This window comes from Flavonifractor sp. An306 (genome assembly GCF_002159455.1).
Taxonomy (GTDB): Bacteria; Bacillota; Clostridia; order Oscillospirales; family Oscillospiraceae; genus Flavonifractor.
The window spans coordinates 1-57194 of record NZ_NFIQ01000011.1 but is presented as its reverse complement, the minus strand read 5'-3'; the positions used below and the strand labels follow the sequence as shown (position 1 = coordinate 57194).

The following is a 57194-nucleotide window of genomic DNA, read 5'->3' as shown; positions in this document are numbered from 1 at the left end:
CGCCCGGGAACTTCTTGGAGAGGTAGTTCGCCACCATATCCACGTTTTTGCGAGATGCGCAGTAAACTACCACCCGGCCGCCTTTGCGGTATTTTTTAATATTGTAGTTGACCCGGGCCAGACGCTGTTTGATGGACAGGCTGGAGCAATCCTCTCGGAGCAAGGTAATGTTCTTTCGGGCCAGACTGTTGAGAAAGATTTTTGGCTCCTTCATCCCCAAGCATGCGGCGATATCCTTGCGGTACTCCGGCGGTGCTGTGGCTGTGAATGCGGCAATGACAGGCCGGCGTTTGAGATTCTTGACGAACGACTTGATCATCAGGTAGCTTTTCCGAAACGTATGCCCCCAGTCCAAAACACAGTGGGCCTCATCCACAACAATCAGCCAGGGGCAGTTATAGTGTACCGCCTGTTGAAATACAGGTGATTGAAGGCGCTCGGGTGTTGCGTAGAGAAGCGCAACCTGGTGATTGGCCAGCCTCTCAAGGATGGTTTTGCCCTGGTGTTGCGTATGGCTGGATAGCGCCTCTGCGGGAACCCCTTTTTCTTGAAGCGCACGAACCTGATCTTCCATGAGCGAGATCGTGGGTTCAATGACCAGTACCCATCTCTGTTCCTTGTGCCATTCTACTATGGCCGGGATCTGAAACATGGCCGATTTCCCAGACGATGTCGGTGAAATCACTAGGACATCGTCGCGGGATTGGATATGATTGATTGGTTTAATCTGGTGCTTGCGGAGCTCACTGATCCCCAGGGATTCCATAGCGTCTTGGACCTCATACTTGATCTTCATGTTGGTAGCCTCCTTAATGTTTTTCTAGCTCGCTCACATGAGTAGCCTATAAACACGTTGCCTGCGGATCATTTTTTAATGCGATCCGGTGACGATTTACGCAAATCCACTCGAGCGATGTTTGAAGCCAGTATCTTGTGGGAAGTAAGTGATAGGTAAGGTTCCGTGGTGTCATAGAAATTTTTAGGGAATTCAGGTGGGACTTAATAATAATCAGGCAGTGATGTCACACGGTCTCTGCGTTTTCCTTTTCGTCTAGAATCCTCTCCTGCGCCAGACGGAATACATCGCTGGAAATTAACCCCGCTTCAAAAAGCCGCTGGTTGACCTGCAATTTAATTTCTTTTAGACTATCCTGCGATAATCTGCACTCCGGTGTAGACATTTTGCCAGCTCCTTTCATCTTTTACGGATGTTGAGCTGTGAATCAGATTATAATTTCCGCCATATTAGTGGGGTACTGTTTGCCTACGCTCTGAGATGGCGGCCTTTTATCCACCGGGGGATTTGACGGCTACGTCATAGAGACGTTTGCTGCCAGATCAAAAATGAAAAATCCCCCGGCGGACGAATTATGTCCGCCGGGGGATACTATTGTACATATTTACGCTCACTGGAACAAGGAACAACCAGAACAGAGAACAGGCTACGGAATCTGTTTACTGATAGTGTTTTTCGGCTTAGTCGGCTCGCTGATATTTTTATAATTTTTTCTCTCTGTGGGTGAGGAAATTATTCTCAATGCGCCAAAAAAGGTTGATTGAATTTCGCCATCTGCGGGTGTCAGGGCTCTGCGACGCTCTCTTTCGCGGGAGATTTTTCGACAGTATGTTTATCCAAAAGTTTTTGTCTAATTTGCATGGGAAGAAATTCCATCTCATCAATTTTAAATATTAGGGCATCGTCGGTTTTCTTATCGCCTTTTGTCTCTGGAAATCTAGCTTTAAAATTCTGAAAAAGGTACTTTGGTTTACACGTTTTCATATCTTCAATCAATTCGTCCACTGCATTGTTTTTTTCTAAGAAGTCCTTTATACATATTTCAAAATCAGCTTTTTTGAAAACCAATGCATAAAATGGTGGTTCCTTAACCTTTTCTTTTCCGGATTTGCGTGGTTTATACAAACGCACATATCCCCAATACTGGAGCTCTGGATTATCAGGATCGACCTTGGGAAAGTTGCTTTTTTCTTCTACATATGGAAAGTGGGATAAGTTTTCCTCTGCGAGCATTTTGGTCACAGCTACTTCAAGGATCCGTTTAGATTGCTCATTTTCAGACTGAATCTCCCGGGAAATTGGAATTGTGTCTAAAGGGAAATACTGAACACACCCAGGGAGGAGCTGATTGAACCATTCGGATTGAATACTTTGCCGCTGCTCATTACTAATTAACTCTAGATCAACACAGCAGTCTAAAAATAGTTCCAATACAAGCATTTGAAGTGTTAAAAAGTAGTCTTCTGTAGGAGTAAAGCGTCTGATGCCCTTTTGGGAATAATATTTAAGAAAGGAATCCTGAAGTCGATTTAATTTTCTTTTTAACTTCTTTTTACATTTTCTCTGTTTCCGCAATTTCGAAATATAGGAAATAAAACATCTGACCAATCCATTAATATCATCGACATTCCATTCGAAATTACTGCACATCAACCGGGAAGCCTCTAAACGGACAGGTGGAACTTTATACACCTTAGATGGAGAATCAAACAATAACACCACTGCCCAGCGATTCCTGTTTATAAAGCGGTATAGATCATTTGTTGGGAAAAACCGACTATAAATCAAGACTGCCGTATCGCGATACATAGCTGGGAATTGATAATTTCGGTTTTTTTTGTAGAGCAAAAATGCCCCCTGATCAATAGATCTCTGATTCCAATTCTCTGGCAGGATAACAGGAGATTGAGAATATAATTTTTTACTTTTAGTGTGGGTAGGCACGGATAATGCTCTTATAGCCATTGCTAAAAAATCAAACAGCGAATCAAAATATTTGTCACTTGACTGTATTGCTATAACAAAAGCACGGTCTTGAATCGGTACTGACATGTTACACTGAATAAGTGGGGTCAATATTCGCGCACAGTATCCTGATAAAATACTGCTGAACAACCGTAATACTTCTCTTCTATTCTCTGCGCTTACCCCGCAGGAATCGATAAATTTTTCTAGCTCTTGAAATTTATCGGTTGACAGATTTTTATCCTTCTCTCGCAAGTCTGACGATGAAAGATAATCTATCCCAGTTTTGATTTGTATTTTTTTCTTTTTGAAAATATATCCATCGGCCTCATATTGACCTTTGATTTGAGTGAGGACACCCTTTTGCTGTGTTTTACCTGAACACACTCCTTGTGTAACATACTCATTTTTCACTTTCTTTTTTTGCGACGATTCCTTGGCTACTTCTTTAAACACAATGTAACCATAGCTGCCGTCATCGTACTGCCAATAAAAGACTCTACACCTAAGCTTTTTATTGTTTGACTCATTCTCCATTTTATTGTTTCTCCCATACTCATTTTATAATTATGGTAACATATGCAACAAGATATTGTGGTGAATATCAGGAACAAAGAACAGAAGAACAACGGAACAAGCAAACTTTAGCATAATTTCAGCCATTTAACAAGATGCCTCAGATTCAAACAGAAAATTCTATGTACCGCAAAGACTCTTCAGAGAATCGGCGGTCTTATTTTCCGGTACCCCGTTCCTTCCGGCATTAGTCGGAAGGAACGGGGTACCGCATGCTCTGCGGCGCGGGTACTATGGTGCCATGCAAACGGTGTCTATAACGTAAAAGATGGAAGTGCAAACATTTAAAAATGCGCTTTTCTTTACACCTTATGCTTTTTGGAGCCGCTTAAAAAGCGCTGAAAAAGACGGCCCCCCAAAGGGGACCGTCTCCTTTTCACATTCAGATCAGTACCGCCCACTCCACTTGTAATGTCCTCCCGTTTTGTGGACTTTGCAACTCTAAATTTCTTTTTGCTCCATATAATATGGATAGAGGGTGCGGAGGCCTTCAGGCGCACGCCGTACCGTCCCCCCTGCTTGACGATTTCCGGCTCCTCCAGCACCAGCTCGTCGGTGCTGGGTACCACAATGCCATAGCCGGTGGCCTTAACTTCTTCCAGCGCTCCGGCCACCTTGTCATACTCCGCCTTCACATGGGAGAGCTGGGAGAGCAGCTCCAGCAGATCGCCGTCATCGTGGACGGTAAAGCCGGACTGCTGGGAGAGAGTATCATAGAACAGCTCTCTGGGCAGGTCCAGCCGGGCGGCGGAAAGCCCGGTGCCCAGGCTGATGGAGGTGATGGATGCGCTGCTCACCCAGTCGCAGTCTCCAATGGCTTTCACGGTTTTCTCTACGTCCCGGACCCGGCGCATTCCGGAGGCCCCTTCCCGGATGGCGGTATAAAGGCCGCTCTTGATCGGGTGGTCATAGGGCAGGGCGTCCACCCAGGGTGGCAGGAACAGGTCCAGCTCCTTAACCGGGAATTCATAGAGCACGCCTTTGATGATATCGGTCACTGCGCCCTCATTCAATTGCAGGCAGTCGGCGCACACCACTGTCACGTCGTATCGGGAGGCCAGGTCCGCACGGATGGCCTTGGCCCGGTCAGATTGGGGATAGGCCGAGTTGAGGACCACCAGGAAGGGCTTTCCCAGTTCCTTCAGTTCCTGGATCACCCGCTCCTCCGCCTCCAGGTAATCCTCTCTGGGAATGTCCGTAATGGTACCGTCGGTGGTAACCACGATACCGATGGTGGAGTGTTCGGTGATCACCTTCCTGGTGCCGATCTCGGCGGCCTCCGTCATGGGGATTTCATGGTCGAACCAGGGGGTGTTGACCATGCGGGGGGTGTCGTCCTCGGTGGCGCCCATGGCGCCCGGCACCAGGTAGCCTACGCAGTCAATGAGCCGCACGGAGAAGGAGGCCCCGTTTTCCATGTCGATCCGTACCGCTTCCTCCGGAACAAATTTCGGTTCCGCCGTCATCACCGTGCGGCCGGAGCCGCTCTGGGGCAGCTCGTCTCTGGCCCGCTCCTTCCGGTACACATTGTCAATGTTGGGGATGACCATGGTTTCCATGAAGCGCTTGATAAACGTGGATTTTCCCGTCCGCACCGGCCCTACTACGCCGATATAGATATCCCCCTCGGTCCGCAGGGCGATATCCTCATAGAGCTTGCTTTGTTCCACTGGCAATTCCTCCTTCGGCCCCGTAAGCCGGTCGTTTTCTATACATACCTATGGGGATAAGCCGTAAAATATGCGCCCACCTGTCCCTGGATGCGAAAAAGTCAAAACGGTCCCCAGGCAGAGCTCTGGAGACCGTTTTTTCTGTTATCGCTTTCTGGGGATCAACAGCAGCCGGCCATCCGCCGGCACATCGTCCTCCAGCGCGTTGGCCTGAATAATATCCCCCGCCGTGGTGCCGTAAGACTTGGCAATATCCCACAGCCGTTCTCCCTCTCCCACCATACGCAGCACAATGGACGGCCGGTTGGCGTGGTCCAGAGGCGCCGATTCATCAATGGTAATGCCGGAGATCCCCGCCACACTGCGGCCAGACAGGGCAGTATACTGGAAGCAGACGGGAAAGCGCACCTCCAGCCCGCCGGCAGCGGCGGCGGCAAACACAGGAGCGGTACAGAAGCAATGGCAGCTGCACAGAGATTGTTCCGGCAGCTCCAGGGAGCAAACCGCCTGAAGCGGACGGGTCAGCATACCCATATTGCCATCCTCACCCTGGTACAGCGCGGTAACATTGAGCTGGGCGGTGAGGGTCAGACGGTTTCCCTCCCGGCTCTGGGTCACCGGACCCACGCAGGCGTATGCGTCTGAGACATCTGTCAGCAGCCCGCCGGTTTCCATCAGTTCCCGGACCGTAACCTCCTTTTCCCCGTGGTCCATCAGCTGATGCAAGGTATACGTCTTGCGTTCAGCTGTCAGGGGGTACAGCGTGGAGTAGGCGTCCGTCAGCATCCGCAGGGTACGCTCCTCCCGCACGGCCGCCTGTGCCAACAGCCCAAGAGAGACGCTGAACATCCGGCCGTCTCCCTCGTCCATGGTGCAGTCCAGATCGGTCAGGATCACCTGTACCTCGCAGCCGGCATCCTCCCCCGCCCCGCTGACCTCCATGATCTGCGAGAATGGGAGTTCAAACTCCGCGGTAAACAGCGTGCCGTCACCGGCCCGGCAAAGCAGCTGAAGCTGGGTCTCCCCTTTAAAAATCAGTTTGTTGCCAATTACCTTTGCCTCGCCGCAGCGGATATAGGCCCGGCTTTTCAGCAGCTCATCCGCCTCCGGCTTTCCGCTGGAAAGGGTCAGATCATCAGCAAATGTAAAGGTCTTTTCCTGGACGCATACGGTGACATAGGTGTCATACTGCTCCGACAGCTGCTCCACCCCGTCCTTTTCCCACTCGGTCACGCCTCCGCAGATCTGCTGGATGGCCGGGGCAAACACCTGGACTTCGGCAGCCAGACCCACCCGCACCAGTACCTTGCGGGGATTCAGCAGCCTTGCGTCAGCCTCCTGGATCCTGGGGACTGCCATCACCTGGCAGGAAGGCGTGATAGCGGCCGCGTCCGCCGTACAGGTAAAGGGCAGAGATACTTCCATCCGCCGCATACCTTCCGCGCCGTCCGGCAAATAGAGCAGCACCGCATGTACGGTACCGGACAGTTCCACCCGCCCCTCCTGGGCTTCCTTTCCGGCCAGGCACACCGTCCCCTCCACATCACAGATACGCAGAATATCCGGGCAGGCGTCCGGCACGATGGCCTCCAGGGTCTCCTCCCGGCAGACCGTGGTATCCAAAATGGTATCAAAGCCGTTCCATTCGGTCCGTTCCAATTCCAGCTCCATAGTGTTCCACTCCTTGTATGGGGGTGAGCCCCGTTCTGATGCAGTCTTGCTACCAGAATATATGTCCAAGGAGCGGCCGGTATGCCTCAGCCCCGCATGCCAAAGATGGTTTTCAGGATCCCCCGCAGGGCTTTTGGAGATTTCACCACAACGATCTTCATAGCATTGCCTCCCTGTCGCTCCAAATTCGTTTGAGCCAGTCCTTACCGTGCAGCCCCACCCAGGCCCCTGCGCCAAACGCGGCGAGCCAGACCGGATGGAGCAGCAGGGTGGCCCCTGCCGCACAGACCGCCGCCCCATATAGTCGCTTTTTGCCCTGTGACGTCATAAAAGCCGCCCCCCTTACTGGTTCTGACCCAGTATACGCAGGGGGCGGCTTTTGTGTTCAGTGCTTATTCCTTTTGGCTGCGGATCAGCAGCGCCCGGCCGCTGCCAATGGTGATTTCCAGTACTGGGTTCTTGGGCTCGTTGCTGATGGAGAGCGTATCTCCCCGGCTCAGCTCCGCCCGCTCCAGGGGATACTTTGTGCCTTTCAGGGTGACGCCGGATATTTTATGGTCCAGCGGTACCAGCGAAAGATAGTGGTAATGGGGGCGGTCCTCCAAACGGCAGACACCGGGGGTAAGCAACCGGACCTCGTTATCCTCATCCACCACCATGCCCTGACCGCCCCGCTCCGCCAGCCACTCCAGCAGCAGCAGATTGGAAACGGTATGGTCCAGCCGGCCGCCGGTACAGCCGCAGAGGAGCAGCTCCATCACACCCATGGACAGCGCCTCATCCATAGCGGCCTGTAGATCCGTCATGTCCTTTTCTACTGGCAAGGTCACACATGGAACGTCCAGCGCTGGCTTTTCCCCGGAATCCCAATCGCCGATGAGAAAATCCGGCTCCAAGCCTGCCGCTTTGGCATTGGCATAGCCGCCGTCGGCGCAAAAAACCATCCAGTCTTTTCCGGCCAAATAGGGCGTCAAAAACCGTCCATCCTGCCAGGGAGCCGCACCGATAATCAGTCCGCACTTTCTTTCCGCTGCCATTCCGGCACTTCCTTTGCCTGTTCATACAGCCGCACATAACTTGCGTGTCGGCTTTTGGAGATCTCCCCCGCCTTTACCGCTGCAAGAACTGCACAGCCCTTTTCCTTTACATGGGCACACCCGGTAAACCGACACCGCCCCAGATAAGGGGCAAAATCCCGAAAGGTGCGCTCCAATGTCTCCGGCCGCCGCAGCTCTGTCTCTTCTGTATCAAAGGAGGAAAACCCCGGCGTATCCGCCACAATCGCCCCATGATCCAGCCGAAACAGCTCCACATGGCGGGTGGTATGCCGGCCACGGCCCAACTTGTCTGAAACTTCTCCCACCTGCAGGCAAAAGTCCGGCTGAAGGGCATTCAGGATACTGGACTTCCCCACTCCGGAATTTCCTGTAAAGGCAGAAACCTTTCCAGCTATGATTTCCCGGAGCTCAGGGATACCCTCCCCTGTTTCCGCACTGACCCGAAGGGTAGGAAAGCCAGCCTGTGTATAGGTCTGGTACAGCTCCTCTGCAGCGTCCAGATCACACTTGTTCAGGACGATGACACTCTCGCAGCCCCGCCCCTCGGCAATGGAAACCACCCGGTCGATCAGAAAAGGGTCTGTTACCGGGACCGCCCCGGAGGCCACTACCACCAGCTGGTCGATGTTGGCCACCGCGGGGCGGTGAAATTGATTCTTCCTGGGCAGGATGGAGTCCAAAATGCCGCTCTCGCCCTCCAGAATGGTGAACGTCACCCGGTCCCCCACCAAGGGGGTCAGTTTCTGGTGGCGGAATTTCCCCCTGCCCCGGCAGGCGATGAGGCGTCCGTCTCCCCCATCCACATAATAGAAGCCGCTGAGGGCTTTCAGAATCACACCTTCCATATCAGGCAAAGGGTACGGCTCTGGTCCAGGCTTCCTGCCCGTCCAAATAAACTGTGACAGTCTGTGTCCCGCTGGGACCTTTCAGAGAAATGACCATCAGCTGCTGGATCGTCGGCAGAACCTCTCGGTACTGCTCCTGACCATTCACCATCACAACCACTTCCACATACTCTCTGTCCCGCGGCAGGTCAACCTGGATGCTGGCGCTGCCTTCGGTGGTCGTTCCGCCGCCGCTGGGCGTAGGACTGGGCGTAGGACTGGGTGTCGCTGTGACTTCCGGTGTTGGACTGGGTGTGGGCGTAACACTGGGGTCGGGGCCCTTGCTCACCCGGAACCGGATGGAGGTGCCCTCTTCCACAGAGGTGCCGTTTTCAATGCTCTGCCAGGTAACCAGCCCAGCCTCCACTTCGCTGCTGTACTCCTCCGTAACCTCGGATACCACCAGCTTCAGATCCTGCTCGGCCTTCTCCCTGGCCTCCTCTATAGTCATATCCAGGAAGGAGATCACCGTTACCGTCTTTTTCTCCTTGCCCAAACTGACCACCAGCTCCACGTGCTCCACCTCACTCAGGGGAGTATCCTTGGCAGGGGTCTGGGAAATCACATAATTTTCGTTCACATCGTCGGAGTTCTGCTGCTGGATCGTCAGGTTTCCGGCCGTCTCAGAAAAGCCCAGCTTCTCCAGACGGCTTACCGCCAGGCGGTAATCCAGGTTCTCCAGATCCAGCATGGTTTCATTATCGCTGCTCAGACTGCCATCGCTGACGGTTACCGTAATGGTGGCGCCCTCTGAGGCATTGCGTCCCTTCTCCGGTATCTGACTGACGATAGTTCCGGCAGGCAGTTCGCTGGCCACCGTATTGCCCTGCACAATCTGGAACTGAGCCTCTACCACCTCAGCCATGGCTTGGGCTTCCTCAATGGTCTTGTTATAGAGGTCCGGCACGTTGTACGCCGTGTTTCCGGTGACGCCCAAGCCGCTGAAAAAGGACACAAAAAGGAACACACCGATACCGACCAGGAATACCGCCACCGCTACGATAGCTAGAATAATGGGCAGTCTGCTGCCTCCACGATCCGGGTAGTCGTCGTAGTCCTCTTCCCGCTCCTGACGGCTCGGCCGCCGGCGGGGCTGGGATTCGACATTTTTTTCCGGAACATATCTGGACGTATGGGCGGGTTGAGACCGTACACTGTGGGGCGTGTTGGCGCCCAGCACCTGTGTGGGCTCGTCGCCATCCGTCACGAGCAGATCGGCGGAGGTGTAGTCAAAGTTAATGGAGGGATTTTTCCGGAATTCCTCCAGATCCGCCAGCATGGCATCGGCGGAAATATACCGCTGGTTCACATCCGAGGCCATGGCCTTCATCGTGATAGCCTCCAGCGCCTCCGGGATCTCTGGGTCAATCTCTCTGGGAGAGAGAGGAATGGAGTTGATATGCTGAATGGCTACCGCCACCGGAGAGTCCCCCTCATAGGGGAGCCGTCCGGTGATCATCTCATAGAGCACCACACCGGCAGAATAGATGTCGCTTCTGGCGTCAATATGGCTGCCCCTGGCCTGCTCCGGAGAGATATAGTGAACCGAACCCAGCGCCTCCTGCGTCAAAGTGGCCTGGGCCGACGAGGTAAGCCGGGCTATTCCGAAATCAGCCACCTTCAGGCTGCCGTCCCGCAGCACCATGACATTGTGCGGCTTGATATCCCGGTGAATGATTCCCCGGCTGTGGGCGTGGGACAGGGCCTTCATAATCTGGGTAATAAAGTGGAGCGCCTCCCGCCAAGCCAGCTTGCCGCCCTTTTTCTGCATATATTGCTTGAGGGTAATGCCATCAAGCAACTCCATGACAATATAATCCAGCTCCGGTGTATGGGAGACGTCATAGACTGCCATGATGTTGGGATGGGAAAGCATGGCTACGGCCTGGGACTCATCGTGGAACCGGCGGCGGAACTCTGCGTCCTGGGCCAACTCCTCCTTGAGGATCTTGATGGCAACCAGACGGTTGAGCCGGTGGTCTCTGCCCTTGAACACCACCGCCATTCCGCCGGTACCGATGCGCTCCAGAATCTCATATCGATTGTCGAGTAATTTCCCTATGTACTGATCCATAGTTCATTACCCCCTTTTAAACAATCTGGAAAAGGACAGCCGTCACATTGTCCGGCGCCCCTCTGGACATGGTAATCTCCAGCAGCCTCTGGCAGCATTCCGATATCTCGCCGCCATGGAGCACCTCATAGAGAATTTCCTGGTCCGTGACAATATTGCTCAGGCCGTCCGAACAGAGCAGGAGAAAATCCCCCGGCTTCAGCTGCTTTTCATACAGGTCCGCACGGATCTGCTCCTCCGCTCCCAACGCCCTGGTAATCAGGTTCTTCCTGGGGTGGGTGCGGGCCTCCTCCGGCGTAATGTCCCCACGGGCCACCATGTCCTCTACCACCGAATGGTCCCGGGTCAGGCGGGTGATCCCGGCCTCATCAATGTGGTAGGCGCGGCTGTCTCCAATATTCAGTAAATAGGCCACCTGCTCCACAATGAGCACCGCCACCATAGTGGTGCCCATGCCCCGGCAATCCGGGTCGGCGCAGGCACGTCGGAATACGGCGGTGTTTGCCGCAGCAGCAGCCTGGCGAAGCACCGCAGGCGGGCCGGATTCCTCTTCTCCCCCCTGCATGCCCTGCAAGGTGTCCACAAACGTCTCCACCGCGATCAGGCTGGCAATGTTCCCTGCCTTGGCGCCCCCCATGCCGTCACAGACGACGCCGACAGCCAGATGCTCCGAGGGAATGTCTAAGTAATAGCCGTCCTGATTCTGTGTCCGGATCGCACCTTTATCAGTGACGCCCCATGCATGTATCATAGTGAATCTGCCTCTTTCCCGTACTCATATTAACGGCTTTTCCCACCCTGCACGGCCGGGTGGGCCGTTTTCCTTACATGTTCGCTTGCTCCTCCCGCATCCGCTTGCGGCGAAGCTGCCCGCAGGATGCGTCAATATCGCCACCCAGCTTTCTGCGCACGGTGGCGGTGATCCCCTGCTGCTCCAGCCGTTTCTGGAACGCCGCCACCCGGCGGCTGGGCTTCAGCGGGCTTTCTGCCACATCGTTGAGCGGAATCAGGTTTACATGCCCCGGCGTTCCCTTCAAATGGCTGGCCAGCAGATCAGCCTGCCAGTCAGTGTCATTCACACCGTCGATCATGGCATACTCGTAGGAAATCCGCCTGCCGGTCTTTTCAAAATACCGGCGGCAGCAGGCAAACAGGTTCTCCACCCCAACCGAGCGGTTCACCGGCATGATCCTGCTGCGGGTCTCATCGTCAGGAGCGTGGAGTGAAACGGATAATGTTAATTGTAACTGATATTCCGCCAGTTTGTCAATTTTTTCAGTGAGACCACAGGTGGACAGGGAGATATGGCGCATGCCGATATTCAGTCCGTCCGGGCTGTTCACCAGGCGGAGAAAACGCAGCACCGTGTCAAAGTTGTCCAGAGGTTCGCCAATGCCCATCAACACGATATTGCTGATGGGCAGACCGGAATCCAGTTGGGAAAACAGTACCTGATCCAGCATTTCCGCCGGGGTCAAATCCCGCACCTTCCCCCCCAGGGTAGAGGCACAGAAGGCGCACCCCATCCGGCAGCCCACCTGAGAGGATATGCATACAGTATTCCCATGATGATACCGCATCAAAACCGTCTCAATGCAGTTTCCATCCCCCAGCCGCCAGAGATACTTGATGGTTCCATCCAGCGCGGAGACCTGCTTTCGCTCCACCTGCGGCGGACAGAGGCTGCAGGTCTGAGTCAGCTTCTCCCGCAGAGCTTTGGAGAGATTGGTCATCTCTCCGAAGGAACGGGCTCCGCGGTGAAGCCACTGAAAGACCTGCTTTGCCCGAAAAGCAGGCTCGCCCAGCTGCTGAAAAAAGACGGTCATCTCCGCCAAATCCATGGATTTGATGTCAGTCATACACGCCTCCTCAACTTGGCAAAAAAGAATCCGTCCGTCCCATGCCGGTGTGGCCAACAGGTCAGCATGCCGTCCGCACACAGCCCAAATGGTCCGGGCACTTGAAATTGCTCTAATGTAAAGCCTTTCTGCTTTTCTAAAAACGCTGCTACAATTGCCTCATTTTCCCGCTCCAACAGGGTGCAGGTAGCGTAGAGCAATACCCCACCCGGTCTGACATAACGGGACACATTTTCCAGAATCGCACCCTGCACCCTGGGCAACCCTGCCAGCGGCTCCGGGTCCTTGTATCGAATATCCGGTTTTTTTCGGATAATTCCAAGTCCAGAGCATGGCACGTCGGCAATCACCAGGTCAAAACTGTTAAGGAAATCATCTTTACAAACCTTACCGTCCAACACTTCTGGGCGAATAATCGGCAGTCCCAGTCTGTCGGCTCCTCTTTGGAGCAAAATCTGCTTATGTGGATGAATGTCGCAGGAGATCACCCTTCCCTGATTGCCCATGGCAATGGCTGCAGCAAAGGATTTCCCCCCCGGCGCGGCGCAGGCGTCCAACACCTCCATGCCCGGCCTGGGGTCTGCGGCCAGCACCGCCAGCCTGGCGGCGACATCCTGCACATAAAACCATCCGCGCTGAAAAACGGCGGACTGCTCCAGATTGCCTGTTCCCTGCAGCAATAGGCAATCGGGCAGCCAGGGATGGGGAGACACCGTCATTCCCTCCTGCTGAAGCGCCTCTATTGCGGCAGGTGTTTCTGCTTTACATGTATTGATCTGAATGCAAGTGGGCGGTTCGCTGTTGTCCGCCCTTAAAAGAGCCTCCAGCTCTTCTGCCGGTAGACGGCGGGAAAACGCATCCACCAACCACTGAGGATGGCTGTATCGGGTTGACAGATCGGTTGGCTGGGGCAGCTCGCTCTTTTGCCGGATCAGACTGCGCAGAATACCGTTTACCAATCCGGCGGAGCGGGGATTCCGGCTGTTTTTCCGCCCCTGCTCCACCGCCTGATTGACGGCTGCGTGGTCCGGCACCCGGTCCAAAAACAAAATCTGATAGGCACCCAGCCGCAGTATGCTCCGCACCGCCGGTTCCATTTTGTCCAGCGGTATTTTGGACAGATTGCCCAGCCAGAAGTCCAGCAGCATCCGGTTCTGCTGCACGCCAAAACACAGGCGGGTGGCCAGCGCCGCGTCTCTCCCATCCAGTCCGGCGCCCCCGATTTCCTTTTTCAAGAATCCGTCTGACCAGGCTCCCTGTCTTTCACAGGCCACCAGTGCCCTCAGAGCCACATCCCGGGCCGTACTCCGTTCCGCCATGTCAGTCCCTCCGCCGGCTGTTAAAGGCCAGCAGGAACCGGAGCAGCTGGGCCAGGGAAACCAGCAGCGCGGCCACATAGGTCATGGCGGCGGCGCTCAGCACCTTCTTGGCGCCCCGCAGCTCCTCCTCTTGCAGCAAGTGGGTTTCCCGCAGGCTGACAATGGCCCGGTGGGACGCGTTGAACTCTACCGGCAGAGTAACCAGCTGTCCAACCACTGCCAGGGAAAACAGGATCACGCCCAGACCAAACAGCGTCTGAGAATAGAGGAACAGGCCCAGAATAATCAGGATGATGGAAAACTGGGACCCGATGTTGCACACCGGGATAATGGCGGTGCGCAGCTTGATGGGGCCGTAACCCTGGGCATACTGGACCGCATGGCCCGCCTCATGGGCGGCCACTCCTACTGAGGCGATGCTGGTGGAATGATAGACCCCGTCTGACAGGCGGATCACGTTGGCGCGGGGGTCATAGTGGTCGCTGAGCCGGCCCGCCACATGTTCGATACGCACATCATATACCCCGTGAGCCCGGAGTACCGCCTCAGCGGCCTGGGCGCCGGTAAAGCCCCGGGCGCTGCTAATCCGGGAGTAGCGGTTAAAGGTGGCGGATACATTGAGCTGGGCCAGCAGTGCGATCAGCATGGCCGGAACCAGAATCATCCAGTAATAGGGGTCGTAATAGTAGAAGAATGGCATAAAAGCCTCCATTTACATAATTTGTCCGCCGGTGAGATATCCGTACAGCATGAGCACAAAGCCAATGGACATACCTGCAGAGATCAAAATGGTAAGCCAGCGCCGATTTTCCGTCAGCGCCGCGGCAAAGAGGAAAAAGGGCAGTCCACAGGAGAGATACCGCCCGGCGCTGAGCAACCAGGACAGTGAGTAGTTCAGCACCAGGTAGACAAAGCCGTACAGAACGTACATACTGCGGAATTTTTTCCTTGCATAGAGTACCAGGGCAAAAAAGATGGGAAACAGCACAATGGTGGGGATCCAGAGCTGATAGCGCACCGCCTGCGTGGGATAGGACAGGGCGTTGTTCAGCACATACCACAGGGTATCGGAGATCCAGCAAAATCCCTGGCTCCAATGCTCCTGCATGACGGTGAAGGCAAACGGGTCTCCCCCCACCTGCCAGTTCAGCGCCAGGTAAACCAGCGTGCCCAGCGCAGGCAGAAGCAAAGCGGGCAGACGGCGGCCAATCTCCCGCCAGTCAAAACGGCCTCTGTCCTCCACCAGCTCCGCAGCCGCCGCTCCGATCAGCAGAATCCCGTGCATCCGAGTCATGGCTGCCAGTACGCCGAACACACCGGCCAACCACCAGCGATGCCTGCGGATATACCACAACCCGGCGGCGGTGGTGAACAGGAAAAGCCCTTCGGTCATGATCCCGCCAAAGAAAAAGGCATAGGGAAAAATGGACAGAAACAGCACAGCCCGGCGGGCGGCTCGCTCACCTAATTCCCACGCCGCCAGCTGATAGAGATAAACACAGCCTCCGGCATAGGTCAAAAAGGAGATCAGCAGTCCCGCCGCCATAGTATTGCCGGTTATGAAGGAAACCAACCGCATCAGCCATGGGTATAGCGGAAAGAACACCAGAAACAGGTGCTTTCCATCCTCCATGTAGCCGGTGTAGCCCAGCTCCGCCAAATTCACGTAGTGCAAAGCGTCCCAGCGTTGCCAGGTCCACAGGGCGGCGTCCGGCCCGGAGCCAGGATACAGGACCAGGCAGGTAAAAAGTCCCACCAGCACAAATATGACCAGCCGGAACAGCAGCGCCGACAGAAAAACCCGCAGCCCCTCCGCCCTACTTACAGCGTACCGGACTGCGTCTGGCGTCCGGGAGGCCAAAGGCACAGGAAGGCCGACGGTTCCCAGCCAGCGCAGCACCAAAGAAAGGCCCAGCGCGATTACCGCACCTGAGACCAGCACCGTCCAGAGCAGTTTTATTGTCATACGTTACAGCACAATCGGATGCCCACGCAAATAATCGGCGGCCTTCATCCGCTTACCGCCGTCGGGCTGGAGCTGGTCAATCCGCAGAACGGTACCCTCCCCGCAGGCCAGATCAATGCCAGCCTTATCTGCCCGAAGGATGGTTCCAGGTTCCGCCTGAGTGTGCTCCTCCAGAACGGTGGTGGCAAACACCTTGCATCGGCTGCCGTTCAGGGTAGTCACCGCAGCCGGCCAGGGCAGAAGCCCCCGCACCTGGTTGTGGAGCTGGAGGGCGGTATGGTTCCAGTCCATGGGAGACAGCTCCTTGGACAGCATGGGCGCCAGTGTGGCCTTTTCGTGGTCCTGAGGGGTGCGGGAGGCGGTCCCATCGGCCAGCTCGGCAGCCACCTGGACCAGCAGCTCAGCCCCCATCCGGGCTAAGCGCTTATAGAGCTCCGGCGCGGTCTCGTCAGGGTCGATGGGCGTGGCGGTCTGGGCAATGATGTCTCCGGCATCCAGATCGTGGGCCATGTGCATGATGGTCACACCGGTCTCCCGGTCACCATTGAGGATGGACCAGTTGATGGGCGCGGCCCCCCGGTAGGCGGGGAGCAGCGAGGAGTGTACATTGATGCAGCCCTTTGGAGGAGCCGCCAGGATCTCGTCCGGCAGAATGCGGCCATATGCCGCCACCACAATGAGCTCCGGCTCCAGCTCCTGGATCAGGGACAGCGCAGGGCCATCCCGCAGCTTGGTGGGCTGGTACACCGGAATGTCATGGCTCTGGGCGCAAACCTTGACCGGAGGCGGCAGCAGCTTCATGCCCCGGTTTTTGGGTTTATCCGGCTGGGTGAACACGCCGCACAGCGTATGGCCCGCATGGATCAGCGCCTCCAGAGAGGGTACGGCAAAATCAGGCGTACCCATGAACAGGATTCTCATTCCCCGCCCTCCTCCTGGGCCTGGAGCAGTTCGTCCAGCTCCTCATTGGTATAGAGATGGTCGGTGTGCTCGGTAAAGAGGTGCCCGTCCAGATGCTCCACCTCATGGCAGAAGCAACGGGCCACGATATCCTCTCCTTCCGCCTCAAAGAACTGACCGTTGCGGTCCTGGGCCCGTACCCGTACCTTCTGGGGCCGCTTGACCACACCCCAACGGCCTGGGACAGAGAGACAGCCCTCCAGGCCCTCCTGCTCCCCCTCCTGGGCAATGATCTCCGGATTGACCAGCTCCAGCATCTGCTCCTGGTCGTCCACCACGATAACCACCCGGCGGAGGATCCCCACCTGGGGGGCCGCCAGGCCAGCGCCGTTGGCCTGGGCCAGGGTCTCCTTCAGATCATCCAGCAGGTCGTGGAGCCGGCTGTCAAAGTTGGTCACAGGGCGGCAGACTTTGTGCAGAGTGGGATCACTATCCGTCAGAATTGTCCGTAATGCCATAATAATTCCTCCTAGTCCAGGGGATTGACGTCCGCGAAAACGGAAACTCCCCGATTTTCCTTGTCAGCCTGGGCACAGCGGAGCAGCTCCGCCACCAGGTCTCTTATCTGCTTGGTGTTGCTGCAGGCCAGGGTCAGCCGGTAGCGGTAGCGGTCGTTGACCTTCACCACGCTTGCCGGAGCAGGACCCAGAATCCGCAGCGTCAGCTGCTCCAGCGGAGGCTGGCGGAGCCAGCTCTCCAGCGCCTGCCGCATCCGCATACAGGCCCGCAGGGCCCCCGCCTCCGACCGGGCTGAGGCGGTAAGCACAAACAGGTCCTGAAAGGGCGGACACCCCCGCAGCCGCCGCAGTTCAATTTCCTGGGCGTAAAAGGCGTCGTAGTCCTGCCGCGCGGCGCAGCGGATCACATCGTGTTCCGGAGTGAAGGTCTGGATCAGAGCCGTCCCCCTTTTTGCGCCCCGCCCCGCACGGCCCACCACCTGGGTGAGCAGGGAAAAGGTGCGCTCTCCCGCCCGGTAGTCCTCAGCGTACAGCGAGAGGTCGGCGGAGATCACCCCCACCAAAGTGACGTTTTCAAAGTCAAGTCCCTTGGCTACCATCTGGGTCCCAATCAAAATGGGGATCTTTTCCCGCTCAAACCGGGCCAGCAGTTTTTCGTGGGTCTGGGTGGCGGAGACGGTGTCGGTATCCATCCGCAGCACCTCCCGCTGGGGAAAGGCCTGCTTCAGCTCCTCCTCCACCTTTTGGGTGCCGGTGCCGATAAAGTTCAGCGTGCCGCCGCAGGAGGGGCAGGCATCAGGCAGTGGCTCGGAATGGCCGCAGTAGTGACACATCAGCCGTCCGTTGGCCGAGTGATAGGTCAGATACACAGAACAGCGGGGACAGGTGGGCACTTCCCCACATTCCCCACAGGATACCATGCGGCTGGCGCCCCGGCGGTTGAGAAACAGGATACTTTGCTCCCCCCGCTCCATTATCTCTGTTAGACGTTTTTTCAGCGCCCCGCTGAGATCGGTACCGTTGCCGGAGCGCAGCTCCTGCTTCATATCCACGATCTCCACCGGCGGGAGAGGGCGTTCATTATACCTCTGCCGCAGGGTAAACAGATGATAGAGCCCCTGCTTTGCCCTGTACATGCTCTCCACCGACGGGGTGGCTGAACCCAGCAGCAGCAGGCCCTTTTCCTGCACACAGCGGTATTTTGCCACCTCTCTGGCGTGATATTTCGGTACATTTTCCGACTGATAGGTGGGCTCCTGTTCCTCGTCCAGAATGATAAGCTGGAGCCGGGTCAGCGGAGCAAATACCGCCGAGCGGGTGCCAATGACCACCCGGGCCTCCCCCGCGCGGATCCGCTTCCATTCGTCGTACCGCTCACCCGCCCGCAGCGAGGAGTGGAGAACCCCGATCTGATCGCCAAAATGGGCCGAGAACAGCCGCAGGAGCTGAGGTGTCAAAGCGATTTCCGGCACCAACACCAGTGCGGACCCGCCCCGCTCCAGCACCCGGCGGATCAGCTTCAAATACACCTGGGTCTTTCCGCTGCCGGTGACGCCATAGAGCAGCGCCGCCGACGGCTGGCCGGAGCGGACCAGCTGGTCCAGACCCTCATAGGCCTGCTGCTGCTCCTCGTTCAGCTGGGGCTCGCCTGCTGGTTCCACACCCTCCGGCAGAGCCACCCGGCGAAATACCTCCCGCTGCTCCAGAGTGAGAACGCCCCGCTTGGCCAAACTCCGCAGGGTGGCACTGGAGGCTCCGGTAAAGTAACACAGCTCCTTTGCCGAGGCGCTGCCCAGGCTGCACAGCAGCTCCACTACCGCATACTGCAGCGGGGCGGAACGGCGTCTGCCTGTAAACTGAGCCATAGCCTCCTCCGGAGGAACGGCCAGCGCAGCCACCTGCTCCACCTTATCCCCCACGCCCCGGGAGGCACTGGTCTCCAGGGTGAGAATTTCCTTGTCCCGCAGCAGTTTGAGTGCGGGATTGGGATCTTTGGTGCCAAAGGCCTCCTTGAGTTGCCGCACATCCGCCCGACCACCCCAGGCAAACAGCAGCTCCACCAGCTGGCGGCCCTGCTCCGATTTGCCCGCGGCGGCCAGCGCGGTCTCCTGATCCACACCCTCCTTCAAAACCCATCGGTCCTGAAGGGAGAAGTACAGACCGGCTGGCAGCATGGCTCTGGCCGCGTCGTAGACCGTGCAGAACCACCGCTCCCGCATCCACAGCGCCAGCCGAAGGGCCTTGGCGTCCAGAACTGGCTCTTCGTCCAATACCGTCAGGACCCGCTTGCGCTTGGGCTCCGGCAGGCGGTCCGCCTCCAGAGTCAGCACAATTCCCTCGGTATGGCGATTCCCCGCGCCGAAGGGTACGACCACCCGCATACCGGGGCGCAGGGTGTCCGCAACCTCCTCCGGCACCGTATAGTCGTACGGTTTGTCGATGGCATAGGTAGCGGCGTTCAGCGCGATCTTTACCACCAATATTCCCGCCATCCACATTCCCCCCGCCTGTGTTACATTGGTCCATGGACAGGGGGAGGCAAGTGGCAGTTGGTCTTTCCTGCCGCTTGCCTCCCTCTCCCGCTCTTGTTATGCTTCTTCCTCTTCGTCCTTCAGGTCCAGCTTCCCCTCGGCCACCTCACGGATGGCAATGGTCACCGGCTTATCATCCAGGGACAGTCCGGCCTCCTCTGCCTCGCTGGCCACCTGCCGGGCCCGCTGCGCCACCACATTTACCAGCATATAGCGGCTGGGCACCTGCTTGAGCAGTTGATTCATGGGGGGTTCGAGCATCATATTTGATCAGACTCCTTCTACAAAATTCATACGGTTTCTGGTGCGGCAATCTTCAGCGGTCAATATCGCAATAATTTCCGCCGCCGCGTCGGATACCTTGTCGTTCACCACCAGATAGTCGTAGTTGGGGATCTCCTGGTACTCCTCCTTGGCCTTGCGCAGCCGGCCCTGGATAACCTCCTCCTGATCGGTGGCACGGCGGTGGAGACGGCGGGAGAGCTCCTCAAAAGAGGGTGGGACAATGAAAATGAATACCGCGTCGGGACATTTGGCCCGGACCTTGGCTGCGCCCTGCACCTCGATATCCAGCAGCACGTCAATTCCGGCGTCCAGCTTTTCCCGGATTACCTTCAAAGAAGTACCGTAGTAATTATGGACATATTCTGCGTATTCCAACAGCTCTTCGTTGGCGATCATCCGCTCAAAGGTCGCCCGATCCACAAAGTGATAGTTGACCCCGTCCGCCTCGCCTACCCGGGGCTGCCGGGTGGTGAAGGACACGGAAAAATAGATGTCCTGCCGTTCGCTCAAAAGCTCTGAAATGACAGTGCTCTTTCCCACACCGGAGGGGCCAGACAACACAATCAGCTGTCCACGGGTCTTTTTCTTCACACTCACGCCTCCTCGCTTTCCTCTGCGGCCGGCTCGGACTCCTTGCCGCCCAAGCGCCCCGCCACGGTCTCCGGCTGCAGCGCGGAGAGCACGATGTGGTCGCTGTCCATAATCAGCACCGCCCGGGTACGCCGGCCATAAGTGGCGTCAATCAGTACCCCGCGGTCCCGGGCCTCCTGCACCATACGTTTGATGGGGGCCGACTCCGGACTGACTATGGCAATCAGCCGCCCTGCGGAAACCATATTGCCAAAGCCGATATTGATGAGTTTCACCGAAAAACACCGCCCTATTCCATGTTCTGGATCTGTTCCCGGATCTTCTCGATCTCGGCCTTGATATCCACCACATAGCCGGCGGTTTCAATGTCGTTGCACTTGGAGCCGATGGTGTTGGCCTCCCGGTTGAACTCCTGAATCAGGAAATCCAGCTTGCGGCCGATGGCGCCTTCCTGCTGCAAAAGATGGCGCAGCTGGGACAGATGGCTGCGCAGGCGCACCGTCTCCTCGTCCACTGCCACCTTGTCGGCGTAGATGGCCGCCTCCGTGAGGATCCGGCTCTCATCCAGCTGGGTATTCTGCAGTACCTCCGCCATTTTGGCCGTCAGCCGGGCCCGGTAATCGGCCACAATGCCGGGAGAGCGAACCTCCACCTTGGACACCAGGCCCTCAATGGAAGCCGCCCGGCTCAGCACATCCTGGCCCAGCTTCTCCCCTTCCCGCAGGCGCATGGCGTCAAAATCCCGCAGAGCCAGCTCCAAAACAGAGCAGATGTCCGCCGATACCGCCTCCAGGTCCTCCTGCGTTTTCTCCACCAGGAACACATCCTGGAACCGGGACATCAGGGAGACAGAAATATCATCCTTCAGGCCATAGGCATCCCGCAGGGCGCACAGGGCGGCATAGTATCCATCGGCCACCGGCCGGTTTACCGAAATAGATACATCGCCGCTCTCCGAGGGACCGATGGTGATAAACACATCCACCTTGCCCCGGGAAATATGGGACTGCACCGCCGCCTTGATCGCGTCCTCGGCAAACACATAAATCCGGGGCAGCTTGACGGTGCAGTCCAAATAGCGGTTGTTGACGGAGCGCACCTCCACGGTGATGGGCCGGCCATGGAGCACGGCCTCCCCCCTGCCGTAACCTGTCATGCTCTTGATCAAACCAGGTTCCCCCTTATTCCTTCTGTCCTATCAGCCCCACAGGGCACAAAAGCTTTCAGAAAAGTATACCAGATCAGGTCCTTTTTCGCAAGACCCTGTCCACCCGCGCCATATACAGGCCAATGAGTTTGGAAAAGCCCACATCATAAATGACAAAGGCCACGTTACCCGCAGCAAAGATAAGCCAGTTCCCTTCCAGCCCAGCGGGCAAAAAGGGCAGCAGCAGTTCCCGCAGGCCAAGCAAAAGAACGGCCAGGATGCCGTTAAAGACCAGCAGCTTGCACACCCACTCCAAAGCCCGGTTGGGCAGCCGCTCCAGAAGGGATTTCAGCATGGGCCACAGGCCGAAGAACAGCAGATAGAGGATGACGCAGCTCTTGTTGGGCAGCAGCAAAAGGCCCAGAATACCCGTTGCGCCGTAGCTGAAGAAGCCCGCGCCCAGGCCTGACGACACCACCGCTCCGGCGGGAAATACCCCCGCAATGGCGGTAATGCCCAGCCGCGCCATGGGCGACAGGGTGGATAGGTAGAGGAACGCCAGAGAAAGCGCGGTAATCATGCCTACCAGGGCCACCTGGTTGGCGCTTCCCCGATCCCGTCTCTTTGCCATGGCTCAGTACCCGCAGCCGCCGCACATGCAGTTGAGGCACAGGCAGGCGGAGCACAGATCACAGGCATCCATACCGCCTCCATACCCATAGGGACGGTAGGCCTGTCCTCCCTGGCGCATCATCATCAGCGCCTGACGGTATTCCCCATTGGATGGGTCCATGTTGCAGGCCATCTGGAAATGCTGGGTGGCCTCGTCCAGCCAGCCCTTCCGGTAGGCGATGGAGCCGGAGAGAAAATGCCACTCCGCATCCTGGGAAGGCGCGTTGCGCAGCAGCTGTTCAGCCCGGCTGATATCTCCCATATTGATGGCCTGGCGGACCTGGTTATACAGGCTGCCGGAGGAGGTACCGGAATACTGCTGCTGATAGCTGCCGCGGTAGGCGCTCTGCCCCTGATGCCCGCCGGAATTGCCGCCGCCGCTGCGCATCCGGTTGATGGTATCGTAGGCCTCGTTGATCTCCTTCATCTTCTCCTCTGCCAGATCAGCCAAAGGATTGTTCTGGTAATTATCCGGATGATACTTACGCGCCAGCTCCCGATAGGCCCGCTTGATCTCCTCGTCGCTGGCGTCCGGCTTGACACCCAATACGCTATACGGATCACTCATGTACGCTGTCTCCTGTTTCTATGATTGGCGGTCTTCCAACGGCCGGAAAACACCAGCTCTTCCACTGCCGGAAGGCCCAAATACAGAATATTTTCCACCGTACCCTGCCAGTATCCCAGCTCCAGCAGCGCTCCGGCAGAGCGGGCCAGATTCAGGGAATGGCGGAGGGTTGTACGCAGATACTCCCGGTTCTCCTTCTCCTGGCCGGGAAAGCGGGCGGCAATGGGGTTATACCCGCCCCGGCGCTTATCCTCCTCCAGGTCGTCCCAGGCGTCCACCAGGTAGATCCACCGCCCCACATGATAGAGCAGCTGCTCCAATGCCCGGCGGCGGGCCTGCTCCCCTTCCGCCGGAGCGGCGGCAGCCAGAATTTTGGCAAAGGTGTCCGCTGTCCGGTCCAGAGAGGTGCTGCTCTCCCGCTCCAGTTGCTGGAGCGCTTCCAGATTCTCACGCACCGCCCGGTCAAACTCCGGCCGGTTGGCCGCCGCCCGGCGATAACTGCCCGAAAACAGGCGGCATAAAAGCCGGGCCCCATTTTTCTTCCAGAAAGAGCCATCAGCGACCGTATCCCGCAACTTCCAGTAGGTCAAAATCGTGCCCGCATCTGCTGCGGCGTCCACACCTCCACCGGAGGCGCAGTTCTTCTTTCTGCACCAGAACCGGGCGGGGCATGCGTGCCGCTGGGTCACGGGCTTGTCCCCATCCAGCAGCATGGCCAGAAAGGTAAAGTCGTAGTTGAGAAACATACGGGCCAAAAAGCCATGCCGCCTGCCCAGTGCCTGGCACAGTCCGCAGTAAAGGGCTTCATAATCCCGCTGCTCCCGCACCTTCAGTTCGTCCCGATAGGGGCGGACATATCCAAACATCAGTCCTGGGGGTTGATGGCGGTAATGCAGAAGGTAATGGACTGGTTCCGGCGTACCTGGCGGTCCAGCAGAACAGCCAGCAGCACGCCCACGGCAAACCCGCATCCGCCGACGGCGGCGCTGACCCCCCCGCCCAACTGGGCAGCGGCACACAGAAAATAGCCCAGGAAAAACAGAAGGAACGGCACCAGATAGACCACCACCGCCGCTTTCAGCACGCCACCAGTAGAGGATTCCACCCGCACCATGTCTCCCGGCATGGCCCGCACCGGATTTGCGGCTACTACCGACACGGTGGAGCTGACCATCAGCTCGCTGCATCCGCCTCCGCATTTGGAACAATCGTGGCCGCAGGCGGACTGCCGCTTGACGGATACCTCCGCAGTACCGTTTTCCAAAACCCGGGTCACTTTTGCTGTTTGAATCATGGTATCACCTTTTATCATTCTCTTGTGATGGAGACCACAATATTGTAATCTCCCACCACGCCTACATCGCTGCTCCCGTCCAGATACACCTTGACGGGAACGGTCTGGTTTCCGGTGGACAGCTCCACCTCGGACAGATCCGCCACAATCCGCAGCTGGGAGGAGGTCACAGCCTCCACCGCCTCTGCCGTGCCCCGGATCTGCACGCTGCAGGATTTTGTCACCGCATCCGCCTGATAGCCGTCCGGCTTGTTGATGAAGCTGATGTTGCTGGCCTGCAGAACCTTTGTGGTCAGCCCCTTGACGGTGACGGTTACCTTTGCCTCTGTAATGCCGCTGACATTGGTGAGGGCGGAATCCAACTGGATGGGCATGGTCTGGGTCAGGCTGCCAAACACGTCGGACAGATCAATCTCACCCAGGCTGATGCTGTCCAGATTCTCCAGATCCGCATCACTGCCAGACACCATAATGGTATCCGGGTCAATCTCAATCTCCACGTCATCCTCGGTGGCTCCGCCGCCGGGGATGATATCCACCGTCAGCTTGATCTCCTTGAGCTTCTCCACCGGCACAGTGACCAGTATAGTTTCCGGCTCCGTTTCCAGTTCCTCAGCATACACCGGCTCGCCATTGTAGTCAATCAGCGTATAGCTGGTATCCTGACTGTAGGTGGCGTTCATATCCGTCTGAGTTACCGTAACCCGGGCATAGTCGATCTGGTCCACCAACTCCTCCGGTCCGCTGACCGTGACTTTTTCCGGCGCCATGGAGAACTCGCCACGCTGGTAGCCCTCCGCCACGCTGCCCTCAAAGACACCACGGACCTCCACCTCTTTGCTGGTCCATTTGGAAACAGTAAACACAATGGTGCTGGGGCTGGTATACTGCAAATCAATCGAGTCGGAGGCCGTAATGGACCGGGGATAGCTGATATTGCGGGAGGTAATGCTCACACTCTGCTCACCCGGCTCTGTGATGCCAGACACGTCAACGGTAACGGTGGTCTCACCCTGATTCAGGCGGGTCCACACGTCATTCCGGGCCCGGATGCGCAGGGACACGGTCTGTTCAGCCCCTGCCGAGATCGTCAGCCCCCGCTCTTCCAGCTTTTCCAGCCCGCTGAACGTCACCTGTACGCCGCTCAGGGTGCTGGTTTTCATGGGATTGGCCTCTTTGCCCACGTAGATCCACAGGACAAAGGCAAGCAAAAGGGAGATAACAATATAAAACCATCTGCTGTCAGTGATCTTTTTCCCCATTCTGCTTCTCCCCCTTTCCTGCCCGGAATAGGTTGGCCAACTTGAATTTGGGCGCAGTCTCCGTATCCTCCCGCTCGGGAAGCAGTTCATTGCGCAGCAGGCGCTCCAGCGTCTCCGGCGCCAGGTGCCGCTTGAGCATGCCGCCCACCGCCACAGAAATGGAGCCGGTCTCCTCCGAGACAATGGCCACCACCGCGTCGGTGTGCTCGCTGGCGCCGATACCTGCCCGGTGGCGCATGCCCAGCTCCCGGGACAGGTTTACGTTGCCCGACATGGGGAGCATGCAGCCTGCCCCCACGATACGGCCGCCCCGGACAATCACCGCCCCATCGTGGAGGGGCGCTTTGTTCCAGAAAATATTTTTCAGCAGTTCGGCGTTTACCGAACAGTCCAGGGCCGTTCCGGTCTTAATGGCATCCTCCAGCATATTTTTTCGCTCAAACACCATAAGCGCGCCGGTTTTGGATTTGGACAAGGAAGTATAGGCCTCCACGGTTTGGGTGATGGCGCTGTCCAGTTCGTTGCGCTCTTCAGCATGGGTGAATACCTCGCCCAGATTGGTGCGGCCCATCTGTTCCAGAAACCGGCGGATCTCCGGCTGAAAGAGAATGACCAGGGCCAGGGCACCGTACTCCACGATCCTCCCCATCAGGAAGTTCACTGTATTGAGCTGCAGCGCCCCCGACACCAGCAGGGCCACCAGCAGCAGCAGAATGCCCTTGGCCACCGCCCCTGTGCTGGTACGCCGGATAAACATGATAACCTTATAGATGATAAAGGCCATGATGAGGATGTCAATGAGGTCAAAGACGCTGAACGGCGTCACCATCCCCTTGAGCTGCTGCAGCAGGTATAAAATTCCTTCCATTTTCCTCATCTCCCGCACGCCCGGTCCAGGCGTCCCACTTCCCTTTAACTAAGATATTATACTGTATTCCCAGGCGCTTTACAAGTATTACAGGACAGGGGAAAATCAATTTTCTGTAAACAAACCACACAGCGGCCTCCGGCGGCTTTTTCCCTTTTATGAGGGGAAAAGCCGCCGAAAACCGCTGCCATTATTCCCGGCCAAGCCGGGACAGGACGTATATCAGGCGCTCGATCTCGGCGGGTGTGTTGAAGTCAGAGACACTGAGGCGCACCGTGCCGGTCTCCAGCGTACCGGCAGATTGATGGGCCGTGGGTGCGCAGTGCAGGCCTGCCCGAACCGCAATCCCATGCCGGCCCAGCAGCTCGCCTACCTCTTCGCAGTCCATCCCCTTGACCCGGAAGGACAGCACCCCCGCCTGGTCCACGGGATTTTCCGCCTCGTAAACCTGCAGGTCGGGCAAAGCTGCCAGCCCACGGGCCGCCTGCCGGATCAGCCGCCGCTCTCTGCGGAGAATGGCCTCCGTCCCCCTGGAGCGCACATACCGCAGCCCCTCCAGCAGACCCGCGATACCCGGCATATTATGGGTGCCCGCCTCCAGCCGGTCGGGCAAAAAGTCCGGCATGGTCTGAAGCGCGGAAAGGCTGCCCGTTCCCCCTTCCAGCAGAGGCTCCGGCTGGCCCTCTCCACAGAGCAAAAGCCCGGTACCCTGGGGACCATAAAGGCCCTTGTGGCCAGGCATGGCGATAAAGGCCGCATTGAGCTGCTCCTGCCGCACCGGAAGGCATCCGGCAGACTGAGAGGCGTCCAGAATAAACGGGACGCCCCGCCTTCTGCAAAGGCCTGCAATCTCCTCTACCGGCAGGACAAAGCCAAAGACGTTGGATACATGGGTGCAGATAGCCGCCTTCGCCCCATCCTCCAGAGCCTGTTCAAAAGCGGCCAGCTGCGCCGCCCGGTCAAACAGCGGGCCGCCGGCCACCACCACTTCAGCGTCCAGGCCGTGTAGCGGCCGGGTGACCGCGTTGTGTTCCCATCCGGAGATCAACACCCGGTCTCCAGCCCGCACCAGGGAGCGGATGGCAATATTCAGGCCATGGGTGGCATTCAGGGTAAAAACAACCCGCTCCGGGTCGGAAACGCCAAAAAGCTCCGCCGCCGCCCGGCGGCAGGCGAAGGCGGTCTCCGCCGCACGCATGGCGGGCTGGTGCCCTCCCCGTCCGGGAGAGGCCATATGGGTCATGGCATAGGCCGCGGCCCTTGGAACCGCAGGCGGTTTCTGCATGGTGGTAGCCGCACTATCCAGATAGATCAAAGGAGTACCTCCTCATAACTGCCCTCTCCCTTCATCAGAAACACCCGCTTGGGAGGCAGTCCCACCCGATTGAGAATCAGCAGCGCATTCCGCAGATTCCGTTCCGACACCTTTACGCTATGGCTGCATCCCTCCTGGTCAATGGCCCGGGGCGAGCGGCGGATATGGGCCGTGATCCCCGCCCGCTCCAGCGCGGCGGCTGTCCGCTGGGCGTAGGTCAGGGAGCGGCATATGATAAGATAATATACCATGATAAAAAACGCTCCTCTCGCACCATTGTATGTGCGAAAGGAGCGTCTTGCGACTACATTTCTTCCAGCAGGCAGACCGCATGGGCGGCCATGCCCGCCCCGCTGCCGGTAAAGCCCAACTTTTCCTCTGTGGTAGCCTTTACATTCACCCGGTCCACTGGCACACCCATACGCCGGGCCAGATTCTCCCGCATCTGCGGGATATGGGGCGCCAGCTTGGGACGCTGGGCCAAAATGGTGGCATCCACATTGCCCACCCGGAACCCCGCCGCCCTCAGCATCTCCATGACGGTGTCCAGCAGCCCCAGGCTGTCCGCACCGGCATAGGCCGAGTCAGTATCAGGAAAGGCCTTTCCGATGTCCCCCAGTCCCGCCGCTCCCAGCAGCGCGTCCATGACAGCGTGGGTGAGTACGTCCGCGTCGGAGTGGCCCAGAAGCCCCCGCTCAAAGGGGATCTCCACCCCGCCTAAAATCAGTTTTCTGCCCTCGGTGAGCTGGTGTACGTCATACCCATGCCCGATTCTCATGCCTCGTCCTCCCATCCCAGCAGCGCCTCCGCCACAGCCAGGTCCTCCGGCGTGGTGATTTTCAAATTGCGATAGTCTCCCTGGGTGAGGGCCACGCCAATCCCCAGCCGTTCCACCGCGGAGCAGTCGTCGGTCAGCTCCGCGCCCTCCTCCAATGCCTTGATCAGAGCGGTGCGGATCAGATCCCCCTGGAACACCTGGGGGGTCTGGATTGCAAAAAGCTCAGAGCGGTTCAGCGTTGCCTCCACCACACCGTCCCGGGCTCGCTTGATGGTGTCCTTGACCGGTACCGCCGGCGCGGCCGCCCCACACTGAGCGGCGCGGACGATAGCACGCTCCAGTACCTCCTGGCTGACCAGGGGGCGGGCGCCGTCATGAATGGCGATCAGCTCCGCCTGACCGCTCACCTCCCGCACTCCATTGAGCACAGAATGGGTCCGGCTCTCCCCACCCGGAACCACCTTTGTAATCTTTTGAAAGCCATAGTCCCTGCACAGCTGGCCGATTGGTACGATCAGCTCTCGCCGGGTCACAATGACGATTTCCGTTATGTAAGGGCAAAGCTCCAGAGCCCGCAGGGTGTGGGCCAAGACCGGCTGCTCTCCCAGAGGAGACAGGATCTTGTCCCGCCCGGCCATCCGGGTGGAGCTGCCCGCGGCAGGCACCACGGCGGCGCAGAGGATCTCCTGGGGCTTTTTTTTGTGAAACAGACGTGAAAACAGACCTGCCATTGGCTCCCCCTCTCCAAAAAAACACGGGCGGCCGCGGCGGGCCGCCCCTACTGCGATTCTATTACGCCAAAGCTGTATTGATGCGGGCCTCCACATCCTCATAGCTGGCGTTTTGCGACAGGACAATCTCAGAAATCAGAATCTGCTTGGCAGAGTGGAGCATTTTCCGTTCCCCGGTAGACAGCCCGCGCTCCTCCTCCCGAAGCACCAGGCCCTTCACAACCCGGGCCACCTCCAGCAGGTCGCCGCTTTTCAGGCGGAGCATATTCTCCCGGTAGCGCCGGTTCCAGTTGGAGGTCATGTCCACCTCGATGCCGGGTATGGCTGCGATGACCCGGTCCGCCTCCTCCTGCCGCACCACCGGGCGTACGCCAATCTCCTCGCTGTGCTCCGTGGGGATCATGACCAGCATACCGCCCACAGGAAGCTTGAGAATATAGTACTCCCGCACCACACCGTTGACCTTTTTCTGCACAATGCTGTCAATCACACCAGCACCATGCATCGGGTGAACAATTTTGTCCCCTACCTGAAACACGATCCCACCTCCCGAGCGCCAAATCAACTCCAATTCGTATAATTGTATGTGCTTATGTTTTTATTATAGCCACATTTTAGTACCATTGCAAGCAAATTTCTGTTTTCTCTCTGTAAAAGTTCAAAAAAACCGCGCCGTTTCCCTTTGAGAAACGGCGCGGCAGGCGCATATAAGATTACTCCTCGTTGTCACCGTCGGACTCGGCGGAGTCGTCAGCATCCTGACCCTCCAGCAGAGCGCGGATGGAGAGGGAAACCTTCTGCTTATCATAGTCGATGTCGATGATCTTCACATCCACCATCTGACCCTCGCTGAGCACGTCGCCGGGCTTGTCAATGCGATGGTCGGCAATCTGGGAGATGTGGATCAGGCCGTCCACGCCGGGCACGATCTCAGCAAAGGCGCCGAAGGTCATCAGCTTGACCACCCGGACATTGGCCACGTCACCGGGCTGATACTTGCCGGTGAACACCTCCCAGGGGTTCTGGGTGCGGTCCTTCATGCCCAGGGAGATCTTCTTCTTATCCCGGTCGAAGGAGATCACATACACCTCAACGGTGTCGCCCACAGAGACGACCTCGGAGGGATGCTTGATGCGGGACCAGGACAGCTCGGAGATGTGGACCATGCCGTCCACGCCGCCGATGTCCACGAAGGCGCCGTAAGAGGTCAGGCTCTTCACGGTGCCGGTGTAGCGCTTGCCCTCCTCAATGTTGGCCCACACCTCGGCGGCCTTGGCGGCCCGCTCCTCAGCCTCAACGGCACGGATGGAGCCCACCACCCGCTTACGGGCGCGGTTGACCTCGGTGATGCGCAGGCGCACCTTCTGCTTGACCAGCTGGCTCATGGGCGTATCCCGGGGCAGACCGGTCTGGGAGGCGGGCACAAAGACCCGGACGCCCTTGATGGAGACAACGACGCCGCCCTTGTTCTCCTCGGTAACGACACCCTCCACAGTGGTGTGGTCCTCCTTAGCCTGCTCGATGTCTTCCCAGCTCTTCACGGTGTCAAGGCGCTTCTTGGAGAGGGTAACCACACCCTCCTGGTCGTTCACGCGCATGACATAGGTTTCGATCTCATCGCCGACTTTTACCAGATCCTCGACCTTGACCGTAGGGTCGTCGGTCAGCTCGGACACCGGTATGTAACCGGCGTGCTTGGTACCAAGATCAACATAGATCTCAGTAGGCGTAATCCCAGTGACAACGCCCGTAACCTTCTCCCCTGTATTTAAAGTCTTGATCGATTTCTCCAGCATTTCAGCAAAGGATTCCTCGATCTCAATGTTTTCGTCGCTCATTTTGTCATAGACCTCCTTTATAATCCACTCAGGCGTGGACGCGCCCGCAGTGATTCCAATAGAAGCCTTCCGACACAGGGTGGAAGGTTCCAGCTCTGCCGCCCGCTCGATCCAAACGACCTTGGGACAGAGCGCCTCGCATAACTCGGCCAGCCGTTTGGTGTTGGAGCTTTCCCGCCCTCCGATGACGACCACAGCATCGGATCTGGCGGCCAGCGCCTGTGCCTCGGACTGCCGCTTATACGTAGCATTACATATTGTATCAAAAATTTTTAAGTTTGTACACTCTTTTTTTGCTTTTTCTACGCACTTATCCCAAATTATCTGAGTCGAGGTGGTTTGGGACACCATGGTAACCGGCAGATTCCGGCGCTCCGGCTCCCCTTCCAGCCAGTCTGAGAGGGCCTGCACGCCTTCAAATACCAGCGGACGGGCGCACCAGCCCGCGATGGCAGCCACCTCCGGGTGGGTGGGGCTGCCAATAATTACCATTTGCCGTCCCGCCTCTTCCGCCTGGGAGACGATCTGATGGATCCGGGACACATTGGGACAGGTGGCGTCAATCAGCGGGCATCCCCGCTCTGCCAGCGCCTCATAGGCGGCCCTTCCCTCTCCGTGGGAGCGGATGATCACCGCCGTGCCCGGCTCCGCCTCCTCCGGACGCTGGATGAGTCCCACACCCAGGGAGGCAAGATACTCAATCACACTGTTGTTGTGAATAATGGGGCCCAGCATGACACAGGCCCGGCCCTGCTCCGCCGCCTGCTCCGCCATCCGAACCGCCCGGCGGACCCCATAGCAAAACCCGGCGGACTTGGCCAGCTCCAGCTTCATCGTCCCGCCTGAGGCTGCAGCGCCTCGATGCGGGCCATAACCTCACCGGCAATGGCCCGATACTCCTCCGGCGTGCCCCGTTTCCCCGCGATAACCGGCTGATAGGGCTCTCCGATGACCACCTGATTCCACCGGAACCAGCGCTTTTCGGCAGGAATGTAGATGGGAACGATGGGAACGCCGGTACGTGTGGCCAGCATGGCCGCTCCGGTTTTGGCATCTCCGAAATCCCCGTCCTGATGCCGGGTTCCCTCCGGGAACATCAGCAGCAGCTCGCCATTTTTCAGGTACTTCATGGCGGTTTTGATAGCGCCGATGTCCGCCTGGCCCCGCTTCACCCCGAAAATGCCGCCGTGCTTTAAAATCCAGCCAATGATGGGCCAGTGCATGACCTCTTCCTTGGCCATCACATGGATCTGATGCTTGAGTCCCAGGGCATAGGCCACAAACAGCGGATCGCTCATCCGGGTATGGTTGGCACAAAGCAGCGCCCCGCCCTGGGGGAAATTCTGCTTGTTGATGCACTTCGTGGGCTTGAAAATGCGGAATACCGGCCAGAGAACCAGGTACGCCAGGAAATAGACGATGTTCATGCCTGCAGTCGCTCCTTTGCGATCTGTATCAGGAGCGTCAGACTTTGCTCCAAATCCTTGTCTGTGGTATCAGCCAGCACCGCATCCTCCGCCTGACGCAGAGGCGCTGCCGCTCGGTGGGTGTCCCTGTCGTCCCGCTCCAGAACATCCCGGAGTACCGTCTCAAAATCGGTCTCCTGCCCCCGCTCCTGCAGCTCCAGCCAGCGGCGGCGGGCCCTGGCCTCCGGGGCGGCGGTAAGGAAAATCTTCACATCCGCCTCGGGCAGCACCACAGTGCCGATATCCCGGCCGTCCATGACCACATCGTGGCTGCGCGCCAGCCCCCGCTGCTGCTCCATCAGAAACGCCCGCACCTCCGGAATGGCGGACACGCTGGAGGTATAGTCTGATATCTCATGCCGGCGGATGGCCTGCGTCACGTCCTCGCCGTTGAGGTACATATGCTGCAGCCCGTCTTCTCCGTAGGCCAGACGGATCTCCATGTCCTTAAGCAGAGCGATGACCGCCCCGGCGTCCTTGGGATCCGTACCAGTACGGAAGGCCTGCAGCCCCACCGTGCGGTAAATGGCCCCCGTATCCACATACAAAAACCCCAGCGCCTCCGCCAGGCGCTTGGCCAGGGTGGATTTCCCCGCACCGGAGGGCCCGTCAATGGCAATGCTTCTGTGTTTTGTCACGTTTATATGCCTCCTTAGCCCAGCGCCCGCTCTCCCGCGCTCTCCCCTGCCGCCCGGCCGGTAGACCAGGCAATCTGCAGGTTAAAGCCGCCGGTATAGGCGTCTGCATCCAGCACCTCTCCGGCAAAATAGACGCCCGGCGCCAGCTTTGATTCCATGGTAGTGGGATTGACCTCCGAAACCTTGACGCCGCCGGAGGTGACGATGGCCTCCTCTACCGGGCGTGGTCCGCTGATATCAATTCGAATACCCTTCAGGGTCTCCAGCAGCCTGCGCCGTTGAGCCCGGGTAACAGAATGGGCCTTCAAATCCCCCGGTATCCCGGTCAGCTCCAACAGCACGGGTACCATCAGGCGGGGGACCAGGCCTTCCACCACATGGCAGAAGTCCCGGTTGGACTGCTCCTCCAGATCCCGCAGCAGCCGCTGGTCCAGCTTCTCCTCATCCAGAGCCGGTTTCAGATCCAATCGGATGTAATAGTGTTCCCGCTCATAATTGCGCATATGAGCGGACGCAGTGAGAATCAGCGGCCCGGACAGGCCGAAGTGGGTAAAAAGCAACTCTCCCTGCTCGGCATATATGGTCTTTTTCTTGTCCGTTTTGACCTGAATGGCCACATTTCGCAGGCTGAGCCCCTGCATGCGGGCGCAAAAAGACTGCTCCGCCACCAAAGGTACCAGAGAAGCCCTGGGCGGGAGCACCGTGTGACCCAGCTCCTGTGCCATCTGATAGCCGTCCCCGGTGGAGCCGGTCAGCGGATAGGATACCCCTCCGGTAGCCACCACGACCGCCCGGCAGGGATAGAAGCCCTGTTCCCCTTCTACACCTTCCAAAAGCGTTTCCGTCCGGCGCAGCTCCTGTGCCCGGTCCTGCACAATGGATACGCCAGCCCGGCGCAAGGCGTGAAGCAGGGCGTCTATGATGTCCGCCGCCCTGTCCGACTGGGGGAAAACCCGGTTTCCCCGCTCGGTTTTCAGGGGCACTCCCTGGCGCTGAAAAAATTCCTTGACCTGCTCGGGCGGAAAACGGGTGATGGCGCTGGTGAGAAACCGGCTGTTCTGCGGAATGTTCCGCAGTACCTCCTGAGGTGTGCAGTCGTTGGTCACATTGCAGCGGCCTTTTCCCGTAATATATAGCTTCCGCCCCAGCTTTGGGTTGCGCTCCAGCAGTGTGACGGACGCTCCTTTTTCCGCGGCGGCCAGCGCCGCCATACATCCGGCGGCTCCCCCGCCGATTACTACCACATCACTCAATGACTGGCTTCCACCTTTTCATATACCTCATATTCATCCCAGATCCGCTCCAGATCCGCGAAGGTTTTGGACAGGTCCTCATTCTTCTTCCGGCCGATGGACACGATCAGCGCGTTAATCAGGCTGAGCGGAGCCACCAGAGAGTCCACAAACGAGGCCATATCGCTCTTGGCAAGCAGGCAGTGAGTGGAATACTGCACCAGCGGAGAGGTCTCGCTGTCGGTAAGGGCGATGGCGGTGGCTCCCCGGTCGTGAGCAAACTGCATGGCCGTCACCGTGCGGCGGGAATAGCGGGGAAAGCTGATGCCAATGATCACGTCTCCCGGCCCGATGCGCAGCAGCTGTTCAAACACCTCACTGATAGAGGTTGTGTGTACAATGGTCACCTGCTCAAAAATCAAGTTGAAATAGAACCCCAGAAAACTGGCCAGAGCCGCGGCCGAGCGCACGCCCAGAATATAGATATGCCGGGCGTTCACAATCGCATCCACCGATTGGCTGAACTCCTCCCGATTCATCTCGTCCATGGTCATATGGATCTTCTCCACGTCCGACTGCATCACCATAGACAAAATATCGTGGTCTCCGATGCGGTCGTTGGATACCTCGATGCGCTGAATGGTGGTCAGCTTGCTGCGGATCATCTCCTGCAATGCTTTCTGCATGGCGGGATACCCGTCATAGCCCAGCTCGGCGGCAAACCGTACGACGGTGGACTCGCTGACCTTTACCGTTTTGCCCAGCTTGCTGGCCGTCATGAACGCCGCCTTATCATAGGACTCCAGAATATAATTCGCAATCAGCTTCTGGCCCTTGGAAAACGTGGCCATGTTGCTCTGAATCACCGACAAGATGTCCTTGGACATAGATGAAACCTCCCGGGCCCGCACCAATCTCTGGCGGACTTCTTCCGCAAACGCATCCTTGCGCATGCAAAAATTTCAGTAAATAATATCATACCGGGCTTTTGGTCGAAAAGCAATCCTTTTTTGCAAGTAAACCTGTTTTCCCTGCAAATCACTTTCCGTTTTCTGTGCTTTCATCCAGCAACTGGGCCAGCTCGCCTTCCGTCAGCACCCGCCAGCGGCCCACGGGCAGATTTCCCAGGGTCAAGCCGCCTTCCCGGACCCGGCGCAGACGGGTCACGTTCAGCCCCGCAATGGCGCACATCCGCCGCACCTGCCGGTTCCGGCCCTCGTGGATCACGACGGACAGCACCCCCGCTTTTACCGGCTGTACCCTGGCGGGGTGAAGTGGTACGCCGTCCAGCGTCATGGGACCCCGCAGAATGGGAATGGCCCGCTCCAGGTCCCCCTCCACCCAGACATGGTACTCCTTCTCCACCTCATGGCTGGGATGGAGCAGCTTCTGGGTGAGGCCACCGTCGTCAGTCAGCAGGAGCAGTCCCTCCGAGTCCAGGTCCAGTCTTCCCACCGGCCACACCCTGGCCCCGCATCCGGACACCAGCTGGGCCACCGTTTTGCGGCCCTTTTCATCAGAGAGGGTGGTCACGTAGCCCCTGGGCTTATTCAGCATCAGATAAGTACGCCGCTCCAGCGGCGGAAGGAGCCTGCCGTCCACCCGGATCTCGTCCCGCTCCGGATCGGCCTTGTCCCCCACCTGGGCCGGCCGGCCATTGACGGTAACCCGCCCTGCCGCCAGATAGGCCTCCGCCGTCCTCCGGGAGACCACTCCCCGAGCGGACAGCAGCTTCTGCAGCCGTTGCTCCATCTCTCGCCTCTTTTCCGCAGGAAAGGCCTGCCGGACTACGGCAGACCTTTCCCGCTCCCTATTTTCTATCATTTGCTCAAAAATCGCTGCAGCCAGCCCTGAGGCGCTCTGTCGTCCGCCGCGGCGGTCTGGTAGACCAACGGTACCCGGAGGACCGGCTCCTGTTCCAGGCTGAGCACCAGCTCCCCGGCCAGACTCCCGGCTGTTACCGGAGCCTCCACCTGCTGGGGCAGCTGAACCCGGGCGGTCAGCTCCTCCCCTTCCGCCAGCGGGTAATAGACCTCTTCCGTCACCCCTGCCGTAACCATGGGGCACAGGCTGTTGGGCACCGGCAGAGACCAGCTCTCCTGCGGCCCCGCCGCCAGACACCTGGGATAGCGGGCAAATCCATAGTCAAACAGAGCCGCATGGTCCGCCCAGTCGTTGGGATCGTTCAGGGTCACGACAATCAGCTCCTGCCCGTCCCGCATAGCGCTGGACACCAGGGTGCGCCCCGCTTCGTCGGTATAGCCCGTCTTCAGGCCGGTACAGCCCTCATAGAGCCACAGCAGCTTGTTGTGGTTGGCCAGATACCGTCCGGCCACATTCATGGTTTTGGTCCCCACGATCCGCCGCAGTTCCTCCCGCTCCAGTACCGCCCGGGCCAGCAAAGCCATATCATAGGCGGTGGAATAGTGCTCCGGGTCATCCAGCCCATTGGGATTTGCAAAATGGGTATGCTCCATGCCCAACCGGGCCGCCGTCTCGTTCATCCGGGCGACAAATTCCTCCACCGTCTGACAGCAGCTGCCCGCAATGGCCAGGGCCGCGTCGTTCCCGGAGGAGAGTAGAAGTCCGTACAGCAGCGCCTCCATGGTCAGCTGTTCTTCGGGCTTGAGGTACATGGAGGACCCCTCTATCCCCGTCCACTCCCGCCGGACCGTCACTTCCCGGGACAGATCAGGACACAGCTCCACCGCCACCAGCGCTGTCATCAGTTTGGTAATACTGGCAATGGGACGTGGCTGGTCGGCGTTTTGGGTGTAGAGCACCCGCCCGCTCTCCCGGTCCATCAAAACAGCGGCGGAGGCGGAGATATTCAGCCCCTCCGCACCCCGGACAGGGGTTGTACATAGTATCGCGGCCAGCAACAGGGCAATGATACGCTTCAAGCAGCATCACCTCACACAGATGCCGCTAGTATGCGTTTTACCACTCCACTTTATCCGCCGGGCCCGCCGGAGGCTCGGTGGATTTTTTATCCTGCTGCTTGTCAATAAAGTCGGTGATCTTGTCAACCACTTCGGGCACCATCTCCACCACACGGTCTACCGTGTTCCCCGGCGGAGGCGCCACAGGCATCAGTTTTACAGTGTCTCCCTTTACGATGAGGAAGGCCACGGGAGAGAGATTCATCCCCGCACCGCTGCCGCCGCCAAAGGAGTTGTCGCCCTCCGCCTTTTGATTCTTGGAGACAAAGTCGCTGCCGCCGGAGGCGAATCCCACCGACAGCTTGGAGATGGGGATGATGGTAACCTCTCCGGCGTGGATGGGCTGACCGATGATGGTGTTCACATCCGCGATCTCCCGGATCTTCTGCATGGTTGTGGTCATCAAATCGCCGATAGGATGCTGCTTTTCCATACTCAAACCGCCTCTTTCTGTACTGCCTGTTTCTGTTGCTTACGCTGCTCCCCGCCCAGGATCCGGGGCAGCTTGGGAGCCAGCCAGAAGGCCAGGGCCACCCCTTGTCCCACCGTCAATGTGGCCGCCACATCCGCCCAAACCGTGGTATGGGGGGCCGAAAAATCCACCTGGGTACGGATGCGCCTGTCCTTTACATTAAAATTTTGCTCCACTAAAGGCCAAATCATACCCAAAGCCGCATTGACGCCGCCAAAAGCCAGCGCCGCGCCAGCCGGATTACCGGCGCCCACAGCCACATCCAGATAAACCCGGTCCAGGCGGACCTTTCGTTTCAGCCTGCCCGCCGCCTCTGCCACAGTGGGCAGCGCCCACCGAACCAGCGGCAGCAATTCTCCCTTCTTCTGCAGCTGCTCCGGCTTTTCCGGTTTCGCTTTGCGCTTTTTTTTGCGCTTTTTTTTCTTGGGAGGAAACAGCGACAGCTTCACCGGACCAACCTTTATCCGCAGAGTCGGACCCTCGGGGCCGTAAGTCACCCACACGCCTACCCGGATAAGGCTGAGTAATACCAGCCCCACCGCCACCAGCGCCAGGATGAACAGAAGCTTCATGGCATCGTGCCTCCCTCCGTCCGGGCCATCTCCCGGGCGGCCTCCTCAATTTCTGTCTCGGTAATCTCCACCTCGGATGGCTCCTGTTGAGCCTGCAAACGGGCAATCGCCGACTTCATTTCCATGCTCATCTGCCCGTCCTCCGGCAGTGCGTTGGGCAGCTCAGGCAGCTCGTCCAGACTGGACAGGCCGAAGGACCGCAGAAAGGTCTGGGTGGTGCGGTACTGGATAGGACGACCTGGCACTGCCAGACGGCCGCACTCCTCTATCAGTTCCCGCTCCAGCAGCAGTCCTACGGTATAGGAGCTGTCCACTCCACGGATCTGATCCACATAGGCTCGGGTAGCCGGCTGATAATAGGCGATAATCGCCAGCACCTCCAGAGCGGGCTGGCTGAGCCTGGCCGGCCGGCGGCTCTCAAAAGCCCGGCGGATGTGGGAGGCAAATTCCGGAGCGGAACAGAGCTGATAGCTGGCATCCAGCCGCAGCAGGCGGATACCCCGGCGCTCATAGCTGTAATAGTCCGCCAGCCGCTGGCACACCGCGTCGGCCGTACTGCGGTCGATATCCAGCGCCAGACACAGCCGCTCCACACCCACCGGCTCTCCGGCGGCAAAGAGGATCCCTTCAATGGCGGATTCAATTTCCTTCAATTCCATGATTATCCCCCATCCGCCGGTTCATATACGTCCGTGGAGAATTCCACATCGTTTCCTTCTCCCTCGCCGGTGCTGGTTACCGTGCAGTCACGCTCCGTCCCGGCCAGGCGCAGACGGCGGGCCTTGCACAGCTCCAGCACCGCAATGAAGGTGGCCACAATCTCCGAGCGGCTTCGATTGCCCTGAAACAGGGTCCGGAACCGGGTCACGCCAAACCGGGCCAGCCGCTCCAGGATCTCGCCGGCCTTATCTGCCACCGGGTAGGGTTCCCGACCCACAATCCCCTCAAAGGCAGCCATGGGAGGCGGCAGGCGGTGGTCCGCCCTGGCCAGTACCTGCTGCATGGCCCGCAGCAGATCGCCCGGCTGATGTACATAGTGGTACGCCCTGCTGACCGGGAACACCTCCGGCGTCTTGGTCAGGTAGTCTCTGCCCACGGCAAAGCGGTCGGACAGCTCCGGTATCACCGCCTTGACGCGGGCAAAGCTCTCATGCCGCTGGTGCTCCTCCAGAGAGGCAATGAGCTGTTCCATCTCGGACAACGCCTCTTCATCGTGGATGGACAGCAGCATCCTCGTCTTGATAAAAACCAGCTGGGCCGCCATGGTGACAAACTCACTGGCCACCTCCAGGTCCAGCCGCTTGCGCTGGTCCATCCATGCCAGATACTGGTCCAGAATCAGGGATATCTGAATATCCTTGATCTCCATTTTGTTTTTGGACAGCAGATGAAGAATCAGGTCCAGCGGGCCGTTAAAATCCTCCATATCGCTGTCCCGGACCTTTACCACCTTTTCCAGGTGGAAAATAGGCGTTTCGATGGCACTCACCTCAAAACTGATTCAAAATGGCGGACACATCCTGGCAAAACCAAAGCACATCCGCCGGCAGCCCCACCAAGGCACACATCCCGTTCAGCACATGGATCATCAAAAAGCTCAGAGGACGGCTGAACACACCCAGCAGCACCAGGACAATCAGGGCAATCCCCACATACCGCTCATAGCGCAGGATTTTGTAATAGATCCGGTCGGGCAGCAGGGCAAAGAGGATTTTAGAGCCATCCAGCGGGGAAAAGGGAATCAGGTTAAACAGCCCCATTCCTACCCCCAAAAGGGCCACATTGGACAGAAAACACAGGATCAGTAAAGTGATATGACTTACCGGCCCAAAGTGCCAGATAAGCGAGGAGACAGCCGTGGCGGCCAGAGCGGTGAGAAAATTGGCCGCAGGTCCCGCCAGGGCAGTCAGGGCCATTCCCTGCTTGGGGTGCTTAAAATACCGCATATCTACCGGCACCGGCTTGGCCCAACCCACCTTTGCAATCAGCATCATAGCCAGCCCTGCCAGATCCAGATGCTTGATAGGATTCAGGGTAAGACGCCCCGCCTGCTTTGCCGTGGGGTCCCCCAGCCGCCAGGCCACAAAGCCGTGAGAGAGCTCATGAAGGGTGATGCACAGCAGCGCGGCCACCGCGCTGACCAGCAGGGTCAGCAGCCCCCACCAGTCCATATGTTGTGTAAACTCCGCAAAAGATCCCAAAATCTGATTCCTCCATGGCCCGCTCTGTCAGGTCGCTGCATTTCATTTTATTATAACAAACCCCTACAAAAAACACAAGTAAGAACGTGGCAAAGGGGAACCATCCAGAGATGGTCCCCCTGCCCGCTCATTCACACAATATGGCTGCGCAGAACGCCGATTCCAGAAATCTCTACCTCGACCGTATCCCCAGGCAGCATGGCGCCCACACCGGCCGGGGTGCCGGTGGCGATAACATCGCCCGGCTCCAGGGTCATGGATGCGGTAATAAAGGCGATGATCTTCCGCACATTGGTGATAAGCAGCTCCGTGCTGCTCTGCTGCACCACTCTTCCGTTCAGACGGGTCGTAATGGACAGATGGTCCGGGTCCACCTCATCGGTGACCAGCGGCCCCAGCGGGGCAAATCCATCCATGTTTTTCCCCCGCGCCCACTGGCCATCCTCTTTCTGAATATCCCGGGCCGTGATGTCGTTAAGGCAGGTATAGCCCAGCACATAGTCCAGCGCGTCATCCGCGGATACGTCCTTGGCACAGCGCTTCATCACCACGGCCAGCTCTCCCTCATAGTCCAGCCGGCCCACAAAGTCAGGGGCATGAACGTTGCCTTCATGTCCGTTCAGGGCGTTTGGAGCCTTGAGAAACAGTGTGGGGCGATCCGGATTGTGGGAGGCATCCAGCATGGAGCGCATTTCCGCGATGTGGTCATAATAGTTTTTTCCCACGCACACCAGCTTGGACGCCTCACAGGGTGCCAGCAGGCTGCACTTCTCCAGAGGAAGGCTCTCCCCATCATAACACAGCGCCTCAAAGGGCGGCTTGGACAGGGTGCGCACCATTCCATCCTGGAGGACGCCCCAAACCGGCTGGCCATTCCGCAGCAGCTTTACGTATTTCATGCCATATCCTCCACATGGCTCAAAATCAGGTTCAGCAGGTCCTGCTTCCCTTCTCCCTTCTCAGCTGAAAAGGGAATTAACTTCACACTATCTGCCAGTTCCAGTGTCTCCCGAATGCGGGCCAGATTGGGCTGGATATCGCTTTTGCGCAGCTTGTCCAGCTTGTTGGCCACCACGGCAAAGGGCCTGCCGCTGTTTTTGAAAAAGGAGGCCATGGTGCAGTCGTCCGCCGTTGGCTTGTGCCGGGCGTCCACGATCATCAGGCCCAAGGTCATCAGGCCGGGGTCGGCAAACCATTCCTCCATCAGCCGCCCCCACCGCTGCCGCTCCGCCATAGATACTTTGGCGTATCCGTAGCCGGGCAGGTCCACCAGATAGAAGGCGCTGTCGATCAGGAAATAGTTGATGTGGGTGGTCTTGCCGGGGGCAGCTCCCACCCGGGCAAAGTTTTTCCGGTTGAGCAGCCGGTTGATGACGGAGGACTTGCCCACATTGGAGCGGCCCGCAAAGGCCACCTGGGGCAGCCGGTCCCGGGGGAAATCTCCCGCTTTGGCCGCGGAACGCACAAATTCCGCTTTTTGCAGATTGATCGGCATGGCAACCTCCTGTATACGAAATCAGCTTTACAGTTCTTTTATTTCAATCCTTTACTGGGTCAGTCCCGGCCGCTCAGCACAATGCGTACCCTCGCCCATGGGATGTTGAAGCTCCTTGTTCCCCGGAGCCAGTTCCAGGGCAAGGGCCTCGGCCAATACCGCGTCCACCTGCTCCACCGTGACAAACCGCAGACCGGCCCGCACCGTCTGGTCAATCTCCTCCAGATCCTTTTCATTGTCCACAGGCAGGAGCACGGTGCGGATCCCATTGCGATAAGCGGCCATAGTCTTTTCCTTCAAACCACCAATGGGGAGCACCCGGCCTCGTAAAGTAACTTCACCTGTCATAGCCAGATCGCGCCGGACGGGAATTTCCGTCAGGGCGGACACCATGGCGGTGGTAATGGCAATACCGGCAGAAGGCCCGTCCTTGGGAACGGCCCCCTCCGGGAAATGGATATGGATATCCTTGGTTTTATAAAATTCCTCGTCAATCCCCAGCTGATGGGCCCGGCTGCGGATATAGGTCAGGGCGGCATGGGCGGACTCCTTCATCACATCCCCCAGGTTTCCGGTGAGCTCAATCTTCCCGGTGCCCGGCACCACACCGACCTCCACTTCCAGGATCTCACCCCCCACACTGGTCCAGGCCAGGCCGTTGACCACGCCCACCTGCTCAGTTCGAGGCAGCCGGTCTGGGTGATAGCGGGGAATTCCCAGGTAGGTTTCCAGATTTTCCGCTGTAATATGTACTGACTTTACACCGTCTGAAACCACACGCATTGCAGCCTTCCGGCACAGAGCGCCCAGCTGACGCTCCAGCACACGTACCCCCGCTTCACGGGTGTAGCCCCGGATCAGGCTCCGGATGGCATCGTCGCTGACCTTGAGCTGGGCACGGCTCAGTCCGTGCCGTTTCAGCTCCTTGGGCAGCAGATGCCGTTTGGCAATCTGCAGCTTTTCCTCGTCGGTATAGCTGGTCAGCTCAATGACTTCCATCCGGTCCAGCAGCGGCCGGGGAATGGTGTCCAGAGTGTTGGCGGTGGTGATGAACAGCACGTCGGACAAATCGAAGGGCACCTCCAGGAAGTGGTCCCGGAAGGTGGCGTTCTGCTCCCCGTCCAACACCTCCAGCAGCGCGGAGGCCGGGTCACCCCGCTGGTCATTGCCCAGCTTATCAATTTCATCCAGCAGCAGCAGCGGATTGCAGCTTCCCGCCTGCCGGATGGCCGCGATGATCCGGCCGGGCATAGCCCCCACATAGGTCTTGCGGTGACCGCGGATCTCTGCCTCATCGTGGACGCCGCCCAACGAGATCCGGGCCATATTCCGGTGGATGGCCTTGGCCACGCTGGAGGCAATGGAGGTCTTGCCCACGCCCGGCGGTCCCACCAGACAGAGAATCTGTCCCTTCAGCTGAGGCGCCAGCTGCTTGACGGCCAAAAATTCCAGAATCCGGGTCTTGACCTTCTCCAGGCCGAAGTGGTCGGCGTCCAGGGTCTTTCGAGCAGCGGCCACATTTACCCGCTCTTTGGTCTTTTTGCCCCAGGGCAGCTCCAGCACAGTGTCCAGGTAATTGCGGAGCACGGTAGCCTCGGCAGAACCAAAGGGCTGCTTTTCCAGGCGGCGCAGCTCCTTTTCCAGCTTCTCCTTCACCTCAACCGGCAGCTTGGCCTTTTCGATCTGCCGCCGGTAGTCATAGAGCTCCTGGTCTCCCCCCTGCTGGTCCTCACCCAGCTCATGCTGAAGCACCTTCAGCTGCTCCCGCAGCACATAGTCCCGCTGGCTGCGGGTCAGCTGGTCCCGCACCTTACCCTGCATCTCCTGCTCCAGCTCCAGAATCTCCACCTCCCGGCGGAGATTCTGACAGAGCTTCTCCAGGCGGCGCACCGGGCGCAGTTCCTCCAGGATCGCCTGCTTGTCTCCGGTCCGCATGGGCAGATTCTGGGCGATGTAGTCTGCAATATAGCCGGGGTCCTCGCTGGACAGCACCGAGAGCAGGATATCGGGGGTCATTTTGGGCGCCAGCTCGATATAGGTCTCAAACAGCTCGTAGGTCTGCCGGATCAGCGCCTCTGTACGGGCAGAACGCTTTACAGGAGCTTCCCCCGGAATCTCCTCCACCTCGGCGCTGAGATAAGGGTTGGTCTCCACCAACTGGCACAGGCGGCCGCGGCTGACGCCCTCCACCATCACCCGCACATTGTCCCCGGGCAGGCGCAGGATCTGGCGCACATTGCTGATGGTACCCACGGCGTACAGGTCCCCCTCCTGGGGATTTTCGACGGCCAGCTCCCGCTGGGCCACCAGAAAGATGGTCTGGCCGCTGGTCATTGCCTCGTCCAGAGCCTTGATAGAGCTCTCTCTGCCCACGTCAAAGTGGAGCAGCATATTGGGAAAAACAGTAAGACCACGCAGGGCCAGAGCCGGCATGATCACAGGCATATTCTCTTCCATTTGGTACCTCCCTTATACAGAAACAGAAGTCAGAAACCGGAGACTGCGGCTTACTCAGCAGACCTGTGGCTCCGAAATTCCTGACTTCTGTGCTCCGCGTTCAGGTTTTGATCCGTCTGTTAGGAGACATTCCCCTTGAGCGGTGAACCGCCCTTCTCCGCCCGCAGAGAGGCGCTGCCAAGGCGGGGCCGCTGGGTACGCTCCGGGTTATACTCAATGGCGGGGGCCTTGTGGTCTTTGACACTCTCCGCCGTAATAGTCACTTTGGCAATGGTGGGATCAGAGGGCACATCGTACATTACCTGGGTCATGACCTCCTCCAGCACCGCGCGCAGGCCGCGGGCGCCAATGCCCCGTTCAATGGCCTTGTCCGCTGCCGCTTCCAGCGCCTGGGGCTCAAACTCCAGGTCCACCATGTCATACTCCAGCAGCTTCTGGTACTGCTTTACCAGAGCGTTCTTGGGCTCGGTAAGGATACGCACCAGCTGGTCCTTGTCCAGGGCGTTCAGGGTGGTGATAACCGGCAGACGGCCCACCAGTTCGGGAATAATCCCGAATTTCAGCAGGTCGTGGGGCTGGATCTCCTTGAAAATGGCGGTGTTGTCCTTCTCCTTTTTGGTCTGGATGTCCGCGCCAAAGCCAATGGTCTTTTTATCCAGCCGCTGCTCGATGATCTTCTCCATCCCGTCAAAGGCGCCGCCGCAGATAAACAGGATGTTTTTGGTGTCGATCTGGATGAACTCCTGATGGGGGTGCTTCCGGCCGCCCTGGGGTGGCACGTTGGCCACAGTTCCCTCCAGGATCTTCAGCAGCGCCTGCTGCACACCCTCGCCGGACACATCCCGGGTGATGGAGGTATTTTCACTCTTGCGGGCGATCTTGTCGATCTCGTCCACATAGATGATTCCGCGCTCCGCCAGCTCAATGTCATAGTCGGCCGCCTGCACCAGACGCAGCAGGATGTTCTCCACGTCGTCGCCCACATAGCCCGCCTCGGTTAAAGTGGTGGCGTCGGCGATGGCAAAGGGCACCTTCAGGATACGGGCCAGAGTCTGGGCAAACAGGGTCTTGCCGCAGCCGGTGGGACCCATGAGCAGAATGTTGCTCTTCTGCAGCTCTACATCCTCGCCGCCGCCAAAGTAGATCCGCTTGTAGTGGTTGTACACCGCCACGGACAGGGCCACCTTGGCGTCCTCCTGGCCGATGATATACTGGTCCAGCACATCCCGGATCTCTTTGGGGGTGGGGATCACGTCCGGAATATCGGGGCTGATGGGCTCCTCCGGGTCATAGTTATCGTCCAGAATGCTCATGCACAGGTGGACGCACTCGTTACAGATATAGGCGCCGGGCCCGGCGATGATACGGGCCACCTGCTCCTGATGCTTGCCGCAGAAGGAGCATCTCACGCTTTTGCGCTCGTCATTTTTCGGCATATCATATACCTCAATGATTGAAATTTAGGCTGCTGTGGCAGCCCCACACAAACAGGCTAGGGGGAGCGGGGCGTCTTCCCCACTCCCCCTGTTGGATTTTACCGCGAATAGATCACCTTGTCAATCAGGCCGTACTCCTTGGCCTCCTCGGCGGACATAAAGTTGTCCCGTTCACAGTCGGCCGTCACCACTTCCAGGGGCTTGCCGGTATTGTCAGCCAGGATATGGTTCATCCGCTTCTTGATGATCTCCAACCGCTTCAGGTGGATGGCCATATCGGTAATCTGGCCCTGGGTGCCAGCGGAGGGCTGATGGATCATGATCTCGGCATTGGGCAGCGCCAGACGCTTGCCCTTGGCGCCGGAGGAGAGCAGGAAGGCCCCCATGCTGGCCGCCATACCAATGCAAATGGTAGATACATCGCACTTGATGTACTGCATGGTGTCGTAAATGGCCATGCCGTCGGTGACAGAACCGCCGGGGCTGTTGATATAAAACTGGATATCCTTGTCGGGGTCCTGGGCCTCCAGGTACAGCAGCTGGGCAACGACCAGGCTGGCCGTGGTGGCATTGACCTCCTCGCCCAGAAATACAATGCGATCGTTGAGCAGCCGGGAGAAGATGTCGTAGGAACGCTCTCCCCGGTTGGTCTGCTCCACAACATAAGGAACTAAGCTCATGGTTCAGGTTCTCCTTTATTTTGATGTCAGGACGCCAGAGCGCCCGGCCATCTTCCCGATGGCGGACAGTCACACACAAGAGTATGCCCGCCTGCGGCAGCCTTATTCCTCGGTTTTCTCCTCAGCGGGCTTTTCCTCGCCCTCTTCGGAGTCCTTCTTCTTGGTGGTGCGGCGCTTCTTGGGCTTCTCCTCGCCCTCGGCGGCTTCACCGGCCTCGGCGTCCTCCGCCTTCTTCTTGGTGGTCTTCTTCTTGGCGGGAGCCTTGCCCACCTTGGCGGAGTCGTAGATCACCTGCTCGGCCTTCTTCAGAGAGAGCTCCTTGCGGATGTCGTCGGCGGCCACGGCCTGCTTCACCTTGTCCAGCTCCATGTGGTACTGCTCGGCCAGCTTCTTGTACTCCTCCTCCAGCTCCTCATCGGACACCTGGATGTTCTCGGCGGCCACCACGGCGTTCAGAGCCAGGTCACGGCGCACCCGCTCCAGAGCGGCGGCCTTGGCCTGCTCCCGCATGATGTCCATGGTCATGCCGGTCATCACCATATACTGCTCAAAGGGGATACCCTGGGCCTGGATGCGCTGGGCCATGTCGTTGACCAGATTGTCGGCCTCAAACTCCACCATGGCGTCGGGGATCTCCACTTCCATGTTGCTCATGACCTGCTCCAGAACAGCGGCCTCAAAGTCGTGCTGGGCCTGGTGCTCCCGGCGCTCGGTCAGCTTGTCGGCCAGATCCTTCTTGAAAGCGGCCAGGGTGTCAAACTCGGACACGTCCTTGGCAAACTCGTCGTCCACCGTGGGCAGCTGCTTCTCCTTCACCTCATGGACCTTCACCTTGAAGACCACGGCCTTGCCGGCCAGGTCGGCGTGATAGTCCTCGGGGAAGGTGATGTCCAGGTCCTTCTCATCGCCGGCCTTGGTGCCCACCAGCTGCTCCTCAAAGCCGGGAACGAAGGAGTTGGAGCCCAGCTCCAGGCTGTGGCCCTCGCCCTTGCCGCCCTCGAAGGGTTCGCCGTTCAGGAAGCCCTCAAAGTCGATCACCACGGTGTCACCGTTCTGCGCCTCGCGCTCCACGGTGACCATACGGGTGGCCCGGTTGATGTAGGGCTTGAGCTCGTTGTCGATATCCTCGTCGGTAACGGTGACCTCGGGCTTCTCCGCGGTGAGGCCCTTGTACTCACCCAGCTTCACCTCGGGGCGGACGGTCACCACGGCCTTGAAGGTCAGACCCTCTTTGCCCACGCTGACCACTTCCACCTTGGGCCAGGCCACGGCGTCCAGCTTCTCCTGCTCCACCGCATCGGCGTAGGCCTGAGGATAAAGCTCATTGATGGCGTCTTCATAGAACACACCGGAGCCATACATGCCCTCGATGATCTTCCGGGGGGCCTTGCCCTTGCGGAAGCCGGGGACCATGATCTTGCCGCGCTGCTTCAGATAGACCTTCTGAACAGCGGCCTCAAACTCCTCGGCGCCGATCTCAATGACCAGCTCTACGGTGCTCTTTTCCTGCTTTTCGACGCTCTTGACATTCATGTTGATTACTTCCTCCTGTCAGCTCCCGCCGCCGCCCAAAGGCGCCGTCAGGGGCCATCTTTCGCGTTATCCGCTATATACTATCAGATATGACGGAAAATTTCCATACTTTTTTTCAATTATTCACAGATTTTTTGCGGCCGGAAGCCGGTGAAGTCCGCTGACACCAGATGATATTCCACGTTTCCGTGGAGTCCCTCCACCGCCAAACGGTGGCTGCCGCCGTGGAGATGGCCATAATAACAGCGCTCCACGCCGTACTGCTCCAGCAGGGCGATGATCTCCGGACAGCGGTATCCCTGGTAGAGGGGCGGGTAGTGGAGAAAACACAATTTCCTGCGCTCGCCCGCCGCTTTCAGCGAGGCCTCCAGCCGGATCAGCTCCCGTTTAAAGACCTTCTGGTCCCCTTTCTCTTCATAAAACCAGCCCCGGGTCCCACACAGGGCGTAGTCTCCGTAAAAGTAGCAGTTGTTGTGGAGAATCTGCAGGGTGGAAAACCCTTTCTCCTGGAAAAAGCGGTTCATCTTGGCCGCCGTGTTCCACCAGTAGTCGTGGTTTCCCTTGAGCAGCAGCTTTCGCGCCCCGGGCAAAGCGTCCAGAAAGGCAAAGTCCGCCTCCGCCTCTTCCAGACCCATCCCCCAGGACAGGTCGCCGCACAACACCACGGTGTCCTCCGCATCCACCCGGGAAAAACCCTCCCGCAGCTTGTCCACATACCCCTCCCAGCCGCCGCCGAACACATCCATCGGCTTGTTGGCACTCAGGGAGAGGTGCGTGTCTCCAATTGCGTACAGTGCCATTTAGAGCAGCATCTCCAGCACTTGTTCCTTCATGTGCTCTTTCGTGACGCTCTGATGGAACCGCACCCGCTTTTCCTTCAGGCCGGCCAGCGGCGCGGGAGCGGAAATTCCGGTGAGCTTGGAGAGCTGATCCAGCGCGCCGGTACCCTCCACCACATGGGACACGCCCAAGGCGCCCAGCACATTGTCGCAGAACTTGAAGGGACTGGCGGTGGACACCACAATGGCAGGGGTGGTGTCTCCGCTCTCCTTCCGGTACTGGTCCAGCACATCAAAGGCCACAGCGGTATGGGGATCAATGAGGTAGTGATGTCCCTTCCACATGGCGCCGATCACCTTCTGGGTCTGGGCGTCGTCACAGTAGCCGGAGGCAAAGAGCTTGCCCAGCTGGTCCTTGATGGATTTGCTCACCTCATACCGGCCGGTCTCGTTGAGCTGCGCCATATACTCCCGCACCTGGGCGTCGTCATGGCCGGACAGGGCGAAGAGCATCCGCTCCAGATTGGAGGAGATGAGAATATCCATGGAGGGGGACATGGTGTTGTAGAAGGTACGGTTGCGGTCATAAATGCCGGTTTTCAGGAAATCTGTGAGTACATTGTTGGAGTTGGACGCACAGATGAGCTTCTTGATGGGCACGCCCATCTCCTTGGCGTAGTACGCAGCCAGAATGTTGCCAAAATTTCCGGTGGGAACGCAGACGTTCACCGGGTCGCCCTTTTGGATTTTCTCCTCCCGCATCAGATCGCAGTAGGCGGAGATATAGTAGACGATCTGCGGCAGCACACGCCCCCAGTTGATGGAGTTTGCCGACGACAGGAAAAAGCCCATGTTTTCCAGCAGTTCCCGCAGGGACGCGTCGGAAAAGAGCTTCTTCACCCCGGTCTGGGCATCGTCAAAGTTGCCCACCACGGAGCAGACGCCCACGTTCTCGCCCTCCTGGGTGTTCATCTGCAGCTCCTGAATGGCGGAAACCCCATCTTTGGGGTAGAACACCAGGATCCGGGTCTTGTCCACATCCCGGAACCCCTCCAGGGCGGCCTTGCCGGTATCCCCGGAGGTAGCCACCAGAATGCACACCGTCTTGGTCTCCTGATTCTTTTTCAGCGACGCGGTAAGCAGATGGGGCAGCATCTGAAGCGCCATGTCCTTGAAGGCGCAGGTGGGACCATGCCACAGCTCCAGGCAGTAGGTATTGCTGTCCACCTGGCGGACGGGAGCCACTTCCTTCACGTCAAATTTGCCTCCGCCATAGGCCTTGGCCGCATAAGCGGTCAGCTCAGAGGAGGTAAAGTCGTCCAGATAGGCGTTCATCACATAGACCGCCCGCTGCTGATAGGACATGTCCCGCATGGTGTCCAGGGCGTTGTGGGACAGCTTGGGCAGCACCTCAGGCGTCATGAGACCGCCGTCAACGGCAAGCCCCTTTTCGATGGCTTCCGACGCGGTACGCCGGTCCCCCTTATTTCTGGTACTCACATAATACATACTTTGCTCACAACCCTCATCAGATTATTGAAAAACACGTCGCGGATCAGCGATTCGTGATAGTTGCGCTGCAACAGACGCTCATACAGCAGCTCCCAGCTCTCCACCCCGGTAAAACCTGCCGGCAGCATGCTGCAGCCGTCCAGGTCTCCGCCCAGCGAGATATTTTGGGCCCCGCCCAGTGCAAGCCAGCGGTCCAGATGGGCAATCACTGTATCCACATCCGGCCGGTCCCCCAAAAATTCCCCATACAAATTTAGACCGGCTACACCGCCGTGGTCTATTATGGCAGTAAATTGCTCATCAGTCAAGTTTCGGGGATGAGAAAATACTGCCCGGGCGTTGGAGTGGCTGGCAAAAAAGGGGCCTGTCAGCATGTCCGCCACATCCCAGAATCCGGCGTCGGAGAGGTGGGACACATCCACCAGCATTCCCAATTGCTCCGCCTTGCGCACAAAATCCTTGCCCTGAGCGGTCAGTCCCCGGTCCGTCTCCTCCTGGTTGCTGCCGGACAGGGCATTGGCATAGTTCCAGGTCAGGGTTACCGCCCGGACCCCAAGCCCATAGGCCTCCTCCAGGCGTTCCGGGGAGCAATCCAGCAGCTCCGCCCCCTCCACCGACAAAAAGGCCGCCGATTTCTTCTGGGCAAAGGCCTGTTCCGCTTCTGCCATTGTGCGGCAATGGACAATCGTATGGGCATTTGCCGCCATCTCCCGGCGAAAAAGGGCGTATTCCGTCTCAAAAATCTCGGAAAATGACATCCCCCGCAGGTCTTTTCCAGGAAAATCCTCCGGCTGGCCAAACAGGGCAAAGAATTGGGCGTATCTGCGGTATTTCCCTGCCCGCTCCAGATCCACATGGAAACCGTTATGGACAAAGCCGCCGCTGAACAGACTGCACATCAAAACCGTATCACAGTGTCCATCAAAGACATCTATTTCCGCCACGCACATGCCCCCTTAAAAGGCGTTCTCCCAATAACAAAATTCCGGCTCTCTGGTGGACATGCCCTGCGGCGCGTAAATCTCCGCCACATCGAACCGGGGCTGCAGCTCCAGCTCCGGGTGTTCCGCCAGATAGCAGGCCGCCGTGGTCCGCAGCTTTTCCTGCTTCCGCCGGTCCACCGCCGCACGCGCCGGAGTAAAGTTTGCGTTCTTCCGCAGCTTTACCTCTATAAAGCACAAATACTTGTCAGTCGTTGCAATTAAATCAATTTCACCAAACCGGCAGTGGTACCCGGCGGCAATGATCCGATAGCCCATACGCCGCAGCCTGTCCGCCGCCAGCGCCTCACCCCAGCGGCCCAGCAGCTTGGCCTCTCCCCCGCTCACAGCTTGCTCAAAAAGCTCCGGCGGTGGATGGGACAGGGTCCATATTGCCGCAGCAGCTCATAGTGGCGGCGGGTGGGGTAGCCCTTGTGCCGCTCGAACTCATATTGGGGATACATTTGGGCCATCTCCTCCATATACCGATCCCGGCTCACCTTGGCCAGAATGGACGCCGCCGCAATAGACACCGACAGGGAATCTCCCTTTACAACCGTTCTATGCGGGGATGTAATGGCAGCCGCCCTGCCGTGGTCCCGGTTTCCGTCCACCAGAGCCAGATCCGGCGCCGGGGAGAGCGCGTCAATAGCCTGCTGCATCGCCTTCATACGGGCGCTGAGGATATCAGTGGCATCAATTTCCTCCGGTTCCACCCGGGTAACCGCCCAAGCCACCGCCTGATCCCGGATCTGGTCATACAGCAACTCCCGCTTTTTGGGGGTCAGCTTCTTGGAATCGTTCAGCCCTGACAGGTGTGCCTCCCGGGGCAAAAGGACCGCGGCGGCATACAGGGCTCCGGCCAGGGGACCCGCCCCCGCCTCGTCACAGCCGCACACCGCCTGGTAGCCCTCCTCCCAGCACGCCCGCTCCAGCTGCCAGAGATCCACCTGTTCCATCATACCTCCAGCTCCTCTGGCGACTCTAGTGTAAAGTTTCCAAGCTTGCCGCCCCTGTACTCCTCCAGCAGCACCCGGGACATCCGCTCCGTGTCTACCTCGCCGCCGGAGATCAGAAATCCCCGCTTTCGGCCGCACCGCTCCAGCAGCTCCCAGCCGGGCAACTCCGGCTCCAATTCCACCTTATAGCGGTCCACCAGGGCCTGGGGATACCGTTGGCCCAGTATCTCCATCAGATGACAGGCCAGGGTCTCCAGATCCATGATCTCGTCCTTCACCGCACCTGTAAAGGCCAAATGCATGCCAGTGGTTTCATCCTCAAACTTGGGCCACAGAATGCCGGGGGTATCCAGCAGATCCAGGCCGGGGTCCACGTTCACCCACTGCTTGCCCCGGGTGACGCCGGGCCTGTTGCCCGCCTTGGCTGATTTCTTCTTGGCCACCTGATTGATGAAGGTGGATTTCCCCACATTGGGTACCCCCACCACCATGGCCCGGACCGGGCGGCCCACCAGACCCTTGGCCTTCCACTGTTCGATTTTCTCCTTCAGCGCAGAGCGGATGGCGGTGGAAAACTGGCTGACCCCCTTCCCGTCCCTGGCGTTGGTCTCCAGCACCCACCAGCCCCGGCTGCGGAACCAGTCGCCCCAGACCTTGTTCATGGCCGGGTCGGCCTGATCCGCCCGGTTGAGCACGATGAGCCGCGGCTTCTCCCCCACCAGCTCATCAATATCCGGGTTGCGGCTGGAAATCGGGATGCGGGCGTCAATGATCTCGGCCACCAGGTCCACCAGCTTCAAATCCGCCTGGATCTGCCGCCGGGTCTTCGTCATATGGCCGGGATACCACTGAATATCCATAGCCCTCTCCTTTCATCTGTAGCAATCTAATTACTCCCCATTATACTCAACATCTTGTGGCTTGAAAAGAGGATGCCACAAATTTCCGAAAGAAAAAGGGAGAGGCCAAGGCACATCCCGATAAGAAAACATCGTGGGGCAAGAGAGAAACGGTATAGCTTCGGCTATGCCGTTTTTCTCATTCTTGCCTTGATGAAGTTACTTTGGATACTTCCAGGGCTCCAATGCCCTTATAGTAGATGTCAATTTCCTGGGTGCGGTTCTTGCCCTTCGGATCGCTGGCAGCATGGACAACAATCTTCTCGACAAACTCATGCAAGATACATGGGGTCAATTCGGGAATTTCCGTATACCGTTCTACAACGGAGAGAAACCTTTCCACATTGGCGCTTTTGCGTTCCTCTGCCTCGATTTCATTCCTGAGGGCAATCGCTACATCTTGAAGCTGATGCTGCTCTTTCTCATAGTCAGTGGAGAGCTTTTGAAAACGCTCGTCAGAAAGTTTTCCCGAAATGGTATCTTCATAGAGCCGCTTAAAAATGGTGTCCAGTTCTGCAATCCGCTTTTCAGCATCAGCCAGTGTTTTCTTCCGCTTTGCCAAACCGCGGTTACGTTGGCGCAAATCCGCATCCATAACCATCTTTACAAAATCGTCTTTGTGCTGTGATGCAAAGGAAACGATCTCACGCAGATTTTGCAGAACCAATTCCTCCATGATAACAGTTCGGATGGAATGTGTCTGCCCGCATACGTCACGGCTTTTCCGATAGCCCGAACACAGGTAATATTCCTGATCGCGCCGGAAATTGGTTGCCCTGCATTGATACATGATGGAGCCGCAGTCGGCGCAGAACATCATGCCGGAGAACATCCCCATTTCTCCCATCTTTGTTGGTCGGCGCCGCGTCTGCCTTGCAAGCCTTGCTGCATCGGCAATCGCCTCCGTCCAGATGGCTTCATGGGTATTCTCAAAAATCTTCCACTCGGTTTCTGGATTGAGAAGGGTCTTTTTGCTCTTGTAGGATTTTTTGCGGGTTTTGAAATTAACTGTGTGCCCCAGGTATTCACGCCAGCGGTCCATGATGTCGGCAATCGTAGAAGAATCCCAGGCATAAGGAGAACCTTTCTTTGTGACATTGGTTGTCCTGCCTTTACTCTCATAGTAAGCAGCCGGAGTAAGGATTTTTCTTTCCGTCAGCTTTCTTGCGATCTGCGAGGGTCCCAATCCGTCCATGATATAAAGACCGATTTCATAAACCACCTGGGCCGCTTCTTCATCCTTCACCCATTGCTTTTTATCATCAGACGATTTCATGTATCCATACGGAGGCATGGTAGCCAAATGCTCTCCCGCATTGCCTTTCACTTTCATAACGGCACGGATTTTTTTGCTGGTGTCTTTGGCGTACCATTCATTGATGATATTGCGGAAGGGCGTAAACTCGTTGTCGCCCTGAGTGCTGTCTACACCATCATTCACCGCAATAAAGTGAATATCATGTTCGGGAAACATGATCTCCGTATACATACCGACTTGCAGATAATCACGTCCGAAACGTGACATATCCTTGATGATGACCCTCTTGACAAGGCCAGCCTCAATGTCTGCAATCATCTGCTGAAAGCCTGGGCGGTTGAAGGTCGTACCTGAGATGCCATCATCAACATAGAATTTGAAATTGCTGTATCCATGCTCACGGGCATACTTTTCCAGGATTTTTTTCTGGTTTACAATGCTATTGCTGTCACCCTGCAATTCATCGTCACGGGATAAGCGACAATACAAAGCTGTAAGTTCTTCGGAGCTCATAGCCGTGTAAGGGAATTGAAGCGCGGCAGCGGTGTTTGACTGATAATACATAAATACCTCCTATCCGGCAGTCAAACACGATATTGAAGTCCAACTTCATTATACCGCGCTTCCTTTTCCCTGTCTGCCTGTTAGGAGGTTTTCAAGTCACAGTTTGTTTCTGAATATCGGCTTTTATCAGGTTCTCCAGTTTGGAGGATATCGTCTGGTTTCCCGTTTGAGGGAAAAAGGAATTGACGATAAAGATCGTGTTGCCGATCTTCTTTTTGCTCCGCATAGGCGGGGCATATTTATTTTCAGATTGATTTTTCTGCATGATAAAGCCCCTTTCATGCCATTATATTAAAACCATAAAAGAGGCAGAAAACGGATGGCTGCTGGCCGCAGCTCCACGGGAATCTCACCCCGGCCCATGCTGATGGGTGCGCCGCGCAATGCTTTGAGGGCGTTCAACGCGGGAGTCTCATTATCCTGCCTGTGCATCCTCGCCCACAGGTTGCCACACCTGTTTTGCGGCCTGGTTTTGTCGCTCACCTGTTTGGTAGGGGTCCCGTCCTGCGGACTTGCAACAGGGTCATGGCGCACCGGCCGACCGGCTCTACACAGACAGATCGTATCCGTCTGCCTTATGCTGCCCGAAGGCTTTCTTTGTCAAGGATCATGGACTCCGTTGCCGGATTGTCGGGGCAAGGAAAGGGAGCGAAACTTGCCCCGAACAACTTTAGACCGGCAGCACCTTGAAGCTCGTCACAATGCTATGTATCAGCTTTGTTTCCAGCCTGAGCCGCATATCTTCGTCCACATACAGGTATTCGTTGCCATACTCGTCTTTCACCGGTCTGGTGGCGAGAGCCCGAATGTACTTCTGATAATGAGCGACAACAGCAGCAAGAGCATTTTCGTCACCGTTCACGGCCGCCAGAATCACAGGCACCGGAATGGGCTTTACATGTCCGGCCATTCAAATCCCTCCTTTACCAGATATTCGTACAGTTCTTTCAGCGTAACGAGCCGCCGCTTGGATACGGTCTGATGGACGATATGCAGCTTTTCGCTGATTTCCCGATCCGTCATACCCAGGAAGTAGGACAGCAGGATCACATCCCGCTTGCCCTCCGGCAACTGCGCTAACGCATCGGCCAGGACATTGCCGGTTACGACTACCGGAAGTCCCAATACTTCAAAGACATGCTCGTCCATAAAGTAATCGTCCCACACGGCGGTCTGCTCCAGCTCGGAGGCTGTCAGCTCGTCCAAAGGCTTTTCCTGGTCCAGAAGGCAGGCATAGTCACGTTGGATATGCCGGGCCTCATTCTTCAAAACCCTGACGCAGAAGGCGCCAAACTGATTTTGAATGCGTTGCTCATAGGAGTCTTTCATATTCTCACCTCCCTTCGCGCCGCACAGGTGCGGGGTGGTGATTTCCTCCCTTTCGCCTCAGTAATCCAAGACTTGCGATTTTGGCAACCTCAAAAGGAAAGAAATTTCTATGAAAGGCTCCGTCAGGTGACAAAGGCCCACATAAACGGCAAAAAGCGCCCATCCGCAAAATGCGGACAGGCGCAAAGGAATTAACAGAAGTATTTACATGATTTAATTGTTCATCTTCATAGCCGGAATATCCCGATAATGGGAACCAACTTTTTTTGACGAGATGGCTCTTGTCACTTTATGTCGAAAGACGTTGTTGTGCACGGCGGTATCCTCCTGTTGCCGCCGTGTAAATTTGCATGACTTGGGTCATTGTTGGATTTTGGGCAAAAAAACGGCGGCCTTGATTTCTCAAAACCGCCGCTAAATCAAATAGGCGCATTAATTCGGCTGCTGTACGACGGCTTTTTTCTTTTGCCGTCGTCCGGCAGGTTACTCCATCTCTTTTACACCAACTATTTTGTCATTTTCGTAAATCGTTTGGACATTGATGCTAGCGTTGCCAACTTGGAGATAGTCGCGCCCCCAGCGCGTCAGGTCTTTCATAATGCAGACACCGATTTTTCCGTTTTCTACATCGTCCATCATGCGGGAATAGGCAGA

At 57.8% G+C, this 57194-nt stretch carries 58 protein-coding genes (1 of these 58 running past the window's edge); all 58 read right to left on the bottom strand.

Translation table 11 applies throughout. The annotated features are described in order from the left end of the window. Positions 1-796, bottom strand: partial view of a RecQ family ATP-dependent DNA helicase gene (locus B5F88_RS04230; protein ID WP_087341970.1) — the 5' portion only. It extends 461 nt beyond the left edge of the window; only the first 796 of its 1257 coding nucleotides appear in the window; the start codon lies at positions 794-796; its stop codon lies beyond the left edge, outside the window. A gap of 226 nt (positions 797-1022) precedes the next feature. Continuing rightward, entirely contained in the window at positions 1023-1181 is a 159-nt protein-coding gene (locus B5F88_RS21030; RefSeq protein ID WP_204246193.1) for a hypothetical protein, read from the bottom strand. Positions 1182-1579: 398 nt separating this feature from the next. Next, complete coding sequence (locus B5F88_RS04225; RefSeq protein ID WP_087341968.1) at positions 1580-3298, bottom strand: hypothetical protein; 1719 nt, start codon at positions 3296-3298, stop codon at positions 1580-1582. 341 nt (positions 3299-3639) lie between these two features. Then, complete coding sequence (gene spoIVA, locus B5F88_RS04220) at positions 3640-5007, bottom strand: stage IV sporulation protein A (RefSeq protein WP_087341963.1); 1368 nt, start codon at positions 5005-5007, stop codon at positions 3640-3642. 144 nt (positions 5008-5151) lie between these two features. Then, positions 5152-6678 carry an SPOCS domain-containing protein gene (locus B5F88_RS04215; protein WP_087341960.1) on the bottom strand — a complete coding sequence of 509 codons (1527 nt, stop codon included), beginning with the start codon at positions 6676-6678 and terminating at the stop codon, positions 5152-5154. A 392-nt stretch (positions 6679-7070) separates the two neighbouring features. After that, positions 7071-7715 (bottom strand): thiamine diphosphokinase, encoded by a 645-nt coding sequence (locus B5F88_RS04210; RefSeq protein ID WP_087341958.1) that lies wholly within the window; start codon positions 7713-7715, stop codon positions 7071-7073. Further along, positions 7688-8581 carry a ribosome small subunit-dependent GTPase A gene (gene rsgA, locus B5F88_RS04205; RefSeq protein ID WP_087341955.1) on the bottom strand — a complete coding sequence of 298 codons (894 nt, stop codon included), beginning with the start codon at positions 8579-8581 and terminating at the stop codon, positions 7688-7690. The genes B5F88_RS04210 and rsgA overlap by 28 nt, the downstream gene beginning before the upstream one ends. Before the next feature lies 1 nt (position 8582). Then, positions 8583-10694 carry a Stk1 family PASTA domain-containing Ser/Thr kinase gene (gene pknB / locus B5F88_RS04200; protein ID WP_087341952.1) on the bottom strand — a complete coding sequence of 704 codons (2112 nt, stop codon included), beginning with the start codon at positions 10692-10694 and terminating at the stop codon, positions 8583-8585. Positions 10695-10710: 16 nt separating this feature from the next. After that, entirely contained in the window at positions 10711-11445 is a 735-nt protein-coding gene (locus B5F88_RS04195) for a Stp1/IreP family PP2C-type Ser/Thr phosphatase (protein ID WP_087341949.1), read from the bottom strand. A 73-nt stretch (positions 11446-11518) separates the two neighbouring features. Next, positions 11519-12553 carry a 23S rRNA (adenine(2503)-C(2))-methyltransferase RlmN gene (gene rlmN, locus B5F88_RS04190; RefSeq protein ID WP_087341947.1) on the bottom strand — a complete coding sequence of 345 codons (1035 nt, stop codon included), beginning with the start codon at positions 12551-12553 and terminating at the stop codon, positions 11519-11521. Beyond that, complete coding sequence (rsmB, locus tag B5F88_RS04185) at positions 12550-13872, bottom strand: 16S rRNA (cytosine(967)-C(5))-methyltransferase RsmB (RefSeq protein ID WP_087341944.1); 1323 nt, start codon at positions 13870-13872, stop codon at positions 12550-12552. The genes rlmN and rsmB overlap by 4 nt, the downstream gene beginning before the upstream one ends. Before the next feature lies 1 nt (position 13873). Then, positions 13874-14572 (bottom strand): zinc metallopeptidase, encoded by a 699-nt coding sequence (locus B5F88_RS04180; RefSeq protein ID WP_087341941.1) that lies wholly within the window; start codon positions 14570-14572, stop codon positions 13874-13876. Positions 14573-14584: 12 nt separating this feature from the next. Continuing rightward, a complete protein-coding gene (locus B5F88_RS04175) occupies positions 14585-15838 on the bottom strand; it encodes a glycosyltransferase family 39 protein (protein WP_087341938.1) in 1254 nt (417 codons plus the stop codon). A 3-nt stretch (positions 15839-15841) separates the two neighbouring features. Next, positions 15842-16759, bottom strand: a complete 918-nt coding sequence (gene fmt, locus B5F88_RS04170) for a methionyl-tRNA formyltransferase (protein ID WP_087341935.1) — start codon at positions 16757-16759, stop codon at positions 15842-15844. Continuing rightward, a complete protein-coding gene (gene def / locus B5F88_RS04165) occupies positions 16756-17256 on the bottom strand; it encodes a peptide deformylase (RefSeq protein WP_087341932.1) in 501 nt (166 codons plus the stop codon). Before def ends, fmt begins: the two co-directional genes overlap by 4 nt. Positions 17257-17267: 11 nt before the next feature. Next, entirely contained in the window at positions 17268-19748 is a 2481-nt protein-coding gene (priA, locus tag B5F88_RS04160; protein ID WP_087342005.1) for a primosomal protein N', read from the bottom strand. A gap of 96 nt (positions 19749-19844) precedes the next feature. Continuing rightward, positions 19845-20051 carry a DNA-directed RNA polymerase subunit omega gene (gene rpoZ / locus B5F88_RS04155; protein ID WP_087341929.1) on the bottom strand — a complete coding sequence of 69 codons (207 nt, stop codon included), beginning with the start codon at positions 20049-20051 and terminating at the stop codon, positions 19845-19847. A 6-nt stretch (positions 20052-20057) separates the two neighbouring features. Further along, positions 20058-20669, bottom strand: coding sequence for a guanylate kinase (gene gmk, locus B5F88_RS04150; RefSeq protein ID WP_087341926.1), 612 nt, complete (start codon positions 20667-20669; stop codon positions 20058-20060). Continuing rightward, entirely contained in the window at positions 20666-20938 is a 273-nt protein-coding gene (locus B5F88_RS04145; protein WP_087341922.1) for a DUF370 domain-containing protein, read from the bottom strand. Before B5F88_RS04145 ends, gmk begins: the two co-directional genes overlap by 4 nt. A 14-nt stretch (positions 20939-20952) precedes the next feature. Next, complete coding sequence (locus B5F88_RS04140; RefSeq protein WP_087341920.1) at positions 20953-21831, bottom strand: YicC/YloC family endoribonuclease; 879 nt, start codon at positions 21829-21831, stop codon at positions 20953-20955. Between the two features lie 73 nt (positions 21832-21904). Beyond that, complete coding sequence (locus B5F88_RS04135; RefSeq protein WP_087341917.1) at positions 21905-22441, bottom strand: hypothetical protein; 537 nt, start codon at positions 22439-22441, stop codon at positions 21905-21907. 3 nt (positions 22442-22444) lie between these two features. Next, on the bottom strand, positions 22445-23050 hold the full coding sequence (locus B5F88_RS21725; protein ID WP_087341914.1) for a J domain-containing protein: 606 nt from the start codon (positions 23048-23050) through the stop codon (positions 22445-22447). Beyond that, positions 23047-23916, bottom strand: a complete 870-nt coding sequence (locus B5F88_RS04125) for a DUF5685 family protein (protein WP_087341911.1) — start codon at positions 23914-23916, stop codon at positions 23047-23049. Before B5F88_RS04125 ends, B5F88_RS21725 begins: the two co-directional genes overlap by 4 nt. Further along, the gene (locus B5F88_RS04120) at positions 23916-24344 is read right to left on the bottom strand and encodes a SoxR reducing system RseC family protein (RefSeq protein ID WP_087342002.1); all 429 of its coding nucleotides are present in this window, start codon (positions 24342-24344) and stop codon (positions 23916-23918) included. The genes B5F88_RS04125 and B5F88_RS04120 overlap by 1 nt, the downstream gene beginning before the upstream one ends. 14 nt (positions 24345-24358) lie before the next feature. After that, on the bottom strand, positions 24359-25606 hold the full coding sequence (locus tag B5F88_RS04115) for a CdaR family protein (RefSeq protein ID WP_087341908.1): 1248 nt from the start codon (positions 25604-25606) through the stop codon (positions 24359-24361). Next, complete coding sequence (cdaA, locus tag B5F88_RS04110; protein ID WP_087341906.1) at positions 25587-26474, bottom strand: diadenylate cyclase CdaA; 888 nt, start codon at positions 26472-26474, stop codon at positions 25587-25589. The genes B5F88_RS04115 and cdaA overlap by 20 nt, the downstream gene beginning before the upstream one ends. 190 nt (positions 26475-26664) lie before the next feature. Next, positions 26665-27789 carry an aminotransferase class V-fold PLP-dependent enzyme gene (locus B5F88_RS04105; RefSeq protein ID WP_087341903.1) on the bottom strand — a complete coding sequence of 375 codons (1125 nt, stop codon included), beginning with the start codon at positions 27787-27789 and terminating at the stop codon, positions 26665-26667. Beyond that, positions 27786-28040, bottom strand: coding sequence for a DUF3343 domain-containing protein (locus B5F88_RS04100; protein ID WP_087341900.1), 255 nt, complete (start codon positions 28038-28040; stop codon positions 27786-27788). The genes B5F88_RS04105 and B5F88_RS04100 overlap by 4 nt, the downstream gene beginning before the upstream one ends. Positions 28041-28093: 53 nt before the next feature. Continuing rightward, positions 28094-28567: a 2-C-methyl-D-erythritol 2,4-cyclodiphosphate synthase gene (ispF, locus tag B5F88_RS04095; protein ID WP_087341897.1), complete on the bottom strand. Its 474-nt coding sequence runs from the start codon at positions 28565-28567 to the stop codon at positions 28094-28096. Continuing rightward, positions 28564-29298 carry a 2-C-methyl-D-erythritol 4-phosphate cytidylyltransferase gene (gene ispD / locus B5F88_RS04090; protein WP_087341894.1) on the bottom strand — a complete coding sequence of 245 codons (735 nt, stop codon included), beginning with the start codon at positions 29296-29298 and terminating at the stop codon, positions 28564-28566. Before ispD ends, ispF begins: the two co-directional genes overlap by 4 nt. A gap of 61 nt (positions 29299-29359) precedes the next feature. Beyond that, positions 29360-29836 (bottom strand): CarD family transcriptional regulator, encoded by a 477-nt coding sequence (locus B5F88_RS04085; protein ID WP_087341891.1) that lies wholly within the window; start codon positions 29834-29836, stop codon positions 29360-29362. A 175-nt stretch (positions 29837-30011) separates the two neighbouring features. Further along, positions 30012-31970, bottom strand: a complete 1959-nt coding sequence (locus tag B5F88_RS04080) for a bifunctional 4-hydroxy-3-methylbut-2-enyl diphosphate reductase/30S ribosomal protein S1 (protein ID WP_087341889.1) — start codon at positions 31968-31970, stop codon at positions 30012-30014. Then, positions 31967-32563 carry a lysophospholipid acyltransferase family protein gene (locus tag B5F88_RS04075; RefSeq protein WP_087341886.1) on the bottom strand — a complete coding sequence of 199 codons (597 nt, stop codon included), beginning with the start codon at positions 32561-32563 and terminating at the stop codon, positions 31967-31969. The genes B5F88_RS04080 and B5F88_RS04075 overlap by 4 nt, the downstream gene beginning before the upstream one ends. Further along, positions 32560-33240 carry a (d)CMP kinase gene (cmk, locus tag B5F88_RS04070; protein ID WP_087341885.1) on the bottom strand — a complete coding sequence of 227 codons (681 nt, stop codon included), beginning with the start codon at positions 33238-33240 and terminating at the stop codon, positions 32560-32562. The genes B5F88_RS04075 and cmk overlap by 4 nt, the downstream gene beginning before the upstream one ends. Positions 33241-33254: 14 nt before the next feature. Continuing rightward, positions 33255-34493 carry an NAD(P)/FAD-dependent oxidoreductase gene (locus tag B5F88_RS04065; protein ID WP_087341883.1) on the bottom strand — a complete coding sequence of 413 codons (1239 nt, stop codon included), beginning with the start codon at positions 34491-34493 and terminating at the stop codon, positions 33255-33257. Continuing rightward, on the bottom strand, positions 34490-35359 hold the full coding sequence (locus tag B5F88_RS04060; RefSeq protein ID WP_087341882.1) for a MurR/RpiR family transcriptional regulator: 870 nt from the start codon (positions 35357-35359) through the stop codon (positions 34490-34492). Before B5F88_RS04060 ends, B5F88_RS04065 begins: the two co-directional genes overlap by 4 nt. 151 nt (positions 35360-35510) lie before the next feature. Continuing rightward, positions 35511-36224, bottom strand: a complete 714-nt coding sequence (locus B5F88_RS04055; protein WP_087341880.1) for a pseudouridine synthase — start codon at positions 36222-36224, stop codon at positions 35511-35513. Between the two features lie 68 nt (positions 36225-36292). Then, on the bottom strand, positions 36293-37375 hold the full coding sequence (locus B5F88_RS04050; protein ID WP_242959627.1) for a D-alanyl-D-alanine carboxypeptidase family protein: 1083 nt from the start codon (positions 37373-37375) through the stop codon (positions 36293-36295). A 37-nt stretch (positions 37376-37412) separates the two neighbouring features. Further along, positions 37413-37847 (bottom strand): GerW family sporulation protein, encoded by a 435-nt coding sequence (gene ytfJ, locus B5F88_RS04045; protein ID WP_087341877.1) that lies wholly within the window; start codon positions 37845-37847, stop codon positions 37413-37415. A gap of 2 nt (positions 37848-37849) precedes the next feature. Continuing rightward, entirely contained in the window at positions 37850-38458 is a 609-nt protein-coding gene (locus tag B5F88_RS04040; protein ID WP_087341875.1) for a DUF2953 domain-containing protein, read from the bottom strand. Continuing rightward, entirely contained in the window at positions 38455-39117 is a 663-nt protein-coding gene (scpB, locus tag B5F88_RS04035; RefSeq protein ID WP_087341873.1) for an SMC-Scp complex subunit ScpB, read from the bottom strand. The genes B5F88_RS04040 and scpB overlap by 4 nt, the downstream gene beginning before the upstream one ends. 2 nt (positions 39118-39119) lie before the next feature. Continuing rightward, positions 39120-39947 carry a segregation/condensation protein A gene (locus B5F88_RS04030; RefSeq protein WP_343286453.1) on the bottom strand — a complete coding sequence of 276 codons (828 nt, stop codon included), beginning with the start codon at positions 39945-39947 and terminating at the stop codon, positions 39120-39122. Position 39948: 1 nt separating this feature from the next. Beyond that, the gene (locus B5F88_RS04025; protein WP_087341870.1) at positions 39949-40659 is read right to left on the bottom strand and encodes a site-2 protease family protein; all 711 of its coding nucleotides are present in this window, start codon (positions 40657-40659) and stop codon (positions 39949-39951) included. A 131-nt stretch (positions 40660-40790) separates the two neighbouring features. Then, positions 40791-41558, bottom strand: a complete 768-nt coding sequence (locus B5F88_RS04020) for a fumarylacetoacetate hydrolase family protein (RefSeq protein ID WP_087341867.1) — start codon at positions 41556-41558, stop codon at positions 40791-40793. Next, positions 41555-42154, bottom strand: coding sequence for a ribosome biogenesis GTP-binding protein YihA/YsxC (gene yihA / locus B5F88_RS04015; protein WP_087341865.1), 600 nt, complete (start codon positions 42152-42154; stop codon positions 41555-41557). Before yihA ends, B5F88_RS04020 begins: the two co-directional genes overlap by 4 nt. Before the next feature lie 51 nt (positions 42155-42205). Next, a complete protein-coding gene (gene lon / locus B5F88_RS04010; RefSeq protein WP_087341863.1) occupies positions 42206-44611 on the bottom strand; it encodes an endopeptidase La in 2406 nt (801 codons plus the stop codon). A 119-nt stretch (positions 44612-44730) separates the two neighbouring features. Further along, entirely contained in the window at positions 44731-46047 is a 1317-nt protein-coding gene (gene clpX, locus B5F88_RS04005) for an ATP-dependent Clp protease ATP-binding subunit ClpX (RefSeq protein ID WP_087341861.1), read from the bottom strand. Between the two features lie 98 nt (positions 46048-46145). Further along, positions 46146-46727, bottom strand: a complete 582-nt coding sequence (gene clpP / locus B5F88_RS04000; protein ID WP_087341859.1) for an ATP-dependent Clp endopeptidase proteolytic subunit ClpP — start codon at positions 46725-46727, stop codon at positions 46146-46148. 102 nt (positions 46728-46829) lie between these two features. Continuing rightward, entirely contained in the window at positions 46830-48260 is a 1431-nt protein-coding gene (gene tig / locus B5F88_RS03995) for a trigger factor (RefSeq protein WP_087341857.1), read from the bottom strand. Positions 48261-48379: 119 nt separating this feature from the next. Further along, positions 48380-49060 (bottom strand): metallophosphoesterase, encoded by a 681-nt coding sequence (locus B5F88_RS03990; RefSeq protein ID WP_087341855.1) that lies wholly within the window; start codon positions 49058-49060, stop codon positions 48380-48382. Beyond that, positions 49061-50548, bottom strand: coding sequence for a threonine synthase (gene thrC, locus B5F88_RS03985; RefSeq protein ID WP_087341853.1), 1488 nt, complete (start codon positions 50546-50548; stop codon positions 49061-49063). Continuing rightward, positions 50536-51495, bottom strand: a complete 960-nt coding sequence (locus B5F88_RS03980; RefSeq protein WP_242959626.1) for a membrane dipeptidase — start codon at positions 51493-51495, stop codon at positions 50536-50538. Before B5F88_RS03980 ends, thrC begins: the two co-directional genes overlap by 13 nt. Before the next feature lie 12 nt (positions 51496-51507). After that, positions 51508-51879, bottom strand: a complete 372-nt coding sequence (locus B5F88_RS03975; protein WP_087341849.1) for a YraN family protein — start codon at positions 51877-51879, stop codon at positions 51508-51510. After that, complete coding sequence (locus B5F88_RS03970) at positions 51876-52490, bottom strand: ribonuclease HII (protein ID WP_087341996.1); 615 nt, start codon at positions 52488-52490, stop codon at positions 51876-51878. The genes B5F88_RS03975 and B5F88_RS03970 overlap by 4 nt, the downstream gene beginning before the upstream one ends. Further along, positions 52490-53350 carry a ribosome biogenesis GTPase YlqF gene (gene ylqF / locus B5F88_RS03965; RefSeq protein WP_087341848.1) on the bottom strand — a complete coding sequence of 287 codons (861 nt, stop codon included), beginning with the start codon at positions 53348-53350 and terminating at the stop codon, positions 52490-52492. The genes B5F88_RS03970 and ylqF overlap by 1 nt, the downstream gene beginning before the upstream one ends. Before the next feature lie 178 nt (positions 53351-53528). Beyond that, the gene (locus B5F88_RS03960; RefSeq protein WP_204246192.1) at positions 53529-55211 is read right to left on the bottom strand and encodes a recombinase family protein; all 1683 of its coding nucleotides are present in this window, start codon (positions 55209-55211) and stop codon (positions 53529-53531) included. A gap of 670 nt (positions 55212-55881) precedes the next feature. Continuing rightward, the gene (locus tag B5F88_RS03950; RefSeq protein WP_087341844.1) at positions 55882-56121 is read right to left on the bottom strand and encodes a helix-turn-helix domain-containing protein; all 240 of its coding nucleotides are present in this window, start codon (positions 56119-56121) and stop codon (positions 55882-55884) included. After that, a complete protein-coding gene (locus tag B5F88_RS03945; protein WP_087341843.1) occupies positions 56106-56540 on the bottom strand; it encodes a sigma-70 family RNA polymerase sigma factor in 435 nt (144 codons plus the stop codon). Before B5F88_RS03945 ends, B5F88_RS03950 begins: the two co-directional genes overlap by 16 nt. Between the last annotated feature and the right edge of the window lie 654 nt (positions 56541-57194).

Bases quoted from the DNA above. Each gene is read 5' to 3' on its own strand.
- B5F88_RS21725 (WP_087341914.1), bottom strand. From the start codon at position 23,050: ATGAGTGATCCGTATAGCGTATTGGGTGTCAAGCCGGACGCCAGCGAC.
- ytfJ (WP_087341877.1), bottom strand. From the start codon at position 37,847: ATGGAAAAGCAGCATCCTATCGGCGATTTGATGACCACAACCATGCAG.
- rsmB (WP_087341944.1), bottom strand. From the start codon at position 13,872: ATGGCGGAACGGAGTACGGCCCGGGATGTGGCTCTGAGGGCACTGGTG.
- B5F88_RS04215 (WP_087341960.1), bottom strand. From the start codon at position 6,678: ATGGAGCTGGAATTGGAACGGACCGAATGGAACGGCTTTGATACCATT.
- B5F88_RS03990 (WP_087341855.1), bottom strand. From the start codon at position 49,060: ATGGCACTGTACGCAATTGGAGACACGCACCTCTCCCTGAGTGCCAAC.
- B5F88_RS04120 (WP_087342002.1), bottom strand. From the start codon at position 24,344: ATGATTCAAACAGCAAAAGTGACCCGGGTTTTGGAAAACGGTACTGCG.
- clpP (WP_087341859.1), bottom strand. From the start codon at position 46,727: ATGAGCTTAGTTCCTTATGTTGTGGAGCAGACCAACCGGGGAGAGCGT.
- fmt (WP_087341935.1), bottom strand. From the start codon at position 16,759: ATGAGAATCCTGTTCATGGGTACGCCTGATTTTGCCGTACCCTCTCTG.
- B5F88_RS04195 (WP_087341949.1), bottom strand. From the start codon at position 11,445: ATGATACATGCATGGGGCGTCACTGATAAAGGTGCGATCCGGACACAG.
- B5F88_RS04175 (WP_087341938.1), bottom strand. From the start codon at position 15,838: ATGACAATAAAACTGCTCTGGACGGTGCTGGTCTCAGGTGCGGTAATC.
- ylqF (WP_087341848.1), bottom strand. From the start codon at position 53,350: ATGGATATTCAGTGGTATCCCGGCCATATGACGAAGACCCGGCGGCAG.
- rsgA (WP_087341955.1), bottom strand. From the start codon at position 8,581: ATGGAAGGTGTGATTCTGAAAGCCCTCAGCGGCTTCTATTATGTGGAT.
- priA (WP_087342005.1), bottom strand. From the start codon at position 19,748: ATGGCGGGAATATTGGTGGTAAAGATCGCGCTGAACGCCGCTACCTAT.
- yihA (WP_087341865.1), bottom strand. From the start codon at position 42,154: ATGCCGATCAATCTGCAAAAAGCGGAATTTGTGCGTTCCGCGGCCAAA.
- ispD (WP_087341894.1), bottom strand. From the start codon at position 29,298: ATGGCAGGTCTGTTTTCACGTCTGTTTCACAAAAAAAAGCCCCAGGAG.
- clpX (WP_087341861.1), bottom strand. From the start codon at position 46,047: ATGCCGAAAAATGACGAGCGCAAAAGCGTGAGATGCTCCTTCTGCGGC.
- rlmN (WP_087341947.1), bottom strand. From the start codon at position 12,553: ATGACTGACATCAAATCCATGGATTTGGCGGAGATGACCGTCTTTTTT.
- pknB (WP_087341952.1), bottom strand. From the start codon at position 10,694: ATGGATCAGTACATAGGGAAATTACTCGACAATCGATATGAGATTCTG.
- rpoZ (WP_087341929.1), bottom strand. From the start codon at position 20,051: ATGATGCTCGAACCCCCCATGAATCAACTGCTCAAGCAGGTGCCCAGC.
- B5F88_RS04135 (WP_087341917.1), bottom strand. From the start codon at position 22,441: ATGGCAAAGAGACGGGATCGGGGAAGCGCCAACCAGGTGGCCCTGGTA.
- B5F88_RS03950 (WP_087341844.1), bottom strand. From the start codon at position 56,121: ATGGCCGGACATGTAAAGCCCATTCCGGTGCCTGTGATTCTGGCGGCC.
- B5F88_RS04115 (WP_087341908.1), bottom strand. From the start codon at position 25,606: ATGGGGAAAAAGATCACTGACAGCAGATGGTTTTATATTGTTATCTCC.
- scpB (WP_087341873.1), bottom strand. From the start codon at position 39,117: ATGGAATTGAAGGAAATTGAATCCGCCATTGAAGGGATCCTCTTTGCC.
- B5F88_RS03970 (WP_087341996.1), bottom strand. From the start codon at position 52,490: ATGGAACAGGTGGATCTCTGGCAGCTGGAGCGGGCGTGCTGGGAGGAG.
- B5F88_RS04225 (WP_087341968.1), bottom strand. From the start codon at position 3,298: ATGGAGAATGAGTCAAACAATAAAAAGCTTAGGTGTAGAGTCTTTTAT.
- B5F88_RS04080 (WP_087341889.1), bottom strand. From the start codon at position 31,970: ATGAAGCTGGAGCTGGCCAAGTCCGCCGGGTTTTGCTATGGGGTCCGC.
- B5F88_RS04060 (WP_087341882.1), bottom strand. From the start codon at position 35,359: ATGTCCAAGGACATCTTGTCGGTGATTCAGAGCAACATGGCCACGTTT.
- lon (WP_087341863.1), bottom strand. From the start codon at position 44,611: ATGGAAGAGAATATGCCTGTGATCATGCCGGCTCTGGCCCTGCGTGGT.
- B5F88_RS04040 (WP_087341875.1), bottom strand. From the start codon at position 38,458: ATGAAGCTTCTGTTCATCCTGGCGCTGGTGGCGGTGGGGCTGGTATTA.
- B5F88_RS04020 (WP_087341867.1), bottom strand. From the start codon at position 41,558: ATGAAATACGTAAAGCTGCTGCGGAATGGCCAGCCGGTTTGGGGCGTC.
- cdaA (WP_087341906.1), bottom strand. From the start codon at position 26,474: ATGGAAGGAATTTTATACCTGCTGCAGCAGCTCAAGGGGATGGTGACG.
- ispF (WP_087341897.1), bottom strand. From the start codon at position 28,567: ATGAGAATCGGGCATGGGTATGACGTACACCAGCTCACCGAGGGCAGA.
- tig (WP_087341857.1), bottom strand. From the start codon at position 48,260: ATGAATGTCAAGAGCGTCGAAAAGCAGGAAAAGAGCACCGTAGAGCTG.
- B5F88_RS04055 (WP_087341880.1), bottom strand. From the start codon at position 36,224: ATGGAGCAACGGCTGCAGAAGCTGCTGTCCGCTCGGGGAGTGGTCTCC.
- B5F88_RS04125 (WP_087341911.1), bottom strand. From the start codon at position 23,916: ATGTTTGGATATGTCCGCCCCTATCGGGACGAACTGAAGGTGCGGGAG.
- B5F88_RS04210 (WP_087341958.1), bottom strand. From the start codon at position 7,715: ATGGCAGCGGAAAGAAAGTGCGGACTGATTATCGGTGCGGCTCCCTGG.
- B5F88_RS04180 (WP_087341941.1), bottom strand. From the start codon at position 14,572: ATGCCATTCTTCTACTATTACGACCCCTATTACTGGATGATTCTGGTT.
- thrC (WP_087341853.1), bottom strand. From the start codon at position 50,548: ATGTATTATGTGAGTACCAGAAATAAGGGGGACCGGCGTACCGCGTCG.
- B5F88_RS03945 (WP_087341843.1), bottom strand. From the start codon at position 56,540: ATGAAAGACTCCTATGAGCAACGCATTCAAAATCAGTTTGGCGCCTTC.
- B5F88_RS03960 (WP_204246192.1), bottom strand. From the start codon at position 55,211: ATGTATTATCAGTCAAACACCGCTGCCGCGCTTCAATTCCCTTACACG.
- B5F88_RS04075 (WP_087341886.1), bottom strand. From the start codon at position 32,563: ATGAACATCGTCTATTTCCTGGCGTACCTGGTTCTCTGGCCGGTATTC.
- def (WP_087341932.1), bottom strand. From the start codon at position 17,256: ATGGCATTACGGACAATTCTGACGGATAGTGATCCCACTCTGCACAAA.
- B5F88_RS21030 (WP_204246193.1), bottom strand. From the start codon at position 1,181: ATGTCTACACCGGAGTGCAGATTATCGCAGGATAGTCTAAAAGAAATT.
- B5F88_RS04100 (WP_087341900.1), bottom strand. From the start codon at position 28,040: ATGGTATATTATCTTATCATATGCCGCTCCCTGACCTACGCCCAGCGG.